This window comes from Alteromonas sp. KS69, from assembly GCF_003989595.1.
GTDB classification, from domain to species: domain Bacteria; phylum Pseudomonadota; class Gammaproteobacteria; order Enterobacterales; family Alteromonadaceae; genus Alteromonas; species Alteromonas naphthalenivorans.
Genome location: NZ_PYHU01000044.1, coordinates 57672 through 115342, shown reverse-complemented (window position 1 = coordinate 115342; position 57671 = coordinate 57672). Strand labels below are relative to the sequence as shown.

Sequence of the window (57671 nt, the reverse complement as noted above, 5' to 3'; positions counted from 1 at the left end):
GTTTTCTTATTCATTAATTCGTGATTGAAATTGTGGGTGTCCGAGAGGTAATGATTTTAGCATTACGGGTTTCTGATTTTCTTATTCATTAATTCGTGATTGAAACTGTGGGTGTCCAAGAGGTAATGATTGAAATTGTGGCTGTCTTAAAAGAAGTGATGATAAAAAGGAACTCCAAATCTTTTAAAAGGTGGGTGTCCAAATAACGGCGCAGTTACATAAAAAGGTGGGTGTCCAGCTAACGCAAATAACGGCGCAGTTACATAAAAAGGTGGGTGTCCAGCTAACGGAAAAGGTGATCACAGCCTAAATAAATGGGTGTCCAACTAACGGAAAAGGTGGGTGTCCAAATAACGGCGAGAAACTAGTCGCCGTATTGGTTTTCAACCCAGCTGGTAAAAATCACGCAGGCCGATACGCTGTCTATTTTTTCTTTGGTTAGCTTTTTATAGCCGCCAAGTTCGAACAACATAGATTTTGCATCCGTTGTGGTAAGCCTTTCATCGCATAAATCTACTGCTACTTTGAATCTACCATGTAAGCGATTGGCGAATTTTTTGGCGCGCTGTGTAACTTCTTGCTCGGTGCCATCCATATTCAGCGGTAAACCCACCACCACAAGCTGCGGTTGCCACTCTTCATAAAGCTTTTCAATAACATTCCAATCTGGAATACCATCGCGGGCTTTCAGTGCGGCTAGCGGTGACGCCGTACCGGTAATTTCTTGTCCTACTGCAACTCCAATACTTTTTGTACCGAAGTCGAAGGCTAATACTGTTCTACTGCCAATATCAGGCATGTCCGGCTCCTGGTGCGAGTTGCCACACATCTACACCAAGTTTATTTACCGCTGCTTGCCATTTTTTATGAATAGGCGTGTTAAACAAAATGTCGTCATCGGCCTCTATGGTTAGCCACGAGTTATCTTGCATTTCCTGTTCAAGTTGCCCAGCAGTCCAGCCCGCATAACCTAACGCGATAATCGATGAATCTGGCCCAGTGTTAGTGCCTATTGCTGATAAAATATCTTTTGAAGTGGTGATCATAACGTCAGGCGATAAGGCTAAGCTTGAGTCCCAGCCACTTTGACTGGAATGCAGAACGAACCCTCGTTCTTGGCTTACCGGCCCGCCGGCAAGAATAATTTGCTCGGCTTTGTCTTCCGCCACGGTTAAGTCTTTGTCGGTTTGCTCGAGCAGTTCTTTTAAGTTCATAGTTGAAGGCTGATTGATTACCAGCCCCATGGCACCGTCTTTGTTGTGTTCGCAAATATAAGTGAGAGAGCGAGAAAAATACGGGTCATCTAGCGAAGGCATCGCTACTAGAAAGTGGTTTTGTAAACTTTTCAGTTCTGTCATTGTTTCCTCTACTTCTCACTTACTTACAGTTAGTGCAAAACGCTACTTAGTTGTAAGGCGCTTTTCAATTGCGTCGAATAACGAGGCCATAATATTAATATTATAATGACCCTCTATCTCTCTTACGCATGTTGGGCTAGTAATGTTTATTTCTGTGATTTTTTCGCCAATCACGTCGAGCCCAACAAATAAAATATTATTCTCTCGTAATGTGGGAGCAACAGCTTCAGCTAACGCACGATCAGTTTCTGAAATTTCTTGGGGTCTGCCTGTTCCGCCTGCTGCCAGATTGCCACGAGTCTCCCCCTTGGTGGGTAAGCGCGCCAAGCAATAAGGAATCACTTCACCGTCCACAATAAGAATACGTTTATCGCCATCCTTAATTTGTGGCAAGTATTCTTGAACCATCATGTAACGTTTGCCTAAATTGGTTAGCGTTTCAATGATCACGCCTAAGTTATTTCCATCTGGCTTCACTCTGAAAATTGAAGCACCGCCCATTCCATCCAAAGGCTTACAAATAATATCTTGATGCTTTGCATGAAAATCACGAATAAGCTTCTGATTATTGGTTACCAATGTGTTAGGAATGTGCTCAGGAAACAAAGAGGTAAATAATTTTTCGTTGTAGTCTCGAAGCGCTTGCGGATTATTTACAACCAGCGCGCCTTCGTCCTGGGCAAGCGATAATATATGGGTAGCATACAAAAACTCGCTGTCGAAGGGCGGATCCTTGCGCATTAGCAACACATCAATGTCGCCTAGTGAAACAGTATGTTCTTCACCTAGGGTGTAAAAGTCAGTTGCTTGATCACGCACGGTAATGGTTCTAGCCAGCCCCATTGGCTTACCGTTGTTTATAAAGATATCTTTAAGTTCGAAGTACAGTACGGTTGCGCCACGGCGCTGGGCTTCAAGCATCATTGCTAAGCTGGTGTCTTTATGCGGCTTAATCACCGCGATAGGATCCATAATCACGCCAAGGGTGTAGTGCATGTATGTTCTCACTCTTTGATAAAGGTAGATAAATTGCCAACAGCATTACGCACTGATTGTGATAGTTGGCTGTTGGTGCATTTTATTTGTCGAAGTTGGTTTAGGTATGAATACCACTAAAACTTAAGTGGGGGCATTCAGCATTTAGATCAAGTATCGAAAAAACCAAACTTTCTAATCATTAACCTGTAAAGCTTGCGTAAACTGCCCGCCTAAAAATCGCCATGCTGGGCTTGCAGAATGCTAATACTGCTAATGGCGGCAGTTTCAGTACGCAGTATTCGAGGCCCTAAACTGCACGATGTAAATCCGCTTTCATTAGCTTGGTGAATTTCGCCTTCAGAAAGTCCGCCCTCTGGACCTATCAATAAACGAAAGCCTTGAGAGTTATATGGTTGACGGGCCAATGGCTTCTCTGCACCCGGCGCCAATACTAACCGCGAACTCGAGGTTGATTCAGATAACCATTTGTTAAGGGCAATTGGCGGGTTAAGCGAGGGCAGTGTATTTCTGCCACTTTGCTCACATGCACCGATGATGATCTTTTGCCATTGCAGCAGCTTTTTTTCCCACCTGGCTTCATCTAATTTAACTGTACATCGTTCGGACAAAATAGGCGTAATTTCGGTAACACCAAGCTCTACACTTTTTTGCAGCACCGTATCCATTCGGTCACCTTTAGATACACCTTGGCCTAAATGTATATTTAGCGATGATTCTTTTGACAGCGTTAAACACGCATCGGCCTCTACAAAAACCTTTTTTCTTTGAGCATTAATTATCTGTGCGCTGTACTCGTTGCCGTCACCGTTAAATAATACGATAGGATGATTCGCTTTCAAACGAAGCACACTGGCAATGTGATGCCCAGCTTCTTCAGTTAACTGAAATTCTTCTTCAAGAGGAATTGGGTTGGGGTAATAAATTCTCGGTATGCGCATTGGGAAACTAAAAATGGCGGATAATGTAGATATGATACTTGTCTAGAGCAAGTGGATGCAACGCATCGTAGCTGAAAATCGCTACAATGCGTTGTAAAAAGCTATTTTTTTGAGATTTACGATAGCTTTGATAGCACTAGGGTTAATTAAGCTGCCGAAGGTGTTGAAGTGGTGTTTTGCGTTTCGTTTTGATGAGGAGGTACTGCTTGCCCGTCCTTTCGTGCGTACTTGGTATGTTCGCCTTTATCTGTTCTCAAAGAATACAAGAACAATGCTGCTACGATAATTGCCAGTAATATAAAGTAAAACATAGATTATTCCTTTTATTCTATTTGCTAAGCTGTACAAAATTGACAATAGCAATACCTGCTAACGTCATGTCCGGTTCACATTCTTTTTAAATGTTTTTCAGCGCTTTGCAGACTTTTTAAAGCATCCTGCTTATTTTGACTAAAAACTCTACACCAATTAGATGGAAAAATCATCAATTCTCGTAAAGTTTTCGATAGTCCGTTATGGCTGATTCGCTATTCGGTGCTACTAACTAACTTGACGAGCCATTGAGATTAGATTGCTTAAATGACACCCTAATGACGAATTTACGACAATAAGTTTAAACAGCTCGAAAACAATTCTGAAGAAATAATTAGCAGGAAAAAAGTCGACTTTAGGATAATATTTATTGCCTGTAGGCCACGTGAATATTAGACTTTGGGCCAAAAATGGCTATTTGTGCATCAAAGTCGTTGGCGTAGTTCTAAAAGCCTGCTACTTTGAATCGGCTTACACTACGATTGATAAAACAAGGACAAAATTATGGAAGAAAATTTATCATTATTCTCATCGAGTGATGTTGAACGCTACATTAACGATTATGCAATCCCATGGGGCATTAATATTGCCATGGCGATTGTTATCTACGTTATTGGTCGAATCGTTGTAGGGTTCATCCTATCTTTATTCCGCCGTTTAATGGCAAAATCAAAGTACGATGCAATGTTGGTGGACTTCTTAGAAGCCATTATTAGCGCTATTTTGATGTTGTTCGTTATTGTGGCGTCGCTAAACCAACTTGGTGTCGATACCACCTCGCTTGTTGCAATATTAGGTGCTGCCGGTTTAGCTATTGGTTTGTCACTGCAAGACTCACTGAAAAACTTTGCTGCTGGCGTAATGCTTCTTGTATTTAAGCCTTTCAAATCAGGCGATTTCGTTGAAGCTGCTGGAACTGCGGGTACAATCAATAAGATTGGCATTTTCACTACTACAATGGCTACACCAGATAACAAAGAAATTATTGTTCCTAATGGTGGCATTTACAGCAATAACATTACTAACTATTCAGCGAAAGAAACACGTCGTGTTGATATGGTTGTTGGTATTGGTTATGACGCAGACTTGCGCAAAGCGAAAGAAATCCTTAATGAAATGGTTCGTGCCGATGAGCGTATCCTCAGCGAGCCAGCACCTACTGTTGCCGTTTCTGAATTGGCTGATAGCAGCGTTAACTTCGTGGTTCGTCCATGGTGTAAAGCGTCTGACTTCTGGGGCGTTAAGTTTGACTTCACTGAGCAAGTTAAACTTCGCTTCGACCAAGAAGGTATTTCAATTCCGTTCCCACAAATGGATGTACACCTTCACAAAAACGACAGCGAATAAGATTTTATTCCCTGATACAAAAACGCCACATTAATGTGGCGTTTTTTTTGCTCTATTTTACGTTAGCGACGTTGAATAACTAGCCACAGTTAGGTCTATACGCCGATGCCTGGTAATCAGTGTACGCAGCGTTCATGTTTGCTTGCAAGTTGCTAATCCGTGTTTGCGGGGCAGGGTGAGTAGAAAGTAACTCTAAGGGGCGTTCGCCATTACTTGCCGCATCCATGTTCTGCCATAAGTTTACGGATTGGCGAGGGTCAAAGCCTGACATAGCCATTAATTGAAGGCCAATAACATCGGCTTCAGACTCATGGGTACGGCTAAACGGTAGTTGAACCCCAACTTGTAACCCTAAACCAATGGCTGCCATGATAGGAGCCGTTTGAGAAACTTCGTTCATCGCCAAAGCTGCACCTGCTGCTTGGGTGCCCATATTGATAAGCGTTGATTGAGACATACGCTCATTACCATGTTCTGCAATTACATGACCCACTTCATGGCCGATGACTGCCGCAAGCTGGTGTTGGTTTTCAGCTACATTTAATAACCCTGTATAAACACCAATTTTCCCCCCAGGCAAAGCAAAGGCATTAACCTGCTCATCGTCAAATACCACAACTTCCCATGTACCATCGAACACACTATTAGGGACCTTCGCGGTGATCGCATTGGCGACGCATTCAACATAGCTATTTTGAACAGCTTTGTTTGAGATTTTAAGTTCTTCTTTCATTCCGCTAAATGCTTGGTCGCCCATTTCTTCCAGTTGGGATTCAGAATATAAGAGTACCTGATTACGACCTGTGGGCGATGTAGCACACGCTGTCACTGCAAGGGCTACTGCGGCGATTGATGCGGTAAACCTCAATTTCATATTTTAATCCTTGTTGTCGCGAAATAGAGAAATATTAGTGAGTTACGACTCTTATTGTTTGTTACGTACAGTGCGTAAGAGCAGACCAATATTAGCTTCTATTAATACTACAAATTGGGGTGTTATTCATTTGTAAATTTACCCTTTTGCCAAATTAATATTTGTGTCATACACTGGCTCTAGCTTATATACAGATGTAATTAAAAATAATAGCTAAATCTACATTGTATGCCATCGGTTCGTTCCCGTACTGAAAGCGAGAATTAAACAGCCTAGTTGGCAAGCTGAGGTTTGGCGTAACAACATGATAAAAAGGAAATTAAATGTCTGCGCAGTCAAAATTCAAATACGGCGTCTTAGCGCTTCTTATCTCAGCGGCTCTTACCGGCTGTGGTCTAGATGGCGATGATGGTGCACAAGGTGAAACAGGTGCTCAAGGCCCTCAGGGCGAGCAAGGTGAAGCGGGGTCAGATGGCGCCGACGGTGTTGACGGTAGCGATGCATCTTTAGGTGTTTCTCTTGACGTTGTTGCCCGCGCTTTTTTGGGTAACCTAACGTCGGCAGAAATCGTGCAATATCATGCTGACACCCAAACTATTTATGCCACCAACGGTGAAACCAATGCCATCGCAGTTATTGCCGCTGATACAGTAAGTACTACTGCTATGAGCGACCCAATCAATACGACCAACCTTACAGTGAGTGATATTACGCTACCTGCTGATATTGACGGCGTAACGTTAGGAAGCCTCACTAGTATTGCTATTAGTGGCGACCTAATGGCTGTTGCAGTGCCTGCTGATGTGAAAACAGATAACGGCTACGTACTTTTCTATAATGGGTTAGACACTTCTGCACCAGTATTTTTAGATTCAGTCGTTGTTGGCGCCCTGCCTGACATGGTGACTTTTACGCCAGATGGCGGAAAAGTATTAGTAGCCAATGAAGGGGAGCCTTCAGATGATTACACGATTGACCCAGAAGGTTCTATCTCGGTAATTAATATTCTAGCAAGTGGTGAGCCTGAAGAAACAGCGACCTCAGTGAGCTTCACGGGCTTTAACGGCAGTCAAGACGACTTGGTTGCACAGGGAATGATGTTCCCTAACCCAAGTGGCCGTACGATTAAAGGTGTAGATATTGCTACCACTGTGGCTCAAGATTTAGAACCAGAATATATTACGGCGACTAACGATGTAGCGTACGTCAGCCTGCAAGAAAACAACGGTTTAGCCATTCTTGATCTTGAAGAACTAACCGTAGAAATTGTTGGCTTGGGTGTAAAAAGTTGGTCTGACTTGAATATTGATATTCAAGAAGATGGCAGCGTAAGTTTTGGTCAGTATGATGGCCTTTACGGTGTATATCAGCCCGATACTATTGCCAATTACTCTTGGAAAGATGCCACTTTTATCGTGACAGCGAATGAAGGTGACGCGCGTGAATATTTCTTTGACTCTGCTGATGAAGCAACCTGCCTAAGTGAAGGTGGACTAGAGTTTGATGAGGACGATGGCTGTTTAGCTTATATCGACGAAGTTAAAGTTGAAGACTTAACGGCAGAAGCGAATTCTGAACTTGCTGACTTACAAGCCAATGGCGAAGCAGATGATTTACGTGTCACTAATGCAATGGGCGATGCGGATGGTAACGGTGAATATGATGCAGCTTATGCGTATGGTTCACGTTCATTTACCATTTGGGATCAAAACGGTTTAGCGGTTTACGATTCAGGCGATGATTTTGAACGAATTACTGCATCAGTGCATGGGGCGTCATTCAATAATGGTGATGATGAAAACGAAGGTGATTCTCGTTCTGAAAATAAAGGACCTGAGCCTGAAGCATTAACCATAGGTGTTATAGGTGATAGAACTTATGCGTTTGTTGGTACGGAACGGATGGGCGGTATATTCGTATACGATGTGACCAACCCTTACGATGTTCAGTTTGCCGATTACATTATCAATCGCGATTTAACAGAAGGGTTATCAGCGTCTGACGTTATTGGTGATTTGGCGCCTGAAAGCCTTGTATTTGTTAGCGCAGAAAACAGCGCAAGCGGCGTTCCATTGTTACTTGTAGGTAACGAAGTCAGCGGCACTGTTACGGTGTGGCAAATCACGCAAAACTAAGTGAAACGCGGTAATAAGTAGAAAATAGTGAGCAAAAACACTGGTTAGAAACCTGTGATGAAACGGCGCCCTTGGCGCCGTTTTTTTATGTAAACAAAAAAACGTGTACATTTTATGCCTAGGGTAAATCGTTGAGCGGTGATTACATAAGGGATGGTTTGAGTTAAGCTATAACTATACGTATTAACATTGAAACGATAAGTGCAGCGTAGTAGCGCTCAAATTGTCTGAGCACAGATTGTGGTTGCCTGCTAACAGTCTGTCGGATTTCACTTATCCTATTTCTCCGTTATGTCATGGCCGTATGGCTTAAACAGAAATAATAGAAAAAGAGAATGCAGATGTCTCAACAGATCGTTGTTAGCGGTGTGGGTGTTTGGCACCCTGAAAGCAGTATTACAAATCAGGAACTGGTAGATAGTTATAATGCGTATGTTGATTCGTATAACGAAGAGCATAAAGCGGAAATAGAAGCACAGCAGGTTACTGCAAAACCTTATTCTAGTGCCGAGTTCATTGAAAAAGCGTCAGGTATTAAAAGCCGATATATTTACCAAAAAGAAGGTGCGCTTGATATTTCGCGCATGAAGCCCAAAATTGAGGCTCGTGAAGATGAAGCGCTATCTCACCAAGCGGAAATAGCAGTAGAAGCAGCCAAATTGGCGTTGGCTTCTGCAAATAAAACCGCCCAAGACGTTGATGCCGTTATTGTATCTTGCGCCTATACACAACGTGCTTATCCAGCTATTGCGATTGAAGTGCAAGAAGCGCTAGGCATTGAAGGCTTTGGTTTCGATATGCTAGTGGCGTGCTCTGCCGCCACTTTTGGTATGCACCGCGCGTACGAAATGCTAAGTGCCGGTAATGCTAAGTGTGTATTGGTAATAAACCCTGAATTAGTGTCACCGCAAATTAATTATACCGACAGAGACAGCCACTTTATTTTTGGTGACGTAGCGACAGCGACGGTATTAGAAACAGCTGAAACTGTGAATAGCAAACACAGTTACGATGTTATGAGTACAAACGCGGTAACTAAGTTTTCAAATAACATTCGCTCAAACTTCGGTTACATTACGCGTACAGAAGATGTCGACCCTTATGGCGCAGATAAGCTCTTTCATCAAGCAGGGCGTAAGGTATTTAAAGAAGTGTGTCCAATGGCAGCAAATCACATAGAAAGCCACTTAGACAGACATCAGTTAACGGCGACAGACGTAAGACGTTGGTGGTTGCATCAAGCGAATATCAACATGAATACGCTGATCATAAAGCGTTTATTGGGGCGCGATGCTAATGCTGATGAAGCACCTATTGTTCTAGATGAATATGCTAATACGGCATCAGCAGGATCTGTGATTGCTTTTGGACTGAACCATGAAGATTTAGTCGCCGGTGATATTGGTGTGTTGTGCTCTTTTGGAGCCGGTTATTCAATTGGGTCATTGTTACTTAAAAAACGGTAGGCGATTAGCCTAAGCTGGCAGTAACCTAGTTTGCTGTCAGCACCACCTGCTAACACCAGAACTTTAAAAACAGAACCTCAAAAAACAATAAAAACCGGGTGAGAATAAATAGGGATGATTTCAGATATAGGCTATGCCCTTAACAGTCTGGCTTACTTACTGTTAATGCTATTACTTTTCGCAGTACGAAAGCCTGGGTTAGCTAATCACTTGTTGATTTTGGCAACAGCCACTACGCTGTTCTGGTCTACTAGCATGATAACGGCACTGTTTGGTCCCATCAGCCTTTCCTGGTTGCTCACTATTGATGCGCTCAGGCAAGTGGCATGGTTGCTCTTTTTAGCTGGGTGCCTGAAAAATAATTTCACCAACCTGTTCGATGTTCTGCGCCGCCCAACAACGCTTTTTATACTACTTCCCGGCTGCATAGCCTTGGTGCTGCCCCACGTCTTGTGGATTGACGCCTCGTGGCGTTATCTGATGCTGATTATTCTGGCCCTTGAAGTGCTTATCTTATTGGAAGTTATTTACCGTCAAGCGGATGCCGATCAATGGGCATATAAGCCTTTAATTTTATATCTTGGCGCTACCCACCTTTTTGATTTCGTTACTTACGCCAATGCCACCATGGTGAATCAGGTTGAGGTTAATTATATTGCGGCTCGTGGCTATATCTATTTCCTGCTTATTCCATTTTTAGTTATTGCCATTCGACGTATAAAGCACTGGGGCGTTGATATATTCATTTCTAGGGATGTAGTACTACACAGCTCTTTATTATTGGTTGCAGGCGCTTACCTTTTCATTATGGCCATTATTGGCTACGCCATCAGCTACGTAGGTGGAAACTGGGGCGCCATGGTGCAAACTATCTTGGTAGTACTGTCGCTTGCCCTGCTGGTTACCGTATTTTTGTCTAACTCTTTTAGAACCAAGTGTAAGGTCTTTATTACCAAGCACTTTTTTGCTAATCAGTTTGACTACCGCGTAGAGTGGATAAAGCTAACCAAAACACTGTCTAGCTCAATGGACGCCCCTAATACCGTTCACGAAAGTGCACTTCGCGGCATACTTGAAGCAATCGAATATGACTCTGGCAAATTGTTTAAACGGGTAAATAACGACTTCGAGCAGTTGGCACAAGTTAACCCATTACCAGACACCCGTGATGACTTAACCATTATTAGTGCGCTAACAGAGTATTGTGCGTCTAATACCTGGTTAATTGATGTACACGAATACCAGGCAAAGCCATTTCATTATAAAGGGCTACAAATCGACAGAGCTATTTTGAAAGAATGGGGCTATCAGCTTTATCTTCCATTTTACAAAAATGATGAAATTTGGGGCTTCGCCATCCTTGCGGCTGGTGATAAAGAACGACTGAGCTTAAATTGGGAAGTGAGAGATTATCTCAATGCTATCACCGAGCAGGTAAGTATGTTTGTGTTCCATCATGAAGCTTCAAAGCTGGTAGCGGAAAATGCCCAGTTTGCTGCGTTTAATAGAATGTCAGCGTTTGTTGTGCATGATTTGAAGAATGTGATGGCACAAGTCGATTTGATCTTGGCCAACGCGCAGCAGCATAAACACAACCCCGAGTTTATTGAAGACACATTTGAAACATTGGAACATACCAAAGCGCGTATGGATAAAATGTTAAAGCAATTAACGGATAAAAAGATTAATGATGATGGGGCTCACACTTCGTGCTCGTTATCGCATATTATTAATGATGTAGTGGCAAACCGATGCATGGGGCTTCTTCCCGCCCCTAAAGTGCACTGCAGCAGCGAAGAGCCGGTATTAATTGATAAAGAAAAAGTCGCCAATGTTTTCTATCACCTAATAAGTAATGCGCAACAAGCAACCGAAGATAGCGGCGAAATAGATATTGTACTAACGCATGACATCCAAAACCGTGTTCAATATGTAATGATAGAGGACACAGGAACCGGGATGGATCAAGACTTCATCGATACTCGCTTGTTTACACCTTTCGATACCACGAAAGGTAACGCAGGAATGGGGATTGGTGCGTACGATGCGAAAACGTACATTGAATCTATTGGTGGGAAAATAAGCGTTCAAAGTGAACCAGGGAAAGGGAGTTGTTTTACGCTAGCATTTACGCTGAATTGAGCAAAGTGAGCGATGACAACCAACCTATGTTGATATGGACGAAGTAACACAGGAACAGACTGATGACAGATACCGTTTTAGTGGTAGATGACGATTTAGGTATTCAGAAACAATTAAAGTGGAGCTTAACCGACTACGACGTTGTTTTTGCTGACGATCATACCTCGGCAATTGCGCAACTGCGCCGTTACGAACCTAAAGTCGTGACACTAGATTTAGGGCTGCCACCCGACCCAGCAAATGCGTCGGAAGGCTTGAGAATTCTACAAGATATTATTTCCTTAGCGCCTAGAACCAAGGTCATTGTTGTCACCGGTAACAACGAAAAAGAGAATGCACTTAAAGCTATCAACTTCGGTGCCTACGACTTTTACCAAAAACCCATAGATTCTGACACCATAAAGCTACTCGTGTATCGCGCGCTTAATTTGGCGAAATTAGAGTTAGAAAACAGCATTTTATCCAAAGTGCGCACAGGTATGAGCCGTATCATTGGTAACAGTGAGTCTATTCAAACGGTAGTGCGTAAAGCTGAAAAAATAGCGAATACCGATGTGAGTACGTTACTGCTAGGTGAAAGTGGAACGGGTAAAGAGGTGTTTGCTCGCAGCATCCATGAACACAGCCCTCGTAAAGATAAACCGTTTGTTGCCATTAACTGTGCATCTATTCCTGAAAATCTTTTGGAAAGTGAGCTTTTCGGTTACGAGAAAGGCGCATTTACTGGCGCCAATAAAACGACCCTAGGTAAAATTGAAACCGCCCAAGGTGGCACGCTATTTCTAGATGAAATTGGCGATATGCCTATCGGACTGCAAGCCAAAATGCTACGTTTTTTACAAGAACGTGTTATTGAGCGAGTGGGGGGCCGTGCCGAAATTCCTGTGGATATTAGGGTTATTTGTGCGACCCACAGAGATTTGCAAACCATGGTGGCAGAAGAGCGTTTTAGGGAAGATTTATATTACCGTGTTGGTGAAATTCCCATTATGATCCCGCCGTTGCGAGATAGAGATCAAGATATTATCTTGCTTGCCCGTACCTTCCTTAATATTTATCGTGAAGAGTTTAATGCCAAGGCAAAGAGCTTTTCTGAATCTGCGATTAATTCCATGCTGGCTCACAAATGGCCTGGGAATATTCGTGAAATGCAAAATAAGCTGAAATCGGCAGTGATCATGGCCGAGGGTACAGTCATACAGCCTGATGACTTAGGTTTGTTCGCGGTAGATGGTAGTGGAGAGTCTGAAACCTTGAATCTTCGCGAGGTACGAGAGGTTGCTGAAAGTAAGGCAATTCGTAGGGCGTATCATCAAGCGGATAAAAATATGTCTAAAACCGCTGAATTGCTAGGTGTTACGCGCCCAACCTTGTACTCACTTATTGATAAATACCACTTGGATGACTTAAAAAGTTCGGCGTGAGACTCATCGAAAAGGCGTAGTTTGATGCTACGCTCTTGCCTATCGCACCCTTAGGTGCGATAGGCTTCATAAAGCCACTATTTAGGTATAACCTGTTACTACGACAAGCTTGGTCGAGCGCGCTAGTCTTATAGCGGATTCGTTGGGACAGCTTCACTGTGACAACTTCACTGCGACAACTCACAATGTCTCAAAACCCATGCTGCGTCTCCAGAGGTACTCAAACAGTGGCTCTGCTCAGGGAATATGGTATTGGCTGTGATGTTTAGCTAATAAATCATGCCCGTAAAAGGCGACATGCAACCCAATATTGCCCTGATCATCTTCGGTAAAAATTGGCGTCGAGCATTCATTACAGAAAAACTGTTTGCTGTTTGGCGATAGCTGTAGCTCACCTAGCATCGATGGCGCACAATCTATCACTAGATGCTCACGTGCACCGGCGATGGTGAGGTTAAGCGTTTCGCTGCAGGATAATGTTTCTACGTCCAACTCATCTTCGCTAATATCAGACAACTCAAATTGCACGGCCTGACACTGGCAACTACCTTTATACATAATGTACGCTCCTACTCATCGGGCCAATTTATGCTCGACAGCGTGTTAAATGATGTAGAAATGTATGACTGCTTAAAATGAAATTTTTTATCGAGAGGGGTGTCTTGCACATCGCCAATCAGGGCTTTATTGGTATCGATAACCCCAATCCACCCATTGCGGCCAGACATTTTGGTGGCATATAAACAATAATCTACCACTGAAAAGGTGCTCTTCCAGCTTTCTTCGAAGGACACATGTTCAACAGGGGGAAGAATACTAAAGCCGATACTGCAGGTAACACGAAGCGAGCGAGTATCGTCGATATGAAACACGTTATCATTTACTGCGGCGCGGCATCGTTCGGCCAGTTGGGGAAGGTCATCTCGCATAGAGTGACGGCATATTACCAAGAACTCTTCGCCGCCCCAGCGAATAAGTAAATCCGTTTGCCTGAAAACTTCTCGAAGGACGTCGGCGAACTGACTCAGTACTTTATCGCCCGCTAAATGGCCATGCTCATCATTAATACGTTTAAAATGGTCGATGTCTATTAAGAAGCAAAGCAGGTCTTGGTTGCGTTCATTGTGACCTTCTTGATGTTTGTTCGCATGAGCACTGCGCTTAAGTTCACCTGGCAATTGGGATTCAAGGTAGTGCCGGTTATACAAGCCTGTCAGGGAATCATGCAGACTCACTTGCTCAAGGGTTTTATAGGCTGTTTGTAGCTCAGAATTTTTTTGTTCAAGCTCTTTTGTTCGCTGCTTAACTTCACGGCGAAGCCTGATGGTTTGTTGGCGCTGAGTGTATCTGCTCCAAATGAGAAAAAGCGTTAATAACCCTGCAATTAAGGTACTCCAAAACAATGTCGTGCGCAGATTAGTTTGCTCGGCTTCAGCTAATGCAAGTTGTTTGGTTTTCTGTAATACCTGAATAGACTGTGCTTGACGCTCAATTTCTATTTCGGCTTGAAGTTGCGCAATAGCGACCTCGCTACCTGAGCTCAGCACCTCTTCTCGTATATTTTGCAATACCGACTGAATATCTAATGCGCGCTTAAACTCCCCCTTTGCTGCTAGGGCTTTCACTTGAATCGATAAGAAGTTCAGCTGGCTGCGTAAATCTCCGCGCCGTCTTGCTTCAATAGTGCCATTTTTAGCGTACGCTAGCGCATCGTCAAACTGTTGCAATGACATCATTGCATTGGCTAATGCTAGGCGGGCTTGTTGCAGCAACTTTTGCTGGCCTGTAGATTTAGCCACCGCGAGTGATTCCTCTAGCAACATCAAGCCTTGCTCTGTGTCACCGGTTTTTACCAGCGCTTCGCCTAACCATGCCTGAGTAGTAGAAATTTCATTTGCCTCCCCATTCTCTTTTAATAGGGTTAGTGCGTGTGTAAGTGCTTCTGATGCTTCTTCAATATCGCCTTTCAGTAACAGCAAAGCGCCAATCTTACCCAGTATTTGAGCTGTTAGCGGCTTGTCATTACTTGTTTTCGCTATTTGTAATGCGTCTTGATAATACGTGTTGGCCTCAGAAAACTGATTTAATGTGACATATATATCACCAATGGTGGCGAGGCCTTGGCCAGTACTTTTTGTATCTTGTTGTACCCGAAATAAGCTTAATGCTTTTTTTAATGTATAAAGAGCAGCCTGAACTTGGCCTTGTTCTTTTTGGACAAGGCCAATTTCCATTTGAATGGTCGCATTTAACGGGAGGACACCTTGGGTTTGCGCGATAGATTGGGCACGTCGAAGGTAGCCAATAGATTGCTCATAGTTCCCTAGAAAACGTTGCGAAGTACCAAGGTGGTGTAAGGTATTTGCCATATCAATAAGTTGGCCATGGCGGGTGAATCCATCTAACGCAACGTAGAGTGCATCGTTTGCTACATTGAAACGGGATGCGCTTTGTAATAGCTGCCCTACCTCATAGAACGTACTGGCCGACAATGTACTTATCGACAATGTACCGCTTTGATGGGCTTGTTCAATGGCAAGTAGAGTTTGACGCTCGGCATCCTCGAAAGCCCCGCTTTGAATGAGTTCGTGAACAGTTTGAGTAAGGGCTGCAGGTGAAGCTTTTGTAGGCGAAGAAAAGCCCACTAAAGCGAAAAGTAGCGAAACGGTGACAATGCTGGTGGCAAAACGCCGAGCCGACTGTCTGGGCATTATAGAAGCTTCCTTACGACTACGCATTTATTGCCCTCCCTTTAATAAAGAAGAAGGACTGAAAATTTATGAGTAAAACTGAAGTGCTGATATCGTTATAAGCAGTCAATTTCTATCACTACTATTATGGCGAACAACCCGAAGAAATAACGTATCAGGTATTAGACTAAAGTATAAACTGGGCGCAGAGAGTACCTGTTCCAATCAGAATTTACACATTAAATAAAACTGTTATGCTTTTTTGAGTTCGGCTTGCCGGAAGCGTAAGGCTGAATCATTCCCTGACAGGTTGAAACTTTTGTCTAACATAAAATAAGAATATAGTGAGATGCACAATATTGAAAAGCTTAATGTGTCTTAATAAGCATTAATATTAGTCGTTACGCATGCTAATTCATACCTTTACTCGGATTAGATGAACCGAGGCTGTTCTTTTTTCTTAGATTTCTCTATGCTAGCAACTTCATTTATTTGCGCGTAGCGAGAACACTATGTCAGAAAGTCGTTTTATATCAAAAGAAGGTCAGCAAGTACCTTCCGTATCTATTCCTGTTCGCGATGGCGAAACGTGGGCAACTAAAACCACTGAAGAATTGTTTAGCAACAAAACAGTGGTGGTTTTTTCACTTCCCGGCGCGTTTACGCCTACATGTTCTTCTACGCACTTACCTCGCTACAATGCACTCGCCAAAGTTTTTAAACAGCATGGCGTAGATGACATATTGTGCATATCAGTCAACGATACGTTTGTAATGAATGCATGGGCAGCCGATCAAGAAGCAGAAAATGTTACTGTTATACCAGATGGTAATGGTGATTTTACTGACGGTATGGGTATGTTGGTAGACAAAGCTGATTTAGGTTTTGGAAAGCGTAGCTGGCGCTATTCTATGTTGGTTAAAAACGGCACTGTAGAGAAAATGTTCATTGAACCAGACGTGCCTGGCGACCCGTTTGAGGTTTCTGATGCCGACACTATGCTTGCTTATATAGCCCCAGGCGCTGAGAAACAAGCGCCGGTATCACTATTCACTAAGCCTAACTGCCCATTTTGTACAAAAGCGAAAGCGTTGTTAACCGACAAGGGTTACGACTTTGAAGAGATTGTACTAGGGAAAGATGCCTCGTTAACTAGCCTTAACGCAATGACTGGCCGTGACACCGTACCTCAAGTATTCATTGGCGGTAAGCATATTGGCGGGTCAGACGACTTAGCATTGTATTTTAGCTAAATACAAGTAACGACGGTAACAAAGCGCTTACTAACACAACATGTGCTAAAACAGGGCTTGTTGAGCTGAAATTTGTTAAAACAGCATACCGTCACAGTGTAACTGTAATAGCGTAAGGTCATTATTTAATGGCCTTATTTTGTTATAATTGGCTAATTGTAATGCCTTCTGGAGAATATACGTGCATTCAAAGTTTGCTCTCGCAAAATTATCTATACTTCCTGTTGCAGTAGTGTGCTTTGCATTGATAGGCACATTAATAGGAACATTTTTCGCTAGTTCTGCAGCAGCCAGCACTCTTGAAACACAAGACGCATTAACGCGATTTGCTGATTTTTATAAGCAAGAGTGGGGTGAAACGCAGCGATGTAAATCTTCTAAACTGCATCGCTACACGGTATGTGGCAACGTACTTCGCAACGAAGGTAATGCTCCCTTCGTGCTGCATCACGATACCCCTTCAAAGAAAGTGGCCGTGCTAGTCCACGGACTTAGTGATTCACCTTTCTTTATGCGAGAAATTAGCAATATTTTATTCAACGAAGGCTACGACGTTATTGTTCCACTGTTACCTGGGCATGGGTTGCGAGATGATGAGGGGGCAATGAGTGACAGCGATTTAGCCGAGCGTTGGCAAGCACATGTTGATGAGGTTATCGCGTTAGCTGATGACATGGGCGACACCCTGATTGTTGGAGGGTTTTCTACTGGTGGCGCATTAGCGGTCGATCAGTACCTAGACACAAATGAAAACATAGATGGGCTTATGTTGTTTTCTGGTGCATTGGCACTTTCTGAAAATGCCGAGAGTATGTCTAGAATTTGGGGTATTAAGTGGGTGGCGAAAATTGTGGATGGTAGTTATATCACGCACGGTCCGAACCCTTTTAAATACCCAAATGTTGCAGGCTTTGCGGGGTTAGAGTTGATGGATATTATTGAAAAAATTCGCGACGACTTCGAAGACGGCAAGCGTATTGAAGTGCCTCTTTTTGCTGCGCACTCTCAAGCTGATGCCACCACGCCTATTCACGGTGTAGAAAATCTAATGGAAAATAGCGCAGGGCCAAATACGTTTTTTGTTATCGATGCATCTTATGCGTTGTGCCACGCCGACCTTGTGGTGAACACGTCAATGTTACACGATATGAAGTTCAATAAAGTCATGGTAAATGAAAACGAAGAATGTGCAGTACCAAAAGCAAATCCTTTATTTTCAACCATGACAATGATGCTGAAAACCTATGCGCAACAATTCTAGCGTTTTACAGCTCTAACAAATGCGATTAAGCTTTAAGGCATGATAGCTAAATTGAAAAAGCAGCGACGTGGCTACGTCGTCATATTGATAATGGTTATTTCCTTGGTGACTAAATTGTCGCCGGGAATGGCTATGCCAAACACTATGCCAATGGCTACCTCAAAGGCCGCGACAACGCCTGCGGACGTGATGTCTAATGAAGCAAATTCTGAGTACAATTCATCAGAAGCAAGTCGCGCCAATAAAAAAATGCATGCTGGTGCTAGTGGGTGCCATTCAGCTATTTACGCTTCTACAAGCGAAGTAATCACGCCTTCAAGCGCTCAATCTACTGCAAAAAATGCTCACGCCATTCATAGTGGCTCAAGTGCTCCCCGCGAAGCTATGAAATCTAGTATGCACGGTGACACATCTGAGTCGTGCTGCGACGTCCAGTGTCAATGCCCTACAGGTGTATGTGCCACTGTTTATGCCGTCATAAATAACGAACTCTCGGTAGCAGTTATTGCGCCCACTCCGTTGGTGGTTTTTGTTAACCACCAAACTCCTTACACTATACCCAACACCCAATTTCGCCCCCCAAAATTCACTTTCGCAGGATAGTTGTATCTGGCGGGAGCGTATAGCACCCATGGTTTTCTTTTTATTCCCTTAGTACAAAGGGAAATTGATGTGGTTTTCTCATGTTTGCATTTAATCTGGGTATGATTTTTAACTACCAAACTCAAGTTCGATTACGTACTTGTTACCTTCAGCGTGCTTGGCTAGGGATATTACTTTTTGTAATTAATACACCTTCCCTCGCAACGACCCTCAGTCTTAAAGATGCGCAACATCTCGCACTAAACCAAGACGTTTATTTTCAAGGCAGCAAACTTGAAGAGGCTGCGTATCAGCACGATAGTAATGCGGCTGATAGTTGGGATAACCCCACAATCAGCACTACATTGCAAAGCGTGCCAACAGATGGATTTTCGCTGAATCAAGAGCCTATGACACAGTTGAAATTGGGTATTCGACAAGCTATGCCAAGGGGGAATTCCGCAAACATCTCCCGCACCATTGCCATTGAGCAAGCCCAAAAAGAACCTGTGAAAAGAGCAGCAAGGCGAGCGTGGTTGTTGCGAGAAGTGTCGCTGGAGTGGCTGGCGTGGTATCGGGCAGAGCAAACCCTAGCCTTGTTACGAGAAGAGTCGCACTCGTTAGTGCAATTACTCGAGACAGTAGAGTCGTCTTACCGAAGTGGTGTGGGGAGCACTCAACAGCAAGATATTATTCAGATTCGACTAGAGCGCCTTCGCTTAAAAGATACGATTTTGCAGAAACAACAAGCTGCATCGGTGGCTTTAGCGCAGTTGTCGAGATGGTTCGATTTCTCCAGTGAAGTCAGTTTTACTGTGCCCGAAACCCTTAATCATCACGATATATTCCCTTTTAATAAATCCGTAGCTAGACAGGTCAAACGACGTGACGTACTAGATGTTATTGACGCTCATCCTTCTGTGCAGTTACTTGCAAAAGACGAGTTGGTGGCTACACAGAAACTTAGTCTAGCCAAAGAGCAAACCAAACCTATGTGGGCCTTCGAAGCAGCCTACGGATATCGACAAGATGCCCAAAACGGCATGAGTCAGGCTGACTTTATTAGTGTGGGTGTCCAAGTCGATTTACCTTAGTGTGGGTGTCCAAGTCGATTTACCGCTGTTTAGCAGTAAGCGGCAAGATGCAAATGTGTCGGCATCAGCAGCAAGATTAGGGGTGACATCCACACAGCGACGACTAGAAGTGAGGCGATTAGCAGCCCTTGCTAAAGCACGTGAAGCAGAGCTTGTCAGTTTGTCCGCTAGGCAGCAATTATTTGATACCGCACTACTTGAACAATCAGAGAGTTTAGCCGAGTCAGCGCTTAATACATACATAGCGGATAAGGGCACATTCGACGGTGTAATGCGTGCACGTATCTTATATATATCAGCAAAGTTAGATGCCTTAGCGCTTCACGTCGATATAGCAAAGACTTTAGCCGAACTCGCTTACCTATATTACCCGCTGACAAACGAACAAAATCAGTTAACAGTTTCTCGATTAAAAGACAGATTTCTAGACACCCATATTTCAAGTAGCCATGTGCATACCCCATCCAGTGCACAATTCGGTTATGGACAATTCGGTTATGGACACCCACTTCAAAGCTCTGAATCAAACAATGAATCACTACTGACTAGAGTGGAGACTAAAGTGGACATCCACACTAATTCAAACATGGACACCCACAAAATCACTACCGACGGAGCAGCAAAACAATGAAGACACTATTTATTTTAATAGTCGGGTTACTCGGTGGCGCAGCGGCTATGTTTGTTTGGAATACAAATATGCAGGGCGAGGCTGCTGTTGAGAGTGTGGTTGCTGGCAGTGATGACAAGTTAATTAATAAAAAGCCCCTTTATTGGGTTGCACCTATGGATGATGCCTACCGTCGAGATAAACCGGGTAAGTCGCCAATGGGCATGGATCTAGTGCCTGTATATCCGGCATTGGATAGCAGTGAAAATCATGGTGAAGGTGAGGTGACAATTTCACCCCAGGTACAGCAAAATATGGGTGTGAAGTTTACCACGGTAAAACGAGGGCAACTGGATTTGACCTTTAGTGCTGTGGGGAATGTTACCTATAACGAAGACTACTTGGTGCATATCCACCCCAGAGTAGAGGGTTGGATTGATAAGCTGTTTATTAAAACGGAAGGTGAGGCCGTTAGCCAAGGGCAAAAACTGTATACCCTTTATTCACCTGCTTTGGTGACTGCGCAAGAGGAATTTGTTATTGCGCTAAAGCGAGGAGACACACGCTTAGCCGCAGGTGCTAAACAACGTTTAAAAGCGCTGCACTTATCGGATGGGTTTATTGCGCAACTCGAAAAAAGCCGCGAGGTTTCACAAACTATTACCTTCTTTGCTCCCCAAGCCGGCGTGGTAGAACATTTAGGCGTTCGCGAAGGGTTCTACGTTCAACCTGGCACCACGGTGCTTAGCATTGCTCGTTTAGACAGTGTATGGGTTGAAGCGCGCGTATTTGAACAAGATGTCCCTAAAGTGGCACTTGATCAGCAGGTATCGGTCACGTTTGACTATCTGCCAAATAAAATCTTTTCAGGAAAAGTTGATTTTATCTACCCAGCACTTGATGTTGAAACACGTACGCTCAAAGTACGGGTTACTTTAAAGAACGACAGCGGTGATATTAAACCGAATATGTTCGCCAATATGATTTTTACCAAGCAAACCGAAAGGCCTGTGCTGTATGTGCCTTATCAAAGCGTTATTCAAATACAGTCGCAGGACCAAAATCAAAATCTCGGCCAAAACCGAGTCGTTATGAACGTCGAAGAAAACTTCAAATCTATAGCCGTCAACGTGGGGCGTAAAGCCGGGGAGTTCATTGAAATAACTCAAGGCGTAAATGAAGGTGACAAAATAGTGCTGTCGGCGCAGTTTCTGATTGATTCAGAGTCGTCTAAAACATCAGATTTCAAGCGTATGCAGTCTCATGGCGATCAGGAAATGGTAAAAGACAACAAGCCAATGTCTGATATGCCTAAGCAGGGGCTAATGCAACATGACCTAATGCAACACGATTCAACAAAACATGGCTCAACACAACACGATTCAACCCAAAAAGAATCAAACCTGCCAGAGAAATCCCATCATGGAGTACATCATCAGGAAGTGAACCACGAGGCCAAGCATCACGAGGCCAAGCATCACGAGGGCATGCACCATGATTGAAGCCATCATACGCTGGTCGGTGGCCAATCGCATATTAGTGCTGCTGGCAACGGTGTTTATCTCTATTGGTGGGGTAATAGCGGTAAAACAAACTCCCATTGATGCTATTCCTGATTTATCAGATGTTCAGGTGATTGTTAAAACCAGCTATGCAGGGCAATCGCCTCAAGTGGTGGAAGATCAAGTAACCTATCCGCTCACCACTGCCTTAATGTCTGTGCCGGGTGCAAAAACAGTTCGAGGATTTTCATTTTTTGGTGACTCTTATGTGTACGTTATTTTTGACGACAGTACCGATATGTATTGGGCACGAAGCAGAGTGCTGGAATACCTTAGCCAAATAACCTTGCCTGATGGCGTGGTACCCAAACTGGGGCCTGATGCGACTGGGGTAGGTTGGGTTTACATGTATGCCCTTGTTGATGAGTTACACAACTACGATGCTGGTGAGCTTAGGGCTTTGCAAGACTGGTTCTTAAAATACGAATTGCAAAGCGTGCAAGGGGTGTCGGAAGTCGCCTCTGTAGGCGGCATGGTTAAACAGTATTTACTGCAACTTCATCCGCAAAAGTTGCAAGCGTATAACGTGCCTTTACGTCATATTGAAACGGCACTCGCCCGAGGCAACAATGCAGCGGGGGCGTCAGTGATAGAAATGGCTGAAGCCGAGTATATGGTGACATCTTCTGCCTATCTTACGGGTACTGAAGATATTGCTAATATTCCTTTAGGCGTTGTTCACAATGGCGTGGCGATAACGATAGGCCATGTCGCGAGTGTAGTAGAGGCGCCACTTATGCGAAGAGGCATCGCTGAGCTAAACGGAAACGGCGAAGTGGTAGGTGGCATAGTGGTGATGCGCTTTGGCGAAAATGCTAAGGCGACCATTGATAATGTGAAGGCGCGTATTGAAACGTTGAAGGCCAGTTTACCTAATGGCGTAAATATTGTACCTGTATACGACCGTTCCACCCTTATCGATAATGCCGTCGATAACCTATGGAGCAAGCTTGTTGAAGAGTTACTTGTGGTGGGTGCCGTCTGCTTAGTGTTTCTTTTTCATGTGCGGTCGTCGCTGGTTGCCATAATCACATTGCCAATTGGCATATTAATGGCCTTTATTGTAATGAAGTTTCAAGGCCTTAACGCAAATATTATGTCTTTAGGTGGTATTGCCATTGCTATGGGGGCCATGGTGGATGGCGCTATTGTGTTGGTGGAAAACCTGCATAAGCATATTGAACGAGCGACAGCGCAAGGAGAGCAAGTAAAAGGTGAAGCGCGTTGGGCGCTAGTGGTGAAGTCGGCCACCGAAGTGGGGCCAGCCCTGTTCTTTTCACTGTTGATAATTACCGTGTCTTTTATCCCTGTTTTTACCTTAGAAGCACAAGAAGGGCGAATGTTTGCCCCTCTCGCTTTTACGAAAACCTATGCCATGGCTGCCGCTGCGGCGTTAGCCATTACCTTGGTGCCAGTGTTAGCCGGCTATTTCGTGACAGGCAAGCTAAAAGCAGAGCATCGCAACCCGTTAAACAGGGCTATTTCGACAGGGTATGTTAAGGCGTTAACGGCTGCGCTGAACCACCCTCGAAAAATAGTGTTCGCAGCCCTTATTGCGTTAGTTTCTGTAGTATGGCCAATGCAGCATATCGGTAGTGAATTCATGCCATCTTTGGATGAGGGGGACTTACTCTATATGCCTACTACTTACCCTGGAATTTCGGTGGGCAAAGCCAGAGAGTTGCTACAACAAACCGATAAGCTGATTGCCACAATACCCGAGGTGCAAAATGTATTCGGTAAAGTGGGTAGAGCAGATACCGCTACCGATCCTGCGCCTTTAACTATGATAGAAACCTTTGTGCAATTAAAGCCAAAATCCCAGTGGCGTGCAGGTATGACAACATCAAAATTGAAGGAAATATTAAACAGTACGGTGCAATTTCCAGGCGTATCCAATGCGTGGGTGATGCCAATTAAAACGCGTATCGACATGCTCGCTACTGGTATTAAAACGCCGGTGGGTATCAAAATAGCGGGGCCAGAATTAGCGGGCATTCAGCAGGTGGGTGTACAAATAGAACAAGCGCTACAAGACTTTGAGAATACCGCATCGGTATTTGCCGAGAAAGTTGCAGGTGGGCGTTATATCACTATTGATATTAGTCGTGATAGGGCGGCGCGATATGGGCTTAATATCGCTGATATCCAAGAGGTCATCAACACTGCTATAGGTGGGCGTACATTGGGTGAAACCGTAGAGGGAAGGCAGCGTTTTCCTATCAGTATGCGTTACCCACAACAATACAGAGATTCTCCAGAAGCGCTAAGACAACTTCCCATAGTGTTAGCAAACGGTGCCAATATTACCTTGGGCGAGGTAGCCGATATTGCTATTGAGGTGGGGCCCGCAGCAATAAAAAGCGAAAATGCTCGATTAAACGGTTGGGTATTTATCGATATTGAAAGCGGCGATTTAGGCAGTTACGTACAAAGCGCAAAAGAGCATATTGCTAATACGGTTTCATTGCCTCCAGGCTACTCCTTAACGTGGGCGGGGCAGTTTGAATACTTAGAAAGGGCGGAAGCACGGCTTAGCATAATGGTGCCATTTACCATAGCCGTTATCGTGTTGCTGCTGTATTTAAGCTTCAGGCGAGTTGCCGATGTAGCACTTATTATGGTTACCTTGCCATTGGCACTAATTGGCAGCTACTGGCTACTGTATGCACTGGAGTTCAACTTCTCTGTAGCCGTTGCCGTTGGGTTTATTGCCTTGGCGGGTGTCGCGGTTGAAATAGGCGTTATTATGCTGGTGTACCTGCATCAAGCGGTTGAAGCGTTTGATGGAAAAGCTTGCTCTACTACGCATGCCCAAGCATCTGCTGAGCAAATAAAACAAGCACTTAAAGAAGCCATCATTGAAGGCGCCACCCGGCGTGTTAGGCCGGTAATGATGACGGCGCTGTCTATTATAATAGGCTTACTACCTGTGCTGTATGCAACGGGAACCGGTGCTGAAATTATGCGACGTATTGCTGCACCCATGGTAGGAGGCATGTTAAGTGCGCTAGCGCTAACTCTGTTTGTGCTACCTACTATGTTTTACCTTGTTCAGGCGTGGCAGATGAAGCGACGTTCGTAAGAAAACACGCTACATAACCACCTTAGAAACAAAAAGGCAGTTAGGATAACCTAACTGCCTTTTTAGTATTTGTTCGGCTGTTTTATTTCAACGATTAATGCTTGCTGGCGTATTCTTCCACTTGGGTCCATACACGCAGTAAATTTCCGCTCAAGATTTTTTCAATATCTGCACGGCTGTATTCTCTGTCCAGTAACCCCTGAACTAAATTAGGAAAGCTAGCCACATCTTTCAGGCCGATAGGTAACGAGTCACCTACGCCGTCATAATCAGAACCAATTCCTACGTGCTCAATACCAACCAGCTCTACCACATGGTCGATGTGGTCAAGCACTTCATCAAGTGTTGAGTAAGGGTAAGGTACTTCTTTACGGTAGTTAGCTTCGAAGTCTTCCAGTTTCGGGCTATCTTCACCTTCAGCGGCAATTAATGCTTTGCGCGCTTGTGTTAACCCTGTACGCCATTTACCCGCTTCTTTTGTGACAAAGCTTGAGCCAAAGTTGATCATGATAACGCCGCCATTATCGCCAAGCGCTTTAACCATTTCGTCATTCATATTACGCTCGAAGCCAGGTGTAAAGCGGCGAAGCGATGAGTGAGACGCAATGACAGGGACCTTGGTCAGCTCAATAACTTGATAAAAGGCATCGTCAGATACATGAGAAATATCGAGCATGATGCCGATGTTGTTCATCTCAGTAACCAGTGTTTTACCAAACGGGCTTAACCCGTTCCACTGACGGCGCAAATCGTATGACGAATCTGAAATATGATTCGACTGACTGTGCGCAAGTGTAATGTAGCGAATGCCACGTTCGTGAAACGCTTCTAAATTAGCTAAATCGCCTTGAAGTGGAGAGCCATTTTCCATCCCCATGGGTAATGAAATAATGCCTTTCTCGAACTGGGCTTTTACGTCTGACGGGCTTTTGGCAATGGCAAATTTATCAGGGGCTCGCGCCACAATGGCTTCCACAGAATCAATAAGCAGATGAGCAAGCTGGGTAGATTCCGGTGAATTATCTAAACTCGCAGGTACGTAAATTGACATGAAAGGGGCATTTAAACCGCCTTTGACCGCGCGAGGGTAATCAAAGTCTCCGCCTTCTGTGGCTTTGGTGACATCTACCCATGCATTTTTAACCCGATAAGGCACATCAATATGGCCATCAACAATAATCGTTTCTTGGGCTATTTTTACCGCTTTTTCGCTTGCGGCATAAGTGGGGACATCGGCAGCAACAGCCTGCGCGCAAAGTAAAGTGGAGATCGCGAGTGCACAAGATTTTAGCGGGAAGAAGCCCTTCATTTTTGTTTTTCCTTATCGTTGTTGTAAGACAAAAGACTAAAAGAAAACCTTCATGCCTACAATGGCCCGAACGCCTTAATCTTTTATTTCTTCTGATTTCCTTTCATTTCGGGCTTTTTTATTCTCAAAGCCCCTAAAAACAGTTAAATTGTGCGTTTTTAGAGCGGTTACTACCATTCACTTTAATTTTACATTGCAATAAAAATTTAAAACTTGTTATTGTGTTGACGCGTGACTTCATAACGCGAATGCGGGATACTCCCGAGCGCGTCGCCGAATAGGATGAGAGTGAGTTCATCCGCGCGGCCTACATAATTTTTCGTGGCACCCCTCACTTCTCAGTTATTTTACAGGGGCCACAGTAAACAAGTATGAGAAAGTAAAATGGCTATTAATTTTGTACCGCTAGATAAAGAAAAACACAAAGACTTAAAAGTCGCGGTTAGCAATACCTTTAAGTTTGCGAAAGATACGCACCTTGCTGCAGCCACTATTCGTGAGTTTGCTCAATTGGCTGCCACTATGCCGCTAGTATTTATTGAAGATGCTAACGCTAAGCGCCACCATGTTGTTGCAATGCTTGGCATGGAACAGAACAAAAACCTGTTTCTTACTGGCGACAAATGGCAGGGCCCTCACGTTCCAATGAACATTCTTCGTTACCCTTTTGATGTTCGCCCTGATGGCGAGAAGTTAGGCGTATACATTGATGAAAACAGCGACCTAATCGGTGAAGAAGGTGAAGCCTTATTTACTGACGCTGGTGAGCCAACGGAATTCTTGCAAAACCGTCAGCAGTTTTTAGCTGACCTTGCTAACAGCGAAATGATGACTCAGCGTTTTGTTCAACAAGTTGTTGACCTAGACCTGCTAGACCCAATTCAAATTCGTCTTACTTACCAAAGCGGCCAACAACGTAACGTTACTGGCATGCTAAGCATTAACGAAAAGAAAGTACTTGAGTTGCCAGAAGAGAAAGTGACTGAGCTTCACAAGTCTGGTTTCTTAGGCGCTATGTACGCGGTAATGATGTCAGCAGGCCAATTGAACCGTTTGGTTGAGCTTTCAAATGGTACAGACAACCCAATTCGCAGCATGCAATTGTCAGTGGTTAAACCTGAAGAAGCACAAGCTGAAGCGCCAAGCGCATAGGTATTATCACCCACTAGGGTGATTGAAGCGCTAAGCTAGATAATAAAACCGATACTGGGAAACGAGTATCGGTTTTTTCGTATTTATCATATTTACTTTCCCCAACCCCTTTTTATTTTGCCCCTCTTTTCTTAGGGGTTATCAACTACTTCGCCAAAACACTGTATATGCACACAGTTCAAAGCCAGTAAATACGTGGCCTTCACTGTGCTTTTTAGCTTGACAGTGGGGATCAATGATACCTAAACTGTCAATCAGTGGGTAAATGTGGCGAATAGTGGATCGAACCATCATTGTTTTGCAGATCAGTACTCAAAAAAACAAGAAAACCAAGAGCAAAATATAGAAGGCTAGGGGAATGTTCCGCGGCGCTAACGCAATCAATCTGGATACAAAAGGCAGACTAGCGATACCAACAAAGTATCGGCAGTCGCTGCTGGATGATTGTAATGGACAGCTGGTCTGTACGGTCGATACACAGCAAAGTTGTTTGCTGCTTTACCCACTTCCCGAATGGGAAGAAATTGAGCTTAAACTCATTAAGTTCTCAAGCATGATTCCAGCGGAAAGACGCATGCAGCGTTTATTACTCGGCCATGCTACTGAAGGTGAAATGGATAAAAGCGGACGAATTCTGCTTCCTACTCCGCTACGCCTTCATGCTCACCTATCAAAAGAAGTCATGTTAGTTGGTCAGTTGAATAAGTTTGAAATTTGGGATGCCGAAGTATGGGCTGAACAAGTTGAGCTTGATATGGATACCGAACGCAAAGGCGAATTTGAACTCACCGAACGTTTACAGGACTTTTCCTTATGAGCCAATCTAACGAATTCAAGCATGTTTCTGTGTTACTCGACGAGTGTATAGAAGCCCTAGCTATCAAACCTAACGGTATCTACATTGATGCCACATTCGGTCGTGGAGGCCATTCTGCGCATATTCTTGATGCGTTGGGTAGCGATGGTAGCTTAATTGCGTTTGATCGCGACCCACAGGCTATAGAGGCGGCTAAGCGTTTTGCCGATGACAGCCGCTTCCGTATTATTCATTCTCCTTTTGGCGACATGGCCGAAGAAATTGAAGCCTTGGGTTTAACCGGAAAGATTGACGGCGTATTAATGGACTTGGGTGTTTCGTCTCCTCAACTTGATGATGCCGAACGTGGCTTTAGTTTCCTTCGCGACGGCCCGCTAGATATGCGTATGGACACCTCACGCGGTGAAAGTGCAGCCGATTGGCTAGCCCGCGCTGAAGAACAAGACATTACCCAAGTAATTAAAGAGTTTGGTGAAGAGAAGTTTGGTAAACGCATCGCGCACGCCATTGTAAATACTCGCGAAACCACGCCTATTACCCGTACTGCTCAGTTAGCCGCACTTATTGATGAAGCCGTACCAGTAAAAGATAAGTTTAAACACCCAGCTACACGTGCATTCCAAGGTATCCGAATTTACATTAATGCTGAGCTAGAGCAGTTGCGAATAGGCCTAAAAGCAGCGACTCAAGTGTTAGCAAAAGAAGGACGCTTGGCGGTTATTTCGTTTCATTCTTTGGAAGACCGACTCGTAAAACGCTTTATAAAAGACCAAAGCAAAGGCAAATCAGTACCGCATAATTTGCCCATAACCCAAGCTGAAATAGATGCCGATAAAGTATTAAAAGCGTTAAGCCGTGCCATAAAACCCTCTGAATTGGAGATTGCGAACAACGTTCGCTCACGCAGTTCCGTGTTAAGGGTGGCCGAAAAGCTATGACGTTAGGTAAGCCTGATAGGGCAAATACAAACTTCAGTTTACTGCTGATTATTGTGTCAGATTTAACCCGCAACAAGTTGCGGGTTTTGTTGTATTTAGCGGTTCTGCTTAGTGGCATGGCGGTTATTCTTGGTAGCCACCAAAATCGTCAGCAAGTTATTGCCCTTGAAGACCTGATGCAACAGAAAGATGAGCTCGATGTTGAATGGCGCAACTTAGTGCTAGAACAACGTGCGCTTACCGAACATAACCGCATTGAAACCTTGGTTGAAAAGCAACTTGATATGTACCGTCCTACAGCCGATGACGAAGTGGTAGTGAGGCTTAAATGACCACGTCTACCGTTAAACGTAGCCGCAAAGCGAGCGGAGCAAAACAAAACGTCACACCAAGCTTGGTGCACTGGCGCTTTGTGGTTGTGCTTATCGTGGTTATCTCGGTTTTTGCGGCACTGGCTGCCCGCGCGGCGTTTATTCAAGTTATTGAGCCTGATGAACTTATCCAACAAGGCGATAGCCGTACCTTGCGTACGCGCAACATGCCTACCTATCGCGGACTGGTCACAGACAGAAATGGGGTTGAGCTAGCCGTTAGCGTGCCGGTTCGAGCCATTTATGCCGATCCTAAAATTATTCATGAGAACGATGGCCTTGCTGAGCCACGTCGTTGGCAAGCACTGGCCGACGTACTAGGCCAGTCGGTAGATAGCTTACAAGAAAAAGTGAGCAATCCTAAACGCCGTTTTGTGTACTTGCAGCGTCAAGTGTCTCCTGCCATGGCCGAGTATGTTGATAAACTTGATATTCCAGGTATTTACTTACGCCGCGAAAGTCGTCGTTATTATCCTACCGGTGAAGTGTCGGCTCAATTAATCGGTGTTACCGATGTTGATGATACAGGTGTTGAAGGCCTAGAGCGTATGTACGATGAGTGGCTTACTGGTACGCCAGGTTCCCGCAAAATTCGTCGAGATGCCAAAGGTCGTCAGGTAGAGATTTTAGAAACCACCACGGGTGAGGATGCGGGTAATCTGCAACTGACTATCGACCAACGTATTCAAGCGTTAGCGTACAAAGAAATTAAAGAAGCCATGATTTACTATCAATCCAGTTCTGCCTCGGCAGTGGTGATTGATGTAAAAACGGGCGATGTACTGGCCATGGTAAATGCGCCGTCTTTTAACCCTAACGATCGCAGTAATATTTCACCCCACCGCATGCGTAACCGCGTCATTACGGATGCATTCGAGCCAGGCTCTGCGTTAAAGCCGTTAGCGGTACTAACTGCTATGGAATTTGGTGAAGTAGGAGCGGAGGATGTCGTAGATACCAACCCTGGTTGGATGCGCCTAGGCGGAAGCTTAGTTAAAGACTCGCGTAACTATGGCGAGCTTACCCTTGAAGAAATTATTCAGCATTCAAGCAATATGGGTACTTCGAAATTAGCGCTGTCTGTGCCTAAGCAATTTCTACTCGACACCTATTACAACATTGGGTTGATGTCAGATACTGGCCTAAATATGGCCGGTGAAAGCAGTGGTATCTTCTACGACCGAAGCCGTTGGTCTGAATTCGAACTTGCCACCTTGTCATTTGGCTATGGGATATCGGTAACCACTGCGCAACTTGGGCGGTTATACGCCACATTGGCGAATGGCGGTATCAAGCAGCCACTGAATATTATTAAGTCGCCACAGCAAACCGGATGGCAAGGTCAGCCTGAACGGGTTATCAGTGAAGAGAATGCAAAAGCCATAGTCCAAATGATGGAAAGCGTAACCCAGCGAGGCGGTACAGCGAAAAAAGCGGCCGTTCCAGGTTACCGTGTGGCAGGAAAAACAGGTACCAGTCGTAAGGCTGTGGCAGGTGGTTATGGCGAAGAGTATGTGAATATCTTTGCTGGTATTGCCCCTGTTTCCGACCCAAGACTTGTCACTATTGTGCTTATTAACGAGCCTGGTGGTGATTTGTATCACGCCGGTGACACTGCAGCACCTGTGTTTTCGTCAATCATGGGCGGTGCTTTACACATGTTAAATGTAACTCCCGATGACAAGCACGTGACGTCAGGCGCATGGCTGAAAGGAGGCAACAGTGGTAGTTAATTCCTTTATTCAAAGTACGCGTGCGCTGTTAGCAAAGTTTGGCATAGACGCGCCAGATATTCGTATTGAAGGCCTAACTTTAGATAGCCGTGATGTGAACACAAAAACAGCATTTGTAGCGGTTAAAGGTCATGAGCGTGACGGAAGAGATTTCATACCACAGGCAATTAGTTTAGGCGCGCGTGTCATTCTGGCGCAAACTGACGACAGTCAAGCCCATGGCCAAATGGAAATGCGCGACCATTCGGTAATTATTTCGCTATATCAATTACCTAGCATGCTATCGGCATTGGCGGCTGCATTTTACGATTACCCCGCTTTGAAAATGATGACAGTGGCGGTAACGGGAACTAACGGAAAAACCTCGACAGTTCAATTGCTTACCCAGTTAAAAGATGCGCTAGGTACGCGCAGTGCAAGCGTTGGCACTCTTGGCAGTAGCGTATATGAAGGTGAAAATACCCAATGGGTTACGACCGCCGCGGCTAATACCACCCCTAATGCTATTCGTTTGCAGTACGTGTTGGCAGAGTTTGTGCAATGCGAAGTGCGACATACGGCGTTTGAAGCCAGCTCTCATGCATTAGTGCAAGGCCGGTTAAGCCAAGTGAAAACGGATATTGCAGTATTCACCAACTTAACGCGAGACCATCTTGATTATCACGGCACCATGGAAGAGTACGCTAAGGCAAAACGTTTGTTGTTAGATCAACCTGGCCTTGAAGCTGTTGTATTGAATGTAAACGACAGTGAAAGCCAGAATTGGGCTGACTACTTAGACGCTAATGCAGCTAAAGATGGAAGCTCAGAAGAAATAGCAATTAGTAAGCCGAGAGTGACACGAGTATGGACAGGGTTTGAACCTACTGATGATGTTTTAGCCACGCACAAACAACCACAAGATCGCCATTGTTTCGCCACAAATGTTTCATACCATTCTTCAGGAATTCGATTCGACCTTGTTTCTTCATGGGGCACAGCACCTATTGAATTGGCATTGTTTGGCTCGTTTAACGTGAGCAATACGCTAAGCGCTATTTCATGTTTATTGGCGCAGGGCGAACGCTTTGAAAATGTAGTGCGGGTAGTGAATGGTTTGCAACCTGTACCGGGAAGAATGGAAGTGTTCCCCGTTGGGGGTAGTGCCAGCGTAATTGTTGATTATGCGCACACGCCAGACGCGTTAGAACAAGTGCTGAAAAGCGCTAAAACACATACTGCCGGCAAAGTGTGGTGCGTGTTTGGGTGTGGTGGCGATCGCGATAAAGGCAAGCGTCCCTTAATGGGCGCGGCGGCTGAACAGCATGCTGACGTAATTGTCATTACCACTGACAACAGTCGTAGCGAGTCGCCAGAAAGTATTGCTAGCGATATTAAGGCGGGCTTGCAACGCCCTAATGACGCAGTTGAAGAAGCAGACAGAGAAAGCGCTATTCGCTATTGCTTAGATAGTGCAGATGAGAACGACATTATTATAGTGGCCGGTAAAGGCCATGAAGATTACCAAATTATTGGTACCCAACAGACAGACTATAACGAACGTACAGTTGTGGCGCGACTACAGCAGGAGTACAAAAAATGATAACTACAACACTGTCGTGGATAGCCAGCCAAATTGACGGCAAACTTGACGGACAAGATTGTGAAGTCAGTGCGGTAAGTACAGACACGCGAACCATAGATTCGGGCTCTGTCTACCTTGCACTAAAAGGCGAAAATTTTAACGGCCATGAATTTGCGAAAAGCGCAGAAAATGCAGGGGCGAGCGCAATTATTGCCAGCGAACCTGTGAATGTTTCCATTCCTGTGGTGTATGTTGAAGACACTAAACTGGCTTTAGGCCTTTTAGGCGCTGCCGTAAAACGTGAAATAGCACCTAAAACCATCGCTATCACAGGAAGTAGCGGTAAAACTACCGTGAAAGAAATGTGTGCGGCTATCCTTGAGCGTCGCGGTTCAGTACTCGCCACAAACGGAAATTTCAACAATGATATTGGGGTTCCGCTTACCTTACTTCGCCTAGAACACCACCACGAATACGCGGTGATGGAATTAGGTGCAAACCATCTAGGTGAAATTGCGTACACCACTAATCTGGTTAAGCCTGATGTCGCCACTATTGTAAATGCTGCTGCTTCTCACCTTGAAGGGTTTGGGAGTTTGTTAGGTGTAGCTCGTGCAAAAAGCGAAATCTTTAAAGGCTTAGGCGATAGCGGCACTGCCATCGTTAATGTAGACAGCCAATTTGCCGATTTCTGGCAAGGCAAGCTCAAGCAAAAGCGGGTATTAACTTTCTCGCCAATGCAAAAGAACGAAGCCGACTTCACAGCAGAAGATATCATTGTAGGTCTTGATGGTTGCGCAGCATTTCAGTTGTGTAGCAACGAAGGTGAAGCTGCTATTCAATTAACAATTCCGGGTATCCATAATGTGGGGAATGCGCTAGTTGCTGCGGCCCTTACTATGCAATTGGGTGCCACCCTTGAGAACGTACGCGACGGTTTGCTTGCGATGAAGCAAGTGAAAGGGCGCTTGAATGTTAAGACATTAGGTAGCCAAGTACGTTTGCTTGATGACACTTACAACGCCAACGTTGCTTCTGTGAATGCGGCTATCGATACACTAAGTACCTTCTCTGGCATTAATGTTTTGATACTGGGCGACATGAAAGAACTCGGCGAAAAAGCGCGTTTCTATCATGAGCAGGTAGGTAATTACGCACTAAGTAAAGGTATCGATTACCTGTATTCATTTGGTGTGTTAAGTCAGTCGGCCAGCGCGGTTTTTGACGCGGCACCTGGAAAAAACGGCGAGCATTTTACCGACATCGACAGTTTGGTGAGTGCGTTAGAGCAAGACTTACAAGTAGAACAACAAGATATTTCAATTTTAGTAAAAGGCTCACGCAGTTCTCGTATGGAACGCGTGGTAGAGGCGATCGAGGCCTCTTCGCTGGGAAAGTTTGAACGCCGTCGGGAGCGTATTGCATGTTAATTTGGCTAGCTGACTGGCTGACACAATTTGATACTGGGTTTAACGTATTTTCATACCTTACCCTAAGAGCGATTTTAAGTACGCTAACGGCGTTGCTCATTGCTATTTTAATTGGCCCTAAAATGATTCGTTATTTGCAAACCATGCAGATAGGACAAACTGTACGTGATGATGGCCCGCAAAGTCATTTATCTAAATCGGGTACACCTACTATGGGTGGCTTATTGATTTTAGCGGCTATAGTAGTGAGTGTCTTATTGTGGGCAGATTTAAGTAACCGCTACGTCTTAGTGACCTTAGCCGTAGTGGTGTCGTACGGCATTATCGGGTTTGTGGATGACTATCGCAAAGTGATCCGTAAAGACTCAAAAGGCTTGATTGCGCGCTGGAAGTATTTCTGGCAATCGGTGGTAGCCATTGGGGTAGCTTTCTTCCTATATAGCAGTGCCACATTAAGTGCTGAAACCTCATTGCTTATCCCTTTCTTTAAAGAAGTGTTTCCGCAACTAGGCGCCTTTTTTATCATTATTACTTACTTTGCCATTGTGGGCACAAGTAACGCAGTCAACCTAACCGACGGCCTTGATGGATTAGCCATCGTGCCGACTATTTTAGTGGCAGGTGCTTTCGCTATTTTTGCTTATGTAACTGGGAACGCGAATTTCGCCGATTACCTTAATATTCCGCATATTCCCCTTACCAGTGAGTTGGTTATTGTGTGTACGGCCATTGTTGGTGCTGGGCTAGGATTTTTATGGTTTAACACCTATCCAGCACAAGTCTTCATGGGCGATGTAGGTTCATTGGCATTAGGTGGCACATTGGGCGTACTAGCCGTATTAGTTCGCCAAGAAATTGTACTGATTATTATGGGTGGTGTGTTTGTAGTAGAAACCTTATCGGTCATTTTGCAAGTGGGTTCATTTAAGTTGCGTGGACAACGTATTTTTAGAATGGCACCTATTCATCACCATTACGAATTAAAAGGTTGGCCGGAGCCGCGAGTTATTGTGCGCTTCTGGATCATTTCTATCATTTTAGTCCTTGTTGGGCTGGCAACGTTGAAACTTAGATAATGACATATAACGTACGTGCACATTCTTATGTGGTAGGCGGCCTGGGAGTAACAGGTCAGGCTTGCGTGCGTTTTCTAAAACAGCAAGGGGCGAAGGTTAAGGCCTTTGATACCCGCGATACTTTCAATGTGTCAGCACCATTAAATATCTGCGTAACCACTGGGACATTACCTCGTGACTTCTTTGCAGGCGTTGATACCTTGGTACTAAGCCCAGGCTTACCGCTTAACATTGAACAAGTGGAACACGCAAAAGCCTGTGGTGTTGAAGTTATTGGCGACGTGGAATTGTTTGCACGTCTTAACAATACGCCAACCATAGGAATAACTGGTTCAAATGGTAAAACCACGGTTACCCTGCTAACAACGCATATGCTGAAAGCTTGTGGGTACGAGGTGTGTGAGGCGGGTAATGTAGGGCGCCCAGTACTTGAAACCCTTCCAGAATCCATGGCAGAGCTTGAAACTCAGTCTTCTTCTTTGGATGTCATTGTTTTAGAGCTTTCCAGTTTTCAGCTTGAAACGACTTCTAGCTTGAAGTTGAACGCCGCATCGATTTTGAATGTTAGCGATGACCATTTAGATAGACACGGCGATATGCAGCAATACATAGCTGCCAAACAGCGTATTTTTAGTCATTGTAATACCGCAGTAGTTTGGCGCGGCGACAAGCAGGTTACGCCAACTTCAAATTGTGAAAACACTATCACCTATGGCCTTGATATTAGCGATACCGGCTTTGGTTTACGCGAAGGCGTTATAACCTTCAACGGTGAAGCGCTGCTTAATACCGCCGATATTCGATTGGCTGGCATGCACAATGTGCTTAACGTGATGGCGTCGCTGGCATTATGCCAAGCGTTTAGTACTTCATTGAATAAACCAGCCCTGCTTAATACAGCCGCACGTGCAGTGGCTAGCTTCACTTCAGCGCCGCACCGCTGCGTACAAATTGCCAACATTAATGGCGTGAAGTGGATAGATGATTCAAAGGCTACCAACGTGGGTGCCACTATCGCTGCTATTCAAGGGCTAGCTCCTACTACCAATGGAAAAATTATCCTCATTGCCGGTGGTGATAGCAAAGGTGCAGATTTAAGTGCATTAAAACCAGCGCTAGATGAAAGTGTTGGTGAAGTGATTGCGCTAGGCAAAGACGCAGAAAAATTCAGCGCTGTTTTTAGAGACACCACAATAGTGGCTTCAATGGAGAAGGCGGTATTGGCTGCTAACTTACGTGCTGGTAACGGCGATATCGTCTTGCTATCCCCAGCGTGTGCCAGTATCGACATGTTTAAAAACTATATGCACCGTGCACAAGTATTTACTGATGCAGTTACACATATTACCGAAAAGGTAAAATTTGAAAGTGACGCTGGCGCAGTGAAAGAAGCGGGAGGTTTGCCATCATGATGACGACTGCAAACGCTCCCCAAGCAAATCGCGCGTTAAAAACAAAAGATACGTCGCAAGCCGACACTAAATTAAGTGCGTTGTTTGCGGCTCGTCATGACGAACAAAACCTTCAAAGCCCTTACGATATTGGCTTAATCATTGTTGCGTTAGCCCTAATGACGATTGGTATTATCATAGTGACATCAGCTTCAATGCCTGTTGCTGAGAGAATTCACGATAATCCTTTTTACTTTGCTATTCGTCACGGTATTTACATTGTGGGGGCAATTATTGCTGCTATGGTGGTACTAGAACTTCCTATGCAGTTTTGGCGCACGGCAAACCCTTATCTGTTATTAGCGGCGATTGGGCTATTGGTGGCAGTGCTGCTTGTTGGGCGTACCGTAAACGGAAGTACCCGTTGGTTGGCACTAGGCCCCATTACCATTCAAGCGGCTGAGCCTGCCAAGCTTTTCTTCTTCACTTACTTGGCCGGCTACCTAGTTCGGCGTTATGAAGAAGTAACGGAAAATTTAAAAGGGTTTATAAAGCCATTAGTGGTGTTCTTCGCATTAGCCATGTTACTGCTGCTACAACCCGATTTGGGTACTGTGGTAGTAATGTTTGCCACCACCATTGGGCTGTTATTTTTAGCGGGTGCTCGCTTATGGCAGTTCTTTGCGTTGGTGTTTGCGGGCGTGTTGGCCGTTGTTGCCCTTATCGTGTTTGAAGAATACCGCATGAAGCGGGTAACCTCGTTTCTTGATCCTTGGGCCGACCCATTCGGCGCGGGGTATCAGCTTACCCAATCGCTAATGGCTTATGGCCGAGGTAATTGGTTTGGCCAAGGTTTAGGTAATAGCCTACAAAAGTTAGAGTTCTTACCTGAAGCCCATACCGATTTTGTGATGGCCATTTTAGCTGAAGAGCTTGGCTTTGTGGGTGTGCTTGCGGTACTTGGCTTAATATTATGGATGGTGGTGCGTGCGTTACAAATAGGGAACAAAGCCTTATTGAAATCACGCCCATTCGAAGGGTATTTAGCTTACAGCGTAGGGATTTGGTTCAGTTTCCAAACCGCGGTGAATATTGGTGCAAGTGCAGGTATTCTGCCTACTAAAGGGTTAACGCTGCCATTAGTTAGTTACGGTGGTTCATCGCTTATTGTTATGTCGGTGGCGGTGGCTTTATTGTTGCGTATCGATTTTGAACTTCGCGTAGACGGAGTTCAAGCGTTAGGACGTGGCGACAATAAGAGAACCAGCAAAGCAAAGGCAAAGCCTTCAGCTAAATCAGCGGCTAAGCCGGCAGTAAGAACGAAACATACCAATGCTGAACCGTTCGCTGATGCCGAGGCGGATTACAACCAAGCCCCTGATCTGAAAGCATCTGATGTGAACGCTCCTGATATGCATGAGAGTAGCGAAGACGCGCCAGTAGCTAAAACAAAAGACGTTGGTTCAAAAAAAGCATCCAATACAGTTTCTCCTGAAGACGAAGGCAAAGCCGGCATTAAAGCTATTTTAGCCCGTGTATCTAAGGAGGCGTCGAGTGAGTAAGCGTTGCTTAATTATGGCTGGTGGTACTGGGGGGCATGTTTTCCCTGGGTTAGCCGTGGCTCACGCGCTGCAATCAGCGGGTTGGGAAATAGAATGGCTTGGCACCGCAGAGCGAATGGAAGCCGACGTTGTGCCCAAGCATGGTATTCCCATTCACTTTATTCCAGTGAAAGGTATTCGAGGTAAAGGGCTAAAAGCCAAATTATCGGGCGGTATAGCATTAATAAAAAGTTTGTTTTCGGCTCGCCGTATTATTAAACGGGTGCAACCAGATTTAGTGCTTGGGTTTGGTGGTTACGCCAGTGGCCCTGGGGGTGTTGCTGCCAAATCGTTAGGCATCCCCGTGGTTATTCACGAGCAAAATGCGGCCGCGGGCATGACCAATAAGTTATTGGCTAATATTGCCACGCGGGTGTTACTCGGGTTTGACGACGCAAAGCCGCAGTTTGCTAAAGTTGCTTTTAAAGTGCACACCGTTGGCAACCCTGTGCGAGACGAAATTTGGCAAGTTAACCCTAAAGAAGCAGTTTCAGACGAAACAGTAAAGGGTAAACTTAACCTTCTGGTTGTTGGCGGAAGTTTGGGTGCCAAAGTACTTAATGATACTGTGCCTGCCACATGCGCGGCGCTGGACGGTTTGTCTATTCGCCATCAATGTGGGAAAGGCAATAAAGCGTCGGTAGAAGCGCTTTATGCAGGTTCGGCTAATCCCGTTGAAGTCAGCGACTTTATTGATGATATGGCAGCGGCCTACGAGTGGGCTGATTTTGTGATTTGCAGAGCGGGCGCGCTCACCGTTGCGGAAGTGGCGGCAGCGGGCAGGGCAGCATTGTTTGTACCTCTGCCACACGCGGTAGACGATCATCAAACAAAAAATGCGCAATCGTTAGTGAAGCATGGCGCAGCCATTATGATTGCGCAGTCAGCATTAAAAGACAATTTAAGGCAGGCGGTTCGGCACTGGGTAACACACCCTAGCGATTGCCTAAAAATGGGTGAAGTAGCAAGGCAGCACGCCAGTACTCACGCCACTGAACAAGTAGTAAGCCATTGCATGGCAGTAGTAGGAGTAGGGGAATAATGGTTTTTAAGACCCCATTTGAGAGCCCGCAAATGCGCAGGGTGAAGAAAATATTTTTTATCGGCATTGGCGGTGCGGGTATGGGCGGTATTGCTGAAGTACTGCTTAATGAAGGTTACGACATTGCTGGCTCTGACATAAATTCAGGGCCTATGACTCAGCGCCTTAATGATTTGGGCGTGGATGTAAAGATAGGTCATAAAGCCGAAAACGTTGATGGTATGGATGTGATTGTGGTTTCTAGTGCCATTAACGAAGCTAACCCAGAGATTATTACCGCCAGAGAACAGCGTATTCCAATTATACGTCGTGCGGAGATGTTAGCGGAATTAATGCGTTTTCGTCATGGTATAGCCGTGGCAGGAACCCATGGTAAAACCACAACAACCAGTTTGATCTCTACCATTTTTGCACAAGCGCAGTACGACCCCACGTTTGTGATTGGTGGCTTGTTAAATAGTGCGGGTACTAACGCACGTTTAGGCAGAAGCCGTTATTTAATTGCTGAAGCCGATGAAAGTGATGCATCGTTCTTACACTTGCAGCCTATGGTGTCGGTAGTTACGAATATTGAAGCTGACCATATGGATACCTATGGCGGTGACTTCTCGAAAGTGAAAGACACTTTTGTTGAGTTTTTGAGTAATTTGCCATTTTACGGGCAGGCAATTGTGTGTGGCGACGACGCCAACATACAAGAGGTTAGCCCCCGTATTGGCCGCAGTATCATTACTTATGGCTTTGAAGCGCACAACGATGTACGTGCCCAGGATATTACCTTGTCATTCGGGCAAGCTAATTTCACCGTTATACGGCCAGAGCGTGAGCCTTTGAAGGTGACATTAAACCTTACCGGTAACCACAATGTGCTAAATGCGTTGGCAGCCATTGCTGTGGCAACGGATGAAGGTATTGATGATGACTCCATAGTGACTGCATTGGCGAGCTTTGGTGGTATCGGACGTCGGTTTGAAGTGCTTGGCGATTTTAAAACCAGTGTTGGCAATGTTACCTTGGTTGACGATTATGGTCATCACCCTACAGAAGTGAAAGCCACGATAGCGGCAGCGAGGGCTAATTGGCCCGAGAATCGTTTAGTGATGGTGTATCAACCACACCGGTTTACTCGTACTCGTGATTTGTACGAAGACTTTGTTAACGTGCTTTCTACGGTAGATGTATTGCTATTGTTAGACGTTTATCCGGCCAGTGAACAACCTATTGAAGGTGCTGATAGTAAATCTTTGTGTCGTTCTATCCGTCAACGTGGCCAAATTGAGCCCGTTTACGTAGGCGGTAAAGAAGCGCTTCCCGCCATTCTTGCCAATATTTTGGTAGAGGGCGATATCGTGATGACCCAAGGCGCTGGAAACATTGGTCAAATTGCTAAGTTGCTCGCCAGCCGTGAGATGGAGCCAAAAGTGCTGCATCAGGAGAGCGATGCATGAGTCTTTTTAGCAACGTAAAAAAATATGATGCTGCCGAATTTGGAAAAGTGGCGGTCATGTTTGGCGGCGACTCTGCCGAACGTGACGTGTCGCTAAACTCAGGAAACGCGGTGCTTGCAGCGCTTTTACGAGAAAATGTAAACGCTATAGCTTTCGATCCGGCAGAGCGACCACTTACTGATTTAATCAGCGAAAAAGTTGACCGAGTACTTATCATGTTACACGGTCGAGGTGGTGAAGATGGATCAATGCAAGGGGCACTACAACTGCTTAAAATTCCCTATACGGGAACGCCGGTTTTAGGTTCTGCCTTGGCGATGGACAAAATTCACACCAAGCAAGTATGGCAAAGCCTTGGCTTACCTACTGCTAAATATGAAATTGCTGATAAAAGGCGCTTTGAAGCTGGTAAGTGCAGCGCTATAATGGAAAAGTTGGGGAATGAAGTCATGGTAAAACCGGCCCGAGAAGGGTCGAGTATTGGCATGGCGAGAGTGACAAGCGCTGAACAACTCGAAAATGCCATACAGGACGCCTTTAACTATGACAACCAGGTCCTGTTAGAGCAATACATTAAAGGCCCTGAGTTTACGGTTTCAGTAATTCAGGGGCAGGCATTGCCGTCTATTCGCATGTCTACTCCACATACGTTTTATGATTACGCTGCAAAGTACCAAGACGATACCACAGAGTATTTTTGTCCAAGTGGTTTGTCTGACGAGCAAGAAGCACATCTTGCTCAGCTATCGACGCAGGCATTCGATTCTATTTCTGGCTCTGGCTGGGGTCGCATTGATGTGATGCAAGATGGTGATGGGCATTTTTATTTGCTTGAAGCGAATACGGTGCCAGGAATGACGGAAAAGAGCTTGGTGCCTAAAGCGGCTAAAGTGGCAGGGTTAAGTTTTGATGAACTGGTTCTGGCAATATTGGCCACCAGTTTCGACCCTGACAGCAGAGCATAAAGCGCAATGACAAGTAAGACGAGCACCGTAAACAATAAGCCAGCTAAAGACAAAGCGTCTTTGTGGGGCGGTGTAGTGTTCTTATTGTTTGTTATCGCGGCATTAGTGTTTGGCGTTGTTAAGGCCAACGGTTATATGCAAGATGAACAGCAAATGCCTGTTCAGGTAATCGATTTTTCAGGCGATTACCAACATGTGAATATTACTAGGCTAGAACGCCTAATAAGAAAGTCACAACCGGGCAGTTTTTTTGCCCTAGATGTGAATGAAGTGTTTGAACTGGTAGAAGCACAGCCATGGGTGTATCGCGCGTCGGTACGCAAAAAATGGCCAAACACGTTAAAGATATATTTGGTTGAGCAGCAACCCGTTGCAAAATGGAACGAAGATTTGTTGCTAAACCCCTACGGCGATACGTTTAATGCCGATGGGCATGATTTAGCCTTACCAAGGTTATACGGCCCAGGTGGTAGCGAGAAGACCGCGCTTGAAGGGTATAACGCCATGCATGCGCTGTTAGCCACTACTGCTATGAATATTGAAGAATTGTCGTTGAGCGAGCGCTTCGCATGGCAAGTTCAACTTGAAAATGGTATTGAATTAAATTTAGGGCGCAAGGAATTTATCGATAGGTTACAACGCTTTATCGATGTATATCCCTTACTTGCGCAGCAAGAGAAGACGGTAAAATATATCGATCTTCGTTACGATACGGGTGTCGCGGTTGGCTGGGAAAACAGCAACAACGATACAACAAACAAAGAGAGTTAAGGAAACCATGTCAAAACCTGCTGAACGTAATTTAATTGTAGGCTTAGATATAGGCACTAGCCAGGTAAAGGCTGTGGTGGGCGAGCTGTTAGACGACGATCAAATCAGTATTGTCGGTGTCGGTACGCATGCCGCAAAAGGCATGGATAAAGGCGGCGTAAATGACTTAAACCTTGTGGTTAAGTCGGTGCAACGTGCGGTAAATGAGATGGAGCTAATGGCAGATTGCCGTGTTTCTTCAGTGTTCATGTCTATTTCAGGCCGTCACGTAAAATGCCAAAACGAAAACGGTATGGTGCCGATTAACAACCAAGAAGTAACCCAAGAAGATGTAGATAACGTTATTCACGCAGCACGTAGTGTTCCTATTGCAGCTGAACGCAGGTTACTTCATGTTTTACCACAAGAATTTACTATTGATGTGCAAGAAGGAATTAAGAACCCAATTGGCATGTCAGGCGTAAGAATGGAAGCTGATGCACACATTATTACCTGTGCAGACGATATGGCGAAAAATTTAGTGAAGTGTGTTGAGCGCTGCGAACTAAACGCCGACCAATTGATATTTTCAGCATTGGCATCAAGTTATGCTGTGCTAACGGACGATGAACGTGAATTAGGCGTGTGTGTAGTCGATATTGGTGGTGGCACCATGGATATCGTTATTTACACAGATGGTGCCATTAGGCATACCGCTGTTATCCCTGTTGCCGGTAATCAGATTACCAGCGACATCGCTAAGATTTTCCGTACGCCAATTAGCAACGCAGAAGAGATTAAAGTTAATTATGCCTGCGCGCTGAAAGACATGGTCAGTATGGAAGAAAGTATTGAGGTGCCCAGTGTAGGCGGGCGTGCCGCGCGAGTCATGTCGCGACATACGCTAGCTGAAGTGATTGAGCCTCGATACCAAGAACTTTTTGAACTGGTACATGATGAAATTCGTGCCAGTGGTCTGGAAGAGCAAATTGCCGCCGGCTTAGTGCTAACTGGTGGTACCGCCAAAATGGAAGGTGCGGTTGAATTTGCCGAGGAAATTTTCCAGATGCCTGTGAGAGTAGGCAATCCAATCAACGTTAAAGGCTTGTCTGAATACGTTGATGATGCAGGATTTGCAACCGTCGTAGGGCTTCTGCAATACGGCAAAGTGCAAGCAGATAATAAGAAGTCCAGTAAGCAGAAACCTGGTGAGAGTTTATTTCATCGCGTGCAAAGCTGGTTTAAAGGTGAATTTTAATTTTTTGGGGTCGCTATAGCTACGGCATCACGATTGGCAGGATGCATATAATCGACTATGTGTCGTAGCGAAGCATAGAAGACGTACAACCGGAGAGTAAGTATGTTCGAATTAATGGATAGTCACGGCGAAGAAGCCGTAATCAAAGTCATCGGCGTTGGTGGCGGCGGCGGAAATGCAGTTGAGCACATGGTGTCTCAAAGCATTGAAGGCGTGGAGTTTATTGCGATAAACACCGACGCGCAGGTACTACGCAGCTCAAATGCTGACGTTACCTTACAAATTGGTTCAAGTGTTACTAAAGGTTTAGGCGCAGGCGCCGATCCTAACATTGGACGCGATGCTGCACACGAAGACAGAGAAACCATTCGCCAGGCATTAGATGGCGCAGATATGGTTTTCATCACCGCTGGTATGGGTGGTGGTACAGGTACGGGTGCAGCACCTGAAGTAGCGAAAATTGCTCGTGAAATGGGAATTCTTACTGTGGCTGTTGTTACCAAGCCATTTCCATTTGAAGGCAAAAAGCGTACTACGTTTGCAGAGCAGGGTATTGTTGAACTGGCTAACAACGTAGATTCACTTATCACTATTCCAAACGAGAAATTGTTAAAAGTGATGGGGCCAGGTACGCCTTTACTTCAAGCATTCAGCGCAGCGAACGACGTATTACGTGGTGCTGTTCAGGGGATTGCAGAGCTAATTACTCGCCCTGGATTGATCAACGTGGATTTCGCCGACGTACGTACAGTAATGTCTGAGATGGGTAAAGCCATGATGGGTAGTGGTTCAGCAAGTGGTCCAGATCGTGCTGAAGAAGCCTCTGAATCAGCAATTGCAAGTCCGCTACTTGAAGATATCGATTTATCAGGTGCGCGCGGTATTCTTGTGAATATCACAGCCGGCCCAGATTTTGCTATCGACGAGTTTGAAACTGTTGGTAACGCTGTTAAAGCATTTGCTTCTGAAAATGCGACAGTGGTTGTGGGTACCGTTATTGACATGGAAATGACAGATGAGCTTCGCGTAACGGTTGTTGCAACCGGTATTGGCGCAGAGCGCAAGCCTGACATTTCACTAGTAAGCTCAGAAGGTTCGCGTTTAACTACGCCAGCTAAAGAGTACGGTAGCACAACAGCGTCTGAACCTCGTTCAGCATCGGTTGGCAGTACTGAAGGCAACCAAGCACTTAAAGCTGAAGATGAAGCGCAACCTGGTAATGATTTAGAGTATCTAGACATTCCAGCGTTTTTGCGTAAGCAAGCAGACTAATTCACCTCGCTGAAATTGAAGTGAATTTTTCTGAAATACCGTTGTCAGAACGGTATTAAGGGCACTATATGTCTGGTAGGTTTTAAACTGGAATTTTTCCAGGTTAGTGACCAGAGTGGCTACTTGCGCGTAAAATTTTGGATTCGCGAATGGTCGAAATTGCGTATTTTTTGACAAATGAGTGGTAAGTCACTATAATTCGCGACCGCTTTTTTTATAGGTAAAAGCATAAGCAGATGATTAGACAACGTACAATCAAGCACCCGGTGCAAGAAACCGGAATTGGGCTTCATAAAGGGGAAAAGGTCACAATGACTCTCCGGCCTGCGCCTGCAAACACGGGAATTGTGTTTAGGCGTGTTGACCTTGAACCTCATGTTGATATTCCATCGCGTGCAAACGCAGTGGGTAATACCATGCTGTGTACCTGTTTGAATAATGAAGACGGCGTGACAATTCAAACCGTTGAACATTTGGCATCTGCGCTTGCAGGGCTTGGTATCGACAATATCATTGTTGAAGTTGATAGCAACGAGCTGCCTATTATGGATGGTAGTGCCAGCCCCTTCGTATTCTTGCTTCAATCAGCAGGAATAGAAGAGTTGAATGCCCTTAAGCGATTTATCCGTATTAAGAAAACCGTTCGCGTTGAAGATGGCGATAAGTGGGCCGAACTAGTGCCTTATGATGGTTTCCGTGTCGACTTCCAAATTGACTTCGATCACCCAGTTATCAGCCAAACTCGTCAGCATATGACCATGGATTTCGATTCATGTTCTTATGTGAACGAAGTAAGCCGTGCACGTACCTTCGGTTTTATGCGCGACCTTGAATACATGAATGCTAACAACTTAGCGTTAGGCGGCAGCATGGAAAATGCGGTTGCTCTTGATGAATTTCGCGTGTTGAACCCCGAAGGTTTACGTTACGACGACGAATTTTTAAAGCATAAAATTTTAGATGCTATTGGTGATTTGTATTTAGGTGGGCATAGCCTTATTGGTGAATTGCGCGCTTACAAAACAGGTCACGGCTTAAACAATAAACTATTGAACGCCGTGCTTGCGCAGAAAGACTGCTGGGAATTTATAACCTACGATTCTCAAGACGAAGCACCTATACGTTACGCTCAACCAGTATTAGCGTAAACCGGTATATAAAAAGCCGCCTACATGGCGGCTTTTTTTCGTTTAGCTTTTAGACTAAACAATGATAAAGTAAGCAATCTATATAATTATAATTAATGTGCCATAACTTTTTTACTTCTCAGCTCGGCTTCAGCCGTGTCTATGTTTGTTAGCAAACAGGTATTAGAAGTTCACTGAGCACGACAGAAATTTCCTATTTGTGGTATGAAGCTAACAATAACGCTATCAGGCAAGAACAAACGCTATCGTCATAGCATCAGTGTACGTACGCTGGTGAGCGCGACCGTGTTGTCGTCGATATTTATGTTAGTGTCTAGTCGTTCCACAGAATCTGTGTCTGAAGATGTAGCTAGGGTTCGCCTAGCACAATCTGAAGTGAATGAAACGCAACAAGACGTTGAAGCACTTAAACAACAGACCACCATTAAATTACAAACTTTGATTTCCCATATTGCCGAGCTTTCAGCACAAGCGTCTATGCTCGATGGTAAAGGAAAGCAGATAGCAACAGAATTAGGTATGACAGCGGCTGACCTGGACGCTTTCGTACCGGTATCGATACCGGACAACCTCCAAGATGATCCCTTACTCAGCGAGATTAATAAGCTTCAGCAATCTCTCGACGTAAAATCTCAGCAGCTTTCTATGCTTGAAAGTTTGGTGAGGGGTCACCATATCCATGAGCAGAGTCAATTATCTGGTCGACCGATAGCATCGGGATGGTTGTCATCTTATTATGGTATGCGCGCCGACCCCTTCACTGGTGAAACAGCTATGCACAAAGGCTTAGATTTCGCGGGTAAAGCGGGTGATGACGTTTTAGCTACTGCAGCAGGTATTGTTACCTGGGCGGGCGAACGTAGCGGTTACGGGCATCTAGTAGAAATAGAACATGGTGATGGTTTTATTACCCGTTATGGGCATAATGAAACGTTATCTGTCTCAATAGGCGACGTGGTGACCAAGGGTCAAGCTATCGCTAAAATGGGTAATACGGGGCGCTCTACGGGCGTTCATGTTCACTACGAAGTAATAAGAAACGGTAAGCAAATCGATCCTCTGCCATACGTTTATAAAAAATAAACACGGCAGCAGCCAGGTAAGTAAGCGTTCAGCTTACGCAACAATTAGTTATCGCTTGGCATTATCTTTAGAGGTAGTGTCTTTTACGTTTAATCGCAGCTGTGCTCTTACCGTGCGGCGTCTCGACAAGTAGTGGAAATAACAAGCTAATGTTTTCAAGCATCCTTAGAAAAGTGTTCGGTAGCCGAAACGACCGTCTATTAAAAAAATTACAAAAAAATGTAGATGCCATCAATGCACTGGAAGCAGAGTATGAACAGCTTTCTGATGAGGCGTTAAAAGCAAAAACGGCTGAGTTTAAACAGCGAATCGAAAAAGGCGAAAGCCTTGAAGATCTCATGTACGAAGCTTTTGCTACCGTACGTGAAGCGAGTAAACGTGTGTACGGCATGCGCCACTTCGACGTGCAAATGTTAGGCGGCCAGGTATTACACGAAGGTAAAATTTCAGAAATGCGTACCGGTGAAGGTAAAACCCTTACCGCTACCTTGCCAACTTATTTAAACGCTCTGTCTGGTAAAGGTGTTCATGTTATTACCGTGAATGATTACCTTGCTAAGCGTGATGCTGAATGGGCAAACCAGCTGTTCACTTTCTTGGGTATGCGTGTAGGTTGTAACGTACCTGGTATGGCGCACGAGCAAAAGCGTGACGCTTACCAAGCTGACGTTACCTATGGTACAAACAACGAATTCGGCTTTGATTATTTGCGTGACAACATGGCGTTTAGCCCGCAAGACCGCGTTCAGCGCCCACTTAACTTTGCTGTAGTGGATGAAGTGGATTCGATCCTAATTGATGAAGCCCGTACTCCGCTTATTATTTCAGGCCAAGCAGAAGACAGCTCTGAACTTTATCGCCGTATTAATTTGGTTATCCCTGAATTAGTTCAACAAGAAGAAGAAGATGAAGAAGGCAAAGAAGGCGACGGTGATTACACTATCGACCTTAAAGCGAAACAAATTCATTTAACAGAACGTGGCCAGGGTCATGTAGAAGAAATTTTGCATCGTGCAGGCGTATTACCAGAAGGCGAATCGTTATTTGCTGCGGGTAATATTTCATTACTTCATCACATAAATGCTGCCCTTCGTGCACACAAATTGTTCTCAAGAGATGTAGATTACATCGTTAAAGAAGACCAAATCGTTATTGTTGATGAGCATACTGGTCGTACAATGGAAGGTCGTCGTTGGTCTGAAGGTTTACACCAAGCTGTTGAAGCAAAAGAAGGTGTGAAGATTCAAAATGAGAACCAAACCCTAGCATCTATTACTTTCCAAAATTACTTCCGTTTGTACAACAAACTTGCGGGTATGACAGGTACTGCCGATACGGAAGCGTTCGAATTTCAGCATATTTACAGCCTAGAAACGGTTGTATTGCCAACCAATAAACCTATGCAGCGTAAAGATAAGGCCGACCTTATTTACTTAACTGCAGAAGAAAAATACGATGCTATCGTAGAAGATATTAAAGCGTGTGTTGAGCGCGGTCAGCCTACCTTGGTAGGGACAGTATCGATTGAAAACTCTGAGTTGTTGTCTCGGGTACTGAAGAAAAGCAAAATTCCCCATAAAGTACTTAACGCTAAGTTCCACGAACATGAAGCTGACATTGTTGCTCAAGCCGGTAAGCCTGGTGCAGTGACTATTGCAACCAACATGGCGGGACGTGGTACGGATATTGTGCTTGGTGGTAACTGGCAAGCAGAAGTCGAAAAAATTGAAAACCCTACTCAAGCACAAATCGATAAGATTAAGGCTGAGTGGAAAGTACGCCATGACGCCGTTCTAGCATCAGGCGGTTTGCATATCATTGGTACAGAGCGCCATGAATCTCGCCGTATCGATAATCAGCTGCGCGGTCGTTCAGGTCGTCAGGGCGACCCAGGTTCAAGCCGTTTTTACTTGTCTCTAGATGATGCCCTAATGCGTATTTTTGCCTCTGAAAAAATGGGCAACATGATGAAGCGCTTAGGGATGGAAAAAGGCGAAGCCATTGAACACCCATGGGTAACCCGCGCTATCGAAAACGCCCAACGTAAAGTAGAAGGTCGTAACTTCGATATTCGTAAGCAACTACTTGAATACGATGATGTGGCAAACGACCAACGTAAAGTGATTTATGAGCAGCGCAATGAGTTGCTTGATGAAGGCGACATTAGCGAAACCATCGCAGTAATCCGCGAAGACGTGGTAAGCGGTGTGGTTGATGAATATATTCCACCACAGTCTCTAGAAGAAATGTGGGATGTGAAAGGGTTAGAAGAGCGTTTACGCGCTGACTTCGCCGTAGACTTGCCTATTCAAAACTGGTTAGAAAGCGACGACAAACTTTATGAAGAAAAGCTTCGTGAGCGTATTCATGGTGAAGTAGTCGCTAGCTATAAAGAGAAAGAAGCGGTAGTGGGCGAACAAGTACTTCGTCAGTTTGAAAAAGCCGTGATGCTACAAAACCTAGACAGCCATTGGAAAGAACATTTGGCGGCCATGGATCACCTTCGTCAAGGTATTGGACTTCGCAGCTACGCGCAGAAAAATCCGAAGCAAGAATACAAGCGCGAGTCGTTTGCTTTGTTTTCACAAATGCTAGAAGCGTTGAAAGTTGAAGTGATTACGATTCTTTCACGTGTGAAAGTACAAGCTGAAGAAGACGTTGAGAAAGTTGAAGAGCAGCGTCGTCAAGCGGATAACGTGCCTAAGCAATTTGAGCACGAAAACGCGTCAGCTACAGAAGCACCGCCAGAAGCAGCAAGCGATAAGGTACGTACAGAGGTACGTGACGGCCCTAAAGTAGGTCGTAACGATCCTTGCCCTTGTGGTTCAGGTAAAAAGTACAAGCAGTGCCACGGTAAATTAAGCTAATGAAAGTTGTACATGTTGCCGTTGGGGTAGTACGTCGCGGCACACAAGTGTTTATCAGCCTGCGGGCTGATAACGCCCATCAAGGCGGCAAGTGGGAATTTCCTGGCGGTAAAGTTGAAGATAATGAAACTGTACTTGATGCATTGCGCCGAGAGTTGCAAGAAGAGATTGGCATTCTAGTGCAGTCTAGCGAGCCTTTGCTTATCATTGAACATGATTATGGCGATAAGCTTGTTAAGCTTGATGTACATGCTGTGAGTGCGTTTAACGGTGAGCCTGAAGGTAAGGAAAACCAACAAACGCGCTGGGTTGAAGTAAGTGCATTAGAAGCTAGTGAATTTCCAGCAGCTAATGTGGCTATAATAGATGCGCTTCAACAGAAATATTCGAAGTAGCTGACGGCTTTTAGCCTAAAACACATACTTTCAAAACAAAAAGGGCGGTCTTAATAGACCGCCCTTTTTGTATTCTATGTCCCGTCCTGAAATACGGATTTAACGGCTTACAGCATTACCCTAGTCGCAGTGGCAAAAGCCACATCTAACTTGTGATAAGCCGCTTCGTTGATGAAGTGAGGATAGGTTTCCTGTGCTTCTTGCCATTCAATGTCTTTACCATCAAAGGTGCGAAATACCGGTGCACCTGGCATAAGCGGGGCGAAGTCGTTATCTTGCAATGAGTGGTGGATCATCGCAGTACGTTTACCTTCGGCACTAAGTGGGAATTTAATATTTTCCCCTAGTCTAAACACTTCGCATTCGGGGTATTGTTCAAGGCTATCTGTGTTATACGCTTGGCAAAAATCCAGAATAACTTCAGCCATGGTTTGGGTAAGCAAATAAACGTCTTCTCGCAACACACCTTGAGGTTGTGCGCCTACCTCAATCATTACGCCACGTTTGCCCGTGGTACACAAATAACCGTGCTCTAAATACGGTTTTTCATCTTCTAAAAGAATGTTCGCTTCAGGCATATGATGCTTCACAAATCGTGCGAGCTGAATATGGAAATCATCAGCTTCTAAAATGATTAGCGTTGCACCCATGTTACTGGTGGTGTTGTGAATATCAATCACCAAGTCAGTGGCAGAGTTGCCTTTCGGGCCAAATTGCTGGTTAAGCTTTTTGGCTAGCTTCGCCTCTTTAGCATCGCTGGAATTGCTTAAGGCTTCTAGGGTGAACTGACGATTCAAATCTTCTTCAACAAATCGCACATTAGCGCTTAGGGCGTCTGGGTTAGCAATGGTAAGCGACACGTCCAGTGATGAATAGCGCGATGATAGCGCATCAGAGAACCCTTCAGATTGCCAGTTATGAATAAGTTGAATACCACTGGTTTCATTACCATGTGTTCCACCAACAAGCGCAATTTTATTAATCATATACTTCCTATTAGTGTTTGAAAAAGTCGTCAGATTGCTTAGCAAGCATTGCTTCTATTTCTTCAATGTCGACTTCTTTAGCGGAAGGCTGTTCAGATGGCTTTGCAGCGATTTTATGTTCTTCAGAAGCCCATTCGCCTAAATCAATAAGTTGACATTTTTTACTACAAAAAGGACGAAATTCGCTTTCACTATTCCAAGTAACGGACTTCGCACAAGTTGGGCAATTTACAACCATGAATCACTCCAGTGGCAGATTAGGTTTTCGATAGGCGTAGTTTAACAGGCTGCCAGTTTAAACTGAATATTAGATTCAACAGCCGCGTTTTGGCCTTCAGCGGGAGAAAACCATAAAAAGCGCAAGGCATAGCGGTATTTATTGCCGCTAAGGGTAGGGTAGTAACCTTCATCTACACGGCATTTTATGCGGATAAGCTCGTTTTTATCTTCAGCCGCACCTTGGTAAAATCCATTGTCTGCAGTAACCGTTTTGAATTGTCCGCGTTCACGAATAAACGACAAGCTAACGGCGATGGTGTCGTCTAATAAACTCAAGGTTTCAAGCCATTGGCCAATTTCTTGTTGGCGAACCTCGGCAGGTTGTTGAAGCCAAAAGTGAAGGTTGGGTAGGTCAAAGCTACAAGAACCACCTGGAATAGCGAAGCGCTGCCTAATCGCACTAAGCAGCTTATCTTCTTTAAGCGCGCTGCCAAAGCGACGGTCGGTTTTAAGCTTTTGCTTAAGGTTCACTATGGTTTTAAGTGCCTGATCTAGCGCGGCACTATCTATCTTAGGGTGCTGTGACCAATAAACGAGATTTTTTTCGTGGGCATCTAAATCTTTGCTCATGTCTGAGCGTAAATCCAGTCGCTCAATCAAATCGAGTAACTCAAATAACTGCTCAAAGAAAACCATTTGCAGTGGCACACTGTCAGATTTCGCGGTGCTTTTTAACTGCCCAAGAAGCTGCTCTACGCGCAGATAGTTACGCACTTTTTCCTTTAGGGGGAATTCGAATACAGCTTCGCTCATGGATATCCTTAAAACACATAGACTTAACCCTAAAGCCTAATGCATGAACTGCCCTAAGCCAAGCCTACTTTCATAATCAATTAAGTATTTGACGAGTTTTAAGGAAAAAAGTTGCAGTAAAACCGAATTTACGAAGAATTTTCGTTATTTGCACTGTATTTACGGGAGTATTCGTTATGTAGCGCGATTACTTGCTTGTTGAGAAACTCAATAGTTTTACTATTATCGATGACATCATCAGCCGCGGATAATCGTTCTTTTCTGGTCGCTTGCGATGCCATAATACTTTCAATTAGTTGCTTGGTACTGCCATCGCGTTGCATGGCTCGTTCAAGCTGCATGGATTCGGGGCAATCTACTACAATGACCCGATCGCATAATTCACTAAGGTTGCCCTCAACCAGTAAAGGAACCGATAAAATACAATAATGGCTAGTCGAGTCAGCTATTTGTTGCAGCATAGTTTTGCGAATAAGCGGATGTAACAATTGATTGAGCCATTGCTTTTCTTCGCTATTATTAAAAACACACTCTCGTAACGCTGCCCTATTTAGGGTGCCATCTTCTAACAAAATAGCGTGGCCAAAATGCTCGGTTATTTTAGTTAACCCTTCACTGCCAAGCGTAACAACCTCTCTAGCCACTTCATCGGCGTCAATAATATCAATACCTAACGCTGCGAATTTATTCGTAGCGGCAGACTTTCCACTACCAATTCCGCCGGTAAGGCCAATCACGACTTTATCGCTTTTATTCGAAGGCCTCTTTGGTTCTGCTTGTGCTGTTTTCGTTGCTACCATTACTGCAGTGCCCATTTTAAATAGTGGGTAATAATCGAGTCTTTATAAAATAAGGTTATCCAACCAGCAACGGCCAAATAGGGCCCGAAGGGGATAGCCAGTGATTTTCCTTTGTTTTGGAACATCATAATGGCAATGCCGGCGATTGCACCGACTATTGAAGACAATAAAATAATGATGGGTAAACCTTGCCAGCCAGTAAAGGCACCAAGAGCTGCTAATATTTTAAAGTCGCCATATCCCATGCCTTCCTTTCCGGTGACTATTTTAAACAACCAGAATACAGACCATAAACTCAAATATCCGGCTGCTGCACCAATAATGGCGTCAACTGGTCCAACAAAAATAGATTGGGTGCTAAGCACTAAGCCAAGCCAAAGCAAAGGCAGGGTAAGTTGGTCCGGTAGCAGCATTTTATCTAAATCGATAAAAATAAGGGCGATTAGAATATAAGTAAATATCACCGCCCATATTGCTTGAGGTGTAGGGCCAAAATAATAGGCGGCGAATGTACAAGTTAGCGCTGTAAATAGTTCTACCAATGGGTAGCGAATAGAGATAGAGGTTTTACAGTTTGAACATTTTCCGCGAAGGAATAGATAGCTAACAATCGGAATATTTTCCCATGCCCGAATTTTGTGACCGCAACTTGGGCAAGTGCTATCTGGCTTAGCTAAATTAAACGTTTCAGAGGAAGTTTGCTTACCAGTAGCTTGAATATCTTCATTTTCGCTATCTGTTTCACTGAAGTAACTGGCGTATTCCTGCTTCCAACTGTTTTCCATCATAATAGGTAAGCGATGAATAACCACATTTAAGAAGCTTCCTACCATTAAGCTAATCACGAAAACAAAGAGGTAGAATAACCACGGGTATAATTGGCTGGTAAGCAATATCGCTTCCATAAAATAGCGTTCTCTTTTTTATTTTAGTTAATAATGCAAAAAAGGCCTGCACTGGGCAAGCCTAATCATGTGTAGAGGACAAACAAAACAAGTGCCAGCTGGCAAAAAGTTATACCACATTACCCATTTCAAATATGGGAAGGTACATGGCTACGATAAGGCCGCCAATCACTACGCCTAGCACAGCCATAATCATAGGCTCAAGCAGGCTGGTTAAACCATCTACCATATCATCCACTTCGGCTTCATATATTGTTGCTATTTTACTGAGCATTGCATCGACAGAGCCAGATTCTTCACCAATGGCGACCATTTGCGTGACCATATCGGGAAATACATTAGTAGCGCGCATCGATGTGTGCATTGGCATGCCGCCCGCAACTTCTTTTTTCATAAACATAATAGCGTCTCTAAATACCGCATTGCCCGACGCGCCAGCAGCAGATTCAAGTGCGCCAATTAAAGGTACACCGGCAGCAAAAGTAGTTGCGAGGGTGCGAGTAAATCTTGCGATACTGGCTTTTTTGAGTATTTCTCCAATAACGGGAATTTTAAGAACCGCTCTATCAACTCTATCGCGAAAGCTTTGGCTTTTCTTATGAGCCCGCATAAACAAGTAGCCAGCTATACCAATTCCGATGCCTATAAATATCCCGTAACTTTGCACAAAATTTGAAATAGCGAGCACAAAGAGTGTGAAGGCAGGAAGCTCAGCCCCGAAACTACTAAAAATTTCTTCAAATTGAGGTACCACAAATACCAACAATATAGTGGTTACAATAAGCGCGACTACCACTACAGCTACAGGGTAAAACATCGCTTTTTTAATTTTTGATTTAAGTGCTTCCGCTTTTTCTTTATAGGTGGCGATTCGGTCGTAAATGGTCTCTAAAGCACCGGACTGTTCTCCGGTGTAAACCAAGTCGCAATAAAGCTCATCGAAATATTCAGGGTGTTTACGCAACGAGTTTGATAGCGGGTTACCTGAGCGGACTTCGTTAGTGATTTCGCTAAGTAACTTTCGCATTGATGCTTTAGCATGACCTTGAGATATCATGTCTAAAGATTGGATAAGGCTGACCCCCGCAGCCAACATAGTAGCAATTTGGCGTGAAAACACTGAAATGTCTGCAGCGGTGATTTTTTGTCCGCCACGACTAAATAGGGATTTTTGTTGTTTTTTTACTTTTCTGACTGAAACGCCTTGTTTACGAAGCTGCATTTTGGCTTCTTTAAGGTTGGTAGCCGAAATCTCACCTTTGCGGCTGTTACCTCGCCCATCTTTTCCTTGCCATTCGTAAACTATTGCAGCCTTCACAGATATCCTTCCTCATATAAAAAAGGGAAGTGCAATTGCACTTCCCTTAAATTAAACGATTAACTCGCTAGCACACTCCTTGAGCTACACATGTTCCTGTTTTAGTCCATTGAATTGGAGCGGTAATACCATTAGGAGTCAGGATATAAGTGTAGCCACCTACCTCAGTTGTACCAGTTGCTGTAATAACGCCATCTGCGATTGTAACAGATGCTACACGCCCAGCCGCTGTTGTCATTGCTGGCGGAAGACCTTTCGAACCCGCATCTGCATCAGTTAACGCTGAAAACTCACCAGTTTGCGCAGAAACTTCAAAAGCAGTTTTAAATGCTGTTGTTGCCATGACGACTTCAGTGAATTTAGATTTTTGAGTATAAGTCTGATAAGCAGGTAAAGCGATTGCTGCCAAAATACCGATAATGGCAACAACGATCATTAATTCGATTAGGGTGAAACCCTTTTGGTTTTTATTATTCATGTTCATCATGGTTTTCTCCGGGACGTGTATAGCACGTTAAGTTTAAATGTAATTCAAATTGACGTTTATACCCGAGTCGTCCTTAAACGCCCCTGGTACTTGAATCTAAGTATATAAATTTATTGGTCAGTGACAAGTATGCAGAAAAATACCTATGTCTGACTTTTTCAGTATGACACGTTCAAAAAGGGCTTTGCAGCCCTATGTTGTTGAACTTTGGTATAAATTTACAACTTTCGTACGTATAGATAACTATACTACCTAGAACGAAACCGGTGAAACGTGCCTATAAAGTAGTAAAGTGTCTTTATACCTAAGCACGTCGTTTGAACTGTTACATGTGAACTTAACGCAAGCTAATCGACAAATCTGTTTTACGCTAAATTCACTCTTAGCGATAAATCAATTGCCTTCACATTCTTGGTTAGTGCACCAGATGAAATATAGTCTACACCCAGTGTTGCTAGCGACGATAACCGTTCATCGGTAATGTTACCTGACACTTCCAGTTTACATTGCCCTTGGGTTAGCGCTACTGCCTTTTGGATCTGTTCGTTGGTGAAATTATCCAACATAACGATGTCAGCCCCTGCAATAAGTGCTTGTTGCAATTCTTCTAAGCTTTCTACTTCTACTTCAACAGGCTTGCCAGGTTTCATTTCTTTGGCGCGGCTTATTGCTTTCTCTATAGAGCCGCAGGAAAAAATGTGGTTTTCTTTAATTAAGAACGCATCAAACAAACCAATACGATGATTTTGTCCGCCGCCACAATGCACAGCGTACTTCTGTGCCATACGAAGGCCTGGTAGGGTTTTGCGTGTATCAAGAATTTTGGTGTTGCTTCCGGCAAGCAACTTCGCGTAGCTGGCTGTGACGGTTGCCGTTGCTGAAAGGGTTTGCAGAAAATTAAGTGCTACCCGCTCGGCAGTAAGAATAGCGCGAGCCGACCCTGTTAAAGTCAGTAGGGTAGTATCTGCTGCAACGGTGTCGCCGTCTTTTACTTGCCATACTAATTCCAAGCGCTCATCAATTAACGCAAACGCTTGTTCAACCCAAGCTACGCCGCAAATAACGCATTGCTCACGGGTAATAATAGTAGCAGTCGCGTTTTCGCTTTCGTCTATTAAGTTCGCAGTAATGTCGTTATGCGCGTTAAGCTCGCCACCTAAATCTTCGATAAGTGCGAGAGAAACTTGTTCGCGGATGGCGTTAATGTCGAGTGAAATCATGATGGCTGCTGTTTAGAATTAAAGGGTACGCAATATTAACCAATCTCCGCGCTGAGTAAACTCTAATTGCCGTAAAACGCTCATTCCAAGCAAGATATGCTCACTTTGCATACCGGGGTTTAGGTTTGCGCTAACATTGTTTAGCACAATGTCGCCAATTCGAAGAGTATCAATACGTGAT

50 protein-coding genes (1 of these 50 only partly in view) are annotated in these 57671 nt (G+C 44.6%); 32 read left to right on the top strand and 18 right to left on the bottom strand.

Annotated features, from left to right (window positions below; all coding sequences use genetic code 11):
• Window positions 1–364 precede the first annotated feature (364 nt).
• The 5 genes from ruvX to C7Y69_RS21635 all read right to left on the bottom strand — a co-directional run bounded on the left by ruvX (window position 365) and on the right by C7Y69_RS21635 (window position 3606).
• Complete coding sequence (gene ruvX, locus C7Y69_RS18765; protein ID WP_013782907.1) at window positions 365–799, bottom strand: Holliday junction resolvase RuvX; 435 nt, start codon at window positions 797–799, stop codon at window positions 365–367.
• Complete coding sequence (locus C7Y69_RS18760) at window positions 792–1358, bottom strand: YqgE/AlgH family protein (RefSeq protein ID WP_013782908.1); 567 nt, start codon at window positions 1356–1358, stop codon at window positions 792–794. The genes ruvX and C7Y69_RS18760 overlap by 8 nt, the downstream gene beginning before the upstream one ends.
• 42 nt (window positions 1359–1400) lie before the next feature.
• The gene (gene gshB, locus C7Y69_RS18755; protein WP_013782909.1) at window positions 1401–2354 is read right to left on the bottom strand and encodes a glutathione synthase; all 954 of its coding nucleotides are present in this window, start codon (window positions 2352–2354) and stop codon (window positions 1401–1403) included.
• A gap of 212 nt (window positions 2355–2566) precedes the next feature.
• Window positions 2567–3295 (bottom strand): 16S rRNA (uracil(1498)-N(3))-methyltransferase, encoded by a 729-nt coding sequence (locus C7Y69_RS18750; protein ID WP_013782910.1) that lies wholly within the window; start codon window positions 3293–3295, stop codon window positions 2567–2569.
• 146 nt (window positions 3296–3441) lie between these two features.
• The gene (locus C7Y69_RS21635) at window positions 3442–3606 is read right to left on the bottom strand and encodes a hypothetical protein (protein WP_013782911.1); all 165 of its coding nucleotides are present in this window, start codon (window positions 3604–3606) and stop codon (window positions 3442–3444) included.
• A gap of 505 nt (window positions 3607–4111) precedes the next feature.
• On the opposite strand from C7Y69_RS21635, the gene C7Y69_RS18745 reads away from it, so the two are divergent.
• A complete protein-coding gene (locus C7Y69_RS18745; RefSeq protein ID WP_013782912.1) occupies window positions 4112–4954 on the top strand; it encodes a mechanosensitive ion channel family protein in 843 nt (280 codons plus the stop codon).
• A gap of 79 nt (window positions 4955–5033) precedes the next feature.
• Here C7Y69_RS18745 and C7Y69_RS18740 read toward each other — a convergent pair whose 3' ends face one another.
• Window positions 5034–5828, bottom strand: a complete 795-nt coding sequence (locus tag C7Y69_RS18740; RefSeq protein WP_013782913.1) for a M48 family metallopeptidase — start codon at window positions 5826–5828, stop codon at window positions 5034–5036.
• A gap of 323 nt (window positions 5829–6151) precedes the next feature.
• Here C7Y69_RS18740 and C7Y69_RS18735 point away from each other — a divergent pair, with 323 nt between their 5' ends.
• The 4 genes from C7Y69_RS18735 (at window position 6152) to prsR (ending at window position 12995) form a co-directional block, all read left to right on the top strand.
• The gene (locus C7Y69_RS18735; protein ID WP_126873793.1) at window positions 6152–7963 is read left to right on the top strand and encodes a choice-of-anchor I family protein; all 1812 of its coding nucleotides are present in this window, start codon (window positions 6152–6154) and stop codon (window positions 7961–7963) included.
• 341 nt (window positions 7964–8304) lie between these two features.
• Window positions 8305–9429 carry a beta-ketoacyl-ACP synthase III gene (locus C7Y69_RS18730; RefSeq protein WP_126873792.1) on the top strand — a complete coding sequence of 375 codons (1125 nt, stop codon included), beginning with the start codon at window positions 8305–8307 and terminating at the stop codon, window positions 9427–9429.
• 114 nt (window positions 9430–9543) lie between these two features.
• A complete protein-coding gene (gene prsK, locus C7Y69_RS18725; RefSeq protein WP_126873791.1) occupies window positions 9544–11571 on the top strand; it encodes an XrtA/PEP-CTERM system histidine kinase PrsK in 2028 nt (675 codons plus the stop codon).
• Between the two features lie 62 nt (window positions 11572–11633).
• A complete protein-coding gene (prsR, locus tag C7Y69_RS18720; RefSeq protein ID WP_013782917.1) occupies window positions 11634–12995 on the top strand; it encodes a PEP-CTERM-box response regulator transcription factor in 1362 nt (453 codons plus the stop codon).
• Window positions 12996–13232: 237 nt separating this feature from the next.
• On the opposite strand, the gene C7Y69_RS18715 is transcribed toward prsR, so the two are convergent.
• Window positions 13233–13553: a hypothetical protein gene (locus C7Y69_RS18715; RefSeq protein ID WP_013782918.1), complete on the bottom strand. Its 321-nt coding sequence runs from the start codon at window positions 13551–13553 to the stop codon at window positions 13233–13235.
• A gap of 11 nt (window positions 13554–13564) precedes the next feature.
• Entirely contained in the window at window positions 13565–15733 is a 2169-nt protein-coding gene (locus C7Y69_RS18710) for a GGDEF domain-containing protein (RefSeq protein WP_260563730.1), read from the bottom strand.
• 464 nt (window positions 15734–16197) lie between these two features.
• Between C7Y69_RS18710 and C7Y69_RS18705 the strand changes: the two genes are divergently transcribed.
• From C7Y69_RS18705 to C7Y69_RS18675, 7 genes are all read left to right on the top strand, one after another.
• Entirely contained in the window at window positions 16198–16938 is a 741-nt protein-coding gene (locus C7Y69_RS18705; protein WP_013782920.1) for a glutathione peroxidase, read from the top strand.
• 181 nt (window positions 16939–17119) lie between these two features.
• Complete coding sequence (locus C7Y69_RS18700; protein WP_013782921.1) at window positions 17120–18199, top strand: alpha/beta hydrolase; 1080 nt, start codon at window positions 17120–17122, stop codon at window positions 18197–18199.
• Between the two features lie 51 nt (window positions 18200–18250).
• Window positions 18251–18802 (top strand): hypothetical protein, encoded by a 552-nt coding sequence (locus C7Y69_RS18695; protein ID WP_126873790.1) that lies wholly within the window; start codon window positions 18251–18253, stop codon window positions 18800–18802.
• Between the two features lie 80 nt (window positions 18803–18882).
• Window positions 18883–19875 carry a TolC family protein gene (locus C7Y69_RS18690; RefSeq protein ID WP_126873789.1) on the top strand — a complete coding sequence of 331 codons (993 nt, stop codon included), beginning with the start codon at window positions 18883–18885 and terminating at the stop codon, window positions 19873–19875.
• Window positions 19853–20506, top strand: coding sequence for a TolC family protein (locus tag C7Y69_RS18685; protein WP_185864201.1), 654 nt, complete (start codon window positions 19853–19855; stop codon window positions 20504–20506). The genes C7Y69_RS18690 and C7Y69_RS18685 overlap by 23 nt, the downstream gene beginning before the upstream one ends.
• Window positions 20503–21987 (top strand): efflux RND transporter periplasmic adaptor subunit, encoded by a 1485-nt coding sequence (locus tag C7Y69_RS18680; protein WP_126873787.1) that lies wholly within the window; start codon window positions 20503–20505, stop codon window positions 21985–21987. The genes C7Y69_RS18685 and C7Y69_RS18680 overlap by 4 nt, the downstream gene beginning before the upstream one ends.
• Window positions 21980–25132 carry an efflux RND transporter permease subunit gene (locus C7Y69_RS18675; RefSeq protein WP_126873786.1) on the top strand — a complete coding sequence of 1051 codons (3153 nt, stop codon included), beginning with the start codon at window positions 21980–21982 and terminating at the stop codon, window positions 25130–25132. The genes C7Y69_RS18680 and C7Y69_RS18675 overlap by 8 nt, the downstream gene beginning before the upstream one ends.
• A gap of 94 nt (window positions 25133–25226) precedes the next feature.
• On the opposite strand, the gene C7Y69_RS18670 is transcribed toward C7Y69_RS18675, so the two are convergent.
• A complete protein-coding gene (locus C7Y69_RS18670; protein ID WP_126873785.1) occupies window positions 25227–26441 on the bottom strand; it encodes a dipeptidase in 1215 nt (404 codons plus the stop codon).
• A gap of 384 nt (window positions 26442–26825) precedes the next feature.
• Here C7Y69_RS18670 and C7Y69_RS18665 point away from each other — a divergent pair, with 384 nt between their 5' ends.
• The 20 genes from C7Y69_RS18665 to mutT all read left to right on the top strand — a co-directional run bounded on the left by C7Y69_RS18665 (window position 26826) and on the right by mutT (window position 50742).
• Window positions 26826–27593, top strand: coding sequence for a SapC family protein (locus C7Y69_RS18665; RefSeq protein WP_126873784.1), 768 nt, complete (start codon window positions 26826–26828; stop codon window positions 27591–27593).
• 358 nt (window positions 27594–27951) lie between these two features.
• Entirely contained in the window at window positions 27952–28410 is a 459-nt protein-coding gene (gene mraZ, locus C7Y69_RS18660) for a division/cell wall cluster transcriptional repressor MraZ (protein ID WP_057789935.1), read from the top strand.
• Window positions 28407–29348 (top strand): 16S rRNA (cytosine(1402)-N(4))-methyltransferase RsmH, encoded by a 942-nt coding sequence (gene rsmH, locus C7Y69_RS18655; protein WP_062088014.1) that lies wholly within the window; start codon window positions 28407–28409, stop codon window positions 29346–29348. Before mraZ ends, rsmH begins: the two co-directional genes overlap by 4 nt.
• Window positions 29345–29680 carry a cell division protein FtsL gene (ftsL, locus tag C7Y69_RS18650; protein WP_013782930.1) on the top strand — a complete coding sequence of 112 codons (336 nt, stop codon included), beginning with the start codon at window positions 29345–29347 and terminating at the stop codon, window positions 29678–29680. The genes rsmH and ftsL overlap by 4 nt, the downstream gene beginning before the upstream one ends.
• A complete protein-coding gene (locus C7Y69_RS18645; protein WP_013782931.1) occupies window positions 29677–31452 on the top strand; it encodes a peptidoglycan glycosyltransferase FtsI in 1776 nt (591 codons plus the stop codon). Before ftsL ends, C7Y69_RS18645 begins: the two co-directional genes overlap by 4 nt.
• Complete coding sequence (locus C7Y69_RS18640; protein WP_013782932.1) at window positions 31442–33034, top strand: UDP-N-acetylmuramoyl-L-alanyl-D-glutamate--2,6-diaminopimelate ligase; 1593 nt, start codon at window positions 31442–31444, stop codon at window positions 33032–33034. Before C7Y69_RS18645 ends, C7Y69_RS18640 begins: the two co-directional genes overlap by 11 nt.
• The gene (gene murF, locus C7Y69_RS18635) at window positions 33031–34446 is read left to right on the top strand and encodes a UDP-N-acetylmuramoyl-tripeptide--D-alanyl-D-alanine ligase (protein ID WP_126873783.1); all 1416 of its coding nucleotides are present in this window, start codon (window positions 33031–33033) and stop codon (window positions 34444–34446) included. The genes C7Y69_RS18640 and murF overlap by 4 nt, the downstream gene beginning before the upstream one ends.
• Window positions 34440–35522, top strand: a complete 1083-nt coding sequence (mraY, locus tag C7Y69_RS18630; RefSeq protein WP_057789946.1) for a phospho-N-acetylmuramoyl-pentapeptide-transferase — start codon at window positions 34440–34442, stop codon at window positions 35520–35522. The genes murF and mraY overlap by 7 nt, the downstream gene beginning before the upstream one ends.
• Entirely contained in the window at window positions 35522–36934 is a 1413-nt protein-coding gene (gene murD, locus C7Y69_RS18625; protein WP_126873782.1) for a UDP-N-acetylmuramoyl-L-alanine--D-glutamate ligase, read from the top strand. The genes mraY and murD overlap by 1 nt, the downstream gene beginning before the upstream one ends.
• A complete protein-coding gene (gene ftsW / locus C7Y69_RS18620) occupies window positions 36934–38475 on the top strand; it encodes a cell division protein FtsW (protein WP_126873798.1) in 1542 nt (513 codons plus the stop codon). The genes murD and ftsW overlap by 1 nt, the downstream gene beginning before the upstream one ends.
• Window positions 38468–39556, top strand: a complete 1089-nt coding sequence (gene murG, locus C7Y69_RS18615) for an undecaprenyldiphospho-muramoylpentapeptide beta-N-acetylglucosaminyltransferase (RefSeq protein ID WP_126873781.1) — start codon at window positions 38468–38470, stop codon at window positions 39554–39556. Before ftsW ends, murG begins: the two co-directional genes overlap by 8 nt.
• On the top strand, window positions 39556–41004 hold the full coding sequence (murC, locus tag C7Y69_RS18610) for a UDP-N-acetylmuramate--L-alanine ligase (RefSeq protein ID WP_126873780.1): 1449 nt from the start codon (window positions 39556–39558) through the stop codon (window positions 41002–41004). Before murG ends, murC begins: the two co-directional genes overlap by 1 nt.
• Entirely contained in the window at window positions 41001–41969 is a 969-nt protein-coding gene (locus C7Y69_RS18605; RefSeq protein WP_013782939.1) for a D-alanine--D-alanine ligase, read from the top strand. The genes murC and C7Y69_RS18605 overlap by 4 nt, the downstream gene beginning before the upstream one ends.
• 6 nt (window positions 41970–41975) lie before the next feature.
• Window positions 41976–42740, top strand: coding sequence for a cell division protein FtsQ/DivIB (locus C7Y69_RS18600; protein WP_126873779.1), 765 nt, complete (start codon window positions 41976–41978; stop codon window positions 42738–42740).
• A 7-nt stretch (window positions 42741–42747) separates the two neighbouring features.
• Window positions 42748–43977, top strand: coding sequence for a cell division protein FtsA (ftsA, locus tag C7Y69_RS18595; protein WP_013782941.1), 1230 nt, complete (start codon window positions 42748–42750; stop codon window positions 43975–43977).
• 102 nt (window positions 43978–44079) lie between these two features.
• The gene (gene ftsZ / locus C7Y69_RS18590) at window positions 44080–45249 is read left to right on the top strand and encodes a cell division protein FtsZ (protein ID WP_013782942.1); all 1170 of its coding nucleotides are present in this window, start codon (window positions 44080–44082) and stop codon (window positions 45247–45249) included.
• A gap of 236 nt (window positions 45250–45485) precedes the next feature.
• On the top strand, window positions 45486–46397 hold the full coding sequence (lpxC, locus tag C7Y69_RS18585; RefSeq protein WP_126873778.1) for a UDP-3-O-acyl-N-acetylglucosamine deacetylase: 912 nt from the start codon (window positions 45486–45488) through the stop codon (window positions 46395–46397).
• Between the two features lie 204 nt (window positions 46398–46601).
• A complete protein-coding gene (locus C7Y69_RS18580) occupies window positions 46602–47480 on the top strand; it encodes a M23 family metallopeptidase (protein ID WP_126873777.1) in 879 nt (292 codons plus the stop codon).
• A gap of 149 nt (window positions 47481–47629) precedes the next feature.
• Window positions 47630–50347 (top strand): preprotein translocase subunit SecA, encoded by a 2718-nt coding sequence (secA, locus tag C7Y69_RS18575; protein ID WP_126873776.1) that lies wholly within the window; start codon window positions 47630–47632, stop codon window positions 50345–50347.
• On the top strand, window positions 50347–50742 hold the full coding sequence (gene mutT / locus C7Y69_RS18570) for an 8-oxo-dGTP diphosphatase MutT (protein WP_126873775.1): 396 nt from the start codon (window positions 50347–50349) through the stop codon (window positions 50740–50742). Before secA ends, mutT begins: the two co-directional genes overlap by 1 nt.
• 107 nt (window positions 50743–50849) lie before the next feature.
• On the opposite strand, the gene C7Y69_RS18565 is transcribed toward mutT, so the two are convergent.
• From C7Y69_RS18565 to C7Y69_RS18525, 9 genes are all read right to left on the bottom strand, one after another.
• A complete protein-coding gene (locus tag C7Y69_RS18565; RefSeq protein ID WP_126873774.1) occupies window positions 50850–51728 on the bottom strand; it encodes an aspartoacylase in 879 nt (292 codons plus the stop codon).
• 10 nt (window positions 51729–51738) lie between these two features.
• Window positions 51739–51966, bottom strand: coding sequence for a DNA gyrase inhibitor YacG (gene yacG, locus C7Y69_RS18560; RefSeq protein WP_013782948.1), 228 nt, complete (start codon window positions 51964–51966; stop codon window positions 51739–51741).
• A gap of 41 nt (window positions 51967–52007) precedes the next feature.
• Complete coding sequence (zapD, locus tag C7Y69_RS18555; RefSeq protein ID WP_126873773.1) at window positions 52008–52760, bottom strand: cell division protein ZapD; 753 nt, start codon at window positions 52758–52760, stop codon at window positions 52008–52010.
• A gap of 128 nt (window positions 52761–52888) precedes the next feature.
• Complete coding sequence (coaE, locus tag C7Y69_RS18550) at window positions 52889–53560, bottom strand: dephospho-CoA kinase (protein WP_013782950.1); 672 nt, start codon at window positions 53558–53560, stop codon at window positions 52889–52891.
• Window positions 53560–54465, bottom strand: a complete 906-nt coding sequence (locus C7Y69_RS18545) for a prepilin peptidase (protein WP_126873772.1) — start codon at window positions 54463–54465, stop codon at window positions 53560–53562. The genes coaE and C7Y69_RS18545 overlap by 1 nt, the downstream gene beginning before the upstream one ends.
• A gap of 109 nt (window positions 54466–54574) precedes the next feature.
• Window positions 54575–55783: a type II secretion system F family protein gene (locus C7Y69_RS18540; protein ID WP_126873771.1), complete on the bottom strand. Its 1209-nt coding sequence runs from the start codon at window positions 55781–55783 to the stop codon at window positions 54575–54577.
• A gap of 67 nt (window positions 55784–55850) precedes the next feature.
• The gene (locus C7Y69_RS18535) at window positions 55851–56270 is read right to left on the bottom strand and encodes a prepilin-type N-terminal cleavage/methylation domain-containing protein (protein WP_063457692.1); all 420 of its coding nucleotides are present in this window, start codon (window positions 56268–56270) and stop codon (window positions 55851–55853) included.
• Window positions 56271–56635: 365 nt separating this feature from the next.
• The gene (gene nadC, locus C7Y69_RS18530; RefSeq protein ID WP_126873770.1) at window positions 56636–57490 is read right to left on the bottom strand and encodes a carboxylating nicotinate-nucleotide diphosphorylase; all 855 of its coding nucleotides are present in this window, start codon (window positions 57488–57490) and stop codon (window positions 56636–56638) included.
• Between the two features lie 18 nt (window positions 57491–57508).
• Window positions 57509–57671, bottom strand: partial view of a TIGR02281 family clan AA aspartic protease gene (locus tag C7Y69_RS18525; RefSeq protein WP_126873769.1) — the final stretch only. 368 nt of this gene lie beyond the right edge of the window; only the last 163 of its 531 coding nucleotides appear in the window; its start codon lies off the right edge, out of view — the gene reads right to left on this strand; the stop codon is at window positions 57509–57511.

Bases quoted from the DNA above. Each gene is read 5' to 3' on its own strand.
- ruvX (WP_013782907.1), bottom strand. From the start codon at position 799: ATGCCTGATATTGGCAGTAGAACAGTATTAGCCTTCGACTTCGGTACA.
- C7Y69_RS18760 (WP_013782908.1), bottom strand. From the start codon at position 1,358: ATGACAGAACTGAAAAGTTTACAAAACCACTTTCTAGTAGCGATGCCT.
- gshB (WP_013782909.1), bottom strand. From the start codon at position 2,354: ATGCACTACACCCTTGGCGTGATTATGGATCCTATCGCGGTGATTAAG.
- C7Y69_RS18750 (WP_013782910.1), bottom strand. From the start codon at position 3,295: ATGCGCATACCGAGAATTTATTACCCCAACCCAATTCCTCTTGAAGAA.
- C7Y69_RS21635 (WP_013782911.1), bottom strand. From the start codon at position 3,606: ATGTTTTACTTTATATTACTGGCAATTATCGTAGCAGCATTGTTCTTG.
- C7Y69_RS18745 (WP_013782912.1), top strand. From the start codon at position 4,112: ATGGAAGAAAATTTATCATTATTCTCATCGAGTGATGTTGAACGCTAC.
- C7Y69_RS18740 (WP_013782913.1), bottom strand. From the start codon at position 5,828: ATGAAATTGAGGTTTACCGCATCAATCGCCGCAGTAGCCCTTGCAGTG.
- C7Y69_RS18735 (WP_126873793.1), top strand. From the start codon at position 6,152: ATGTCTGCGCAGTCAAAATTCAAATACGGCGTCTTAGCGCTTCTTATC.
- C7Y69_RS18730 (WP_126873792.1), top strand. From the start codon at position 8,305: ATGTCTCAACAGATCGTTGTTAGCGGTGTGGGTGTTTGGCACCCTGAA.
- prsK (WP_126873791.1), top strand. From the start codon at position 9,544: ATGATTTCAGATATAGGCTATGCCCTTAACAGTCTGGCTTACTTACTG.
- prsR (WP_013782917.1), top strand. From the start codon at position 11,634: ATGACAGATACCGTTTTAGTGGTAGATGACGATTTAGGTATTCAGAAA.
- C7Y69_RS18715 (WP_013782918.1), bottom strand. From the start codon at position 13,553: ATGTATAAAGGTAGTTGCCAGTGTCAGGCCGTGCAATTTGAGTTGTCT.
- C7Y69_RS18710 (WP_260563730.1), bottom strand. From the start codon at position 15,733: ATGCGTAGTCGTAAGGAAGCTTCTATAATGCCCAGACAGTCGGCTCGG.
- C7Y69_RS18705 (WP_013782920.1), top strand. From the start codon at position 16,198: ATGTCAGAAAGTCGTTTTATATCAAAAGAAGGTCAGCAAGTACCTTCC.
- C7Y69_RS18690 (WP_126873789.1), top strand. From the start codon at position 18,883: ATGTTTGCATTTAATCTGGGTATGATTTTTAACTACCAAACTCAAGTT.
- C7Y69_RS18680 (WP_126873787.1), top strand. From the start codon at position 20,503: ATGAAGACACTATTTATTTTAATAGTCGGGTTACTCGGTGGCGCAGCG.
- C7Y69_RS18675 (WP_126873786.1), top strand. From the start codon at position 21,980: ATGATTGAAGCCATCATACGCTGGTCGGTGGCCAATCGCATATTAGTG.
- C7Y69_RS18670 (WP_126873785.1), bottom strand. From the start codon at position 26,441: ATGAAGGGCTTCTTCCCGCTAAAATCTTGTGCACTCGCGATCTCCACT.
- C7Y69_RS18665 (WP_126873784.1), top strand. From the start codon at position 26,826: ATGGCTATTAATTTTGTACCGCTAGATAAAGAAAAACACAAAGACTTA.
- mraZ (WP_057789935.1), top strand. From the start codon at position 27,952: ATGTTCCGCGGCGCTAACGCAATCAATCTGGATACAAAAGGCAGACTA.
- rsmH (WP_062088014.1), top strand. From the start codon at position 28,407: ATGAGCCAATCTAACGAATTCAAGCATGTTTCTGTGTTACTCGACGAG.
- ftsL (WP_013782930.1), top strand. From the start codon at position 29,345: ATGACGTTAGGTAAGCCTGATAGGGCAAATACAAACTTCAGTTTACTG.
- C7Y69_RS18645 (WP_013782931.1), top strand. From the start codon at position 29,677: ATGACCACGTCTACCGTTAAACGTAGCCGCAAAGCGAGCGGAGCAAAA.
- murF (WP_126873783.1), top strand. From the start codon at position 33,031: ATGATAACTACAACACTGTCGTGGATAGCCAGCCAAATTGACGGCAAA.
- mraY (WP_057789946.1), top strand. From the start codon at position 34,440: ATGTTAATTTGGCTAGCTGACTGGCTGACACAATTTGATACTGGGTTT.
- murD (WP_126873782.1), top strand. From the start codon at position 35,522: ATGACATATAACGTACGTGCACATTCTTATGTGGTAGGCGGCCTGGGA.
- ftsW (WP_126873798.1), top strand. From the start codon at position 36,934: ATGACGACTGCAAACGCTCCCCAAGCAAATCGCGCGTTAAAAACAAAA.
- murC (WP_126873780.1), top strand. From the start codon at position 39,556: ATGGTTTTTAAGACCCCATTTGAGAGCCCGCAAATGCGCAGGGTGAAG.
- C7Y69_RS18605 (WP_013782939.1), top strand. From the start codon at position 41,001: ATGAGTCTTTTTAGCAACGTAAAAAAATATGATGCTGCCGAATTTGGA.
- C7Y69_RS18600 (WP_126873779.1), top strand. From the start codon at position 41,976: ATGACAAGTAAGACGAGCACCGTAAACAATAAGCCAGCTAAAGACAAA.
- ftsA (WP_013782941.1), top strand. From the start codon at position 42,748: ATGTCAAAACCTGCTGAACGTAATTTAATTGTAGGCTTAGATATAGGC.
- ftsZ (WP_013782942.1), top strand. From the start codon at position 44,080: ATGTTCGAATTAATGGATAGTCACGGCGAAGAAGCCGTAATCAAAGTC.
- lpxC (WP_126873778.1), top strand. From the start codon at position 45,486: ATGATTAGACAACGTACAATCAAGCACCCGGTGCAAGAAACCGGAATT.
- C7Y69_RS18580 (WP_126873777.1), top strand. From the start codon at position 46,602: ATGAAGCTAACAATAACGCTATCAGGCAAGAACAAACGCTATCGTCAT.
- secA (WP_126873776.1), top strand. From the start codon at position 47,630: ATGTTTTCAAGCATCCTTAGAAAAGTGTTCGGTAGCCGAAACGACCGT.
- mutT (WP_126873775.1), top strand. From the start codon at position 50,347: ATGAAAGTTGTACATGTTGCCGTTGGGGTAGTACGTCGCGGCACACAA.
- C7Y69_RS18565 (WP_126873774.1), bottom strand. From the start codon at position 51,728: ATGATTAATAAAATTGCGCTTGTTGGTGGAACACATGGTAATGAAACC.
- yacG (WP_013782948.1), bottom strand. From the start codon at position 51,966: ATGGTTGTAAATTGCCCAACTTGTGCGAAGTCCGTTACTTGGAATAGT.
- zapD (WP_126873773.1), bottom strand. From the start codon at position 52,760: ATGAGCGAAGCTGTATTCGAATTCCCCCTAAAGGAAAAAGTGCGTAAC.
- coaE (WP_013782950.1), bottom strand. From the start codon at position 53,560: ATGGTAGCAACGAAAACAGCACAAGCAGAACCAAAGAGGCCTTCGAAT.
- C7Y69_RS18545 (WP_126873772.1), bottom strand. From the start codon at position 54,465: ATGGAAGCGATATTGCTTACCAGCCAATTATACCCGTGGTTATTCTAC.
- C7Y69_RS18535 (WP_063457692.1), bottom strand. From the start codon at position 56,270: ATGATGAACATGAATAATAAAAACCAAAAGGGTTTCACCCTAATCGAA.
- nadC (WP_126873770.1), bottom strand. From the start codon at position 57,490: ATGATTTCACTCGACATTAACGCCATCCGCGAACAAGTTTCTCTCGCA.